The 57,671-nt window shown below is 35.1% G+C and carries 60 protein-coding genes, 2 riboswitches and 2 other annotated features (1 of these 64 running past the window's edge); of the genes, 43 read left to right on the top strand and 17 right to left on the bottom strand.

The genetic code is table 11. The features are described 5' to 3' along the window. From lysA to COL05_RS24070, 11 genes are all read left to right on the top strand, one after another. On the top strand, positions 1 to 196 hold the 3' end of the coding sequence (gene lysA, locus COL05_RS24125; RefSeq protein ID WP_098670426.1) for a diaminopimelate decarboxylase. The gene continues 1,121 nt to the left of window position 1, outside the view; the window shows 196 of its 1,317 coding nt (coding positions 1,122-1,317); its start codon lies beyond the left edge, outside the window; its stop codon occupies positions 194 to 196. A gap of 117 nt (positions 197 to 313) precedes the next feature. Beyond that, positions 314 to 422, top strand: a riboswitch (SAM riboswitch). A 72-nt stretch (positions 423 to 494) separates the two neighbouring features. Next, entirely contained in the window at positions 495 to 638 is a 144-nt protein-coding gene (locus tag COL05_RS24120) for a YezD family protein (RefSeq protein ID WP_000116161.1), read from the top strand. An 87-nt stretch (positions 639 to 725) separates the two neighbouring features. After that, positions 726 to 1,430, top strand: a complete 705-nt coding sequence (locus COL05_RS24115) for a phosphoadenylyl-sulfate reductase (protein WP_098670425.1) — start codon at positions 726 to 728, stop codon at positions 1,428 to 1,430. Positions 1,431 to 1,468: 38 nt separating this feature from the next. Then, positions 1,469 to 2,605, top strand: a complete 1,137-nt coding sequence (gene sat, locus COL05_RS24110; protein ID WP_098670424.1) for a sulfate adenylyltransferase — start codon at positions 1,469 to 1,471, stop codon at positions 2,603 to 2,605. 12 nt (positions 2,606 to 2,617) lie between these two features. Beyond that, on the top strand, positions 2,618 to 3,217 hold the full coding sequence (gene cysC / locus COL05_RS24105; protein ID WP_098670423.1) for an adenylyl-sulfate kinase: 600 nt from the start codon (positions 2,618 to 2,620) through the stop codon (positions 3,215 to 3,217). 156 nt (positions 3,218 to 3,373) lie between these two features. Then, a complete protein-coding gene (locus COL05_RS24100) occupies positions 3,374 to 4,996 on the top strand; it encodes a nitrite/sulfite reductase (protein WP_098670422.1) in 1,623 nt (540 codons plus the stop codon). Positions 4,997 to 5,006: 10 nt separating this feature from the next. Beyond that, positions 5,007 to 5,207 carry a DUF3906 family protein gene (locus tag COL05_RS24095; protein WP_000366917.1) on the top strand — a complete coding sequence of 67 codons (201 nt, stop codon included), beginning with the start codon at positions 5,007 to 5,009 and terminating at the stop codon, positions 5,205 to 5,207. Positions 5,208 to 5,285: 78 nt separating this feature from the next. Then, a complete protein-coding gene (gene cobA / locus COL05_RS24090; protein WP_098670421.1) occupies positions 5,286 to 6,062 on the top strand; it encodes a uroporphyrinogen-III C-methyltransferase in 777 nt (258 codons plus the stop codon). A 1-nt stretch (position 6,063) separates the two neighbouring features. Next, positions 6,064 to 6,819 (top strand): sirohydrochlorin chelatase, encoded by a 756-nt coding sequence (locus COL05_RS24085; protein WP_098670420.1) that lies wholly within the window; start codon positions 6,064 to 6,066, stop codon positions 6,817 to 6,819. Further along, positions 6,794 to 7,411, top strand: a complete 618-nt coding sequence (locus COL05_RS24080; RefSeq protein ID WP_098670419.1) for an NAD(P)-binding protein — start codon at positions 6,794 to 6,796, stop codon at positions 7,409 to 7,411. Before COL05_RS24085 ends, COL05_RS24080 begins: the two co-directional genes overlap by 26 nt. 61 nt (positions 7,412 to 7,472) lie before the next feature. Continuing rightward, positions 7,473 to 7,721: a binding site (T-box leader), on the top strand. Between the two features lie 111 nt (positions 7,722 to 7,832). After that, complete coding sequence (locus COL05_RS24070; protein WP_142337641.1) at positions 7,833 to 9,188, top strand: sodium-dependent transporter; 1,356 nt, start codon at positions 7,833 to 7,835, stop codon at positions 9,186 to 9,188. A gap of 30 nt (positions 9,189 to 9,218) precedes the next feature. On the opposite strand, the gene COL05_RS31520 is transcribed toward COL05_RS24070, so the two are convergent. Together COL05_RS31520 and COL05_RS24065 are read right to left on the bottom strand one after the other, a co-directional pair. Next, positions 9,219 to 9,380, bottom strand: coding sequence for a hypothetical protein (locus tag COL05_RS31520; RefSeq protein ID WP_170957703.1), 162 nt, complete (start codon positions 9,378 to 9,380; stop codon positions 9,219 to 9,221). Between the two features lie 101 nt (positions 9,381 to 9,481). Beyond that, positions 9,482 to 10,744 carry a murein hydrolase activator EnvC family protein gene (locus COL05_RS24065; RefSeq protein ID WP_098670417.1) on the bottom strand — a complete coding sequence of 421 codons (1,263 nt, stop codon included), beginning with the start codon at positions 10,742 to 10,744 and terminating at the stop codon, positions 9,482 to 9,484. 492 nt (positions 10,745 to 11,236) lie between these two features. Here COL05_RS24065 and gltP point away from each other — a divergent pair, with 492 nt between their 5' ends. The 9 genes from gltP to COL05_RS24020 all read left to right on the top strand — a co-directional run bounded on the left by gltP (position 11,237) and on the right by COL05_RS24020 (position 18,951). Next, positions 11,237 to 12,508, top strand: a complete 1,272-nt coding sequence (gene gltP / locus COL05_RS24060) for a glutamate/aspartate:proton symporter GltP (protein ID WP_000821138.1) — start codon at positions 11,237 to 11,239, stop codon at positions 12,506 to 12,508. Positions 12,509 to 12,574: 66 nt separating this feature from the next. Beyond that, positions 12,575 to 13,087, top strand: coding sequence for a ribonuclease FAU-1 family protein (locus COL05_RS24055; RefSeq protein ID WP_098670416.1), 513 nt, complete (start codon positions 12,575 to 12,577; stop codon positions 13,085 to 13,087). A gap of 125 nt (positions 13,088 to 13,212) precedes the next feature. Beyond that, positions 13,213 to 13,318, top strand: a riboswitch (SAM riboswitch). Between the two features lie 94 nt (positions 13,319 to 13,412). Next, a complete protein-coding gene (locus COL05_RS24050; RefSeq protein ID WP_098670452.1) occupies positions 13,413 to 14,729 on the top strand; it encodes a Na+/H+ antiporter NhaC family protein in 1,317 nt (438 codons plus the stop codon). A gap of 228 nt (positions 14,730 to 14,957) precedes the next feature. Then, entirely contained in the window at positions 14,958 to 15,314 is a 357-nt protein-coding gene (locus tag COL05_RS24045; RefSeq protein ID WP_000808632.1) for a lmo0954 family membrane protein, read from the top strand. Between the two features lie 45 nt (positions 15,315 to 15,359). After that, a complete protein-coding gene (locus COL05_RS24040; protein ID WP_000814138.1) occupies positions 15,360 to 16,022 on the top strand; it encodes a PspA/IM30 family protein in 663 nt (220 codons plus the stop codon). Between the two features lie 106 nt (positions 16,023 to 16,128). Continuing rightward, complete coding sequence (gene liaF / locus COL05_RS24035; protein WP_000716089.1) at positions 16,129 to 16,869, top strand: cell wall-active antibiotics response protein LiaF; 741 nt, start codon at positions 16,129 to 16,131, stop codon at positions 16,867 to 16,869. Further along, positions 16,869 to 17,924 carry a sensor histidine kinase gene (locus tag COL05_RS24030; protein ID WP_098670415.1) on the top strand — a complete coding sequence of 352 codons (1,056 nt, stop codon included), beginning with the start codon at positions 16,869 to 16,871 and terminating at the stop codon, positions 17,922 to 17,924. The genes liaF and COL05_RS24030 overlap by 1 nt, the downstream gene beginning before the upstream one ends. After that, positions 17,921 to 18,553, top strand: coding sequence for a response regulator (locus tag COL05_RS24025; protein ID WP_000598703.1), 633 nt, complete (start codon positions 17,921 to 17,923; stop codon positions 18,551 to 18,553). The genes COL05_RS24030 and COL05_RS24025 overlap by 4 nt, the downstream gene beginning before the upstream one ends. 59 nt (positions 18,554 to 18,612) lie before the next feature. Beyond that, positions 18,613 to 18,951 (top strand): DUF3922 domain-containing protein, encoded by a 339-nt coding sequence (locus COL05_RS24020; RefSeq protein WP_142337645.1) that lies wholly within the window; start codon positions 18,613 to 18,615, stop codon positions 18,949 to 18,951. Between the two features lie 24 nt (positions 18,952 to 18,975). On the opposite strand, the gene brnQ3 is transcribed toward COL05_RS24020, so the two are convergent. Next, positions 18,976 to 20,331, bottom strand: coding sequence for a branched-chain amino acid transport system II carrier protein BrnQ3 (brnQ3, locus tag COL05_RS24015; RefSeq protein ID WP_098670413.1), 1,356 nt, complete (start codon positions 20,329 to 20,331; stop codon positions 18,976 to 18,978). A gap of 56 nt (positions 20,332 to 20,387) precedes the next feature. Continuing rightward, positions 20,388 to 20,645, bottom strand: a binding site (T-box leader). Positions 20,646 to 20,916: 271 nt separating this feature from the next. On the opposite strand from brnQ3, the gene COL05_RS24010 reads away from it, so the two are divergent. Beyond that, positions 20,917 to 21,126, top strand: coding sequence for a hypothetical protein (locus COL05_RS24010; protein ID WP_000880630.1), 210 nt, complete (start codon positions 20,917 to 20,919; stop codon positions 21,124 to 21,126). 39 nt (positions 21,127 to 21,165) lie between these two features. Here the strand turns inward: COL05_RS24010 and COL05_RS24005 are convergent, their stop codons facing one another. Beyond that, on the bottom strand, positions 21,166 to 21,942 hold the full coding sequence (locus COL05_RS24005; RefSeq protein ID WP_098670412.1) for a class I SAM-dependent methyltransferase: 777 nt from the start codon (positions 21,940 to 21,942) through the stop codon (positions 21,166 to 21,168). A 108-nt stretch (positions 21,943 to 22,050) separates the two neighbouring features. Here COL05_RS24005 and COL05_RS24000 point away from each other — a divergent pair, with 108 nt between their 5' ends. Beyond that, positions 22,051 to 22,902: a YhfM domain-containing protein gene (locus COL05_RS24000; protein ID WP_142337640.1), complete on the top strand. Its 852-nt coding sequence runs from the start codon at positions 22,051 to 22,053 to the stop codon at positions 22,900 to 22,902. 217 nt (positions 22,903 to 23,119) lie between these two features. Here COL05_RS24000 and COL05_RS23995 read toward each other — a convergent pair whose 3' ends face one another. Further along, positions 23,120 to 23,317, bottom strand: a complete 198-nt coding sequence (locus COL05_RS23995) for a hypothetical protein (RefSeq protein WP_001053353.1) — start codon at positions 23,315 to 23,317, stop codon at positions 23,120 to 23,122. A 147-nt stretch (positions 23,318 to 23,464) separates the two neighbouring features. Between COL05_RS23995 and COL05_RS23990 the strand changes: the two genes are divergently transcribed. The 3 genes from COL05_RS23990 (at position 23,465) to hmpA (ending at position 26,563) form a co-directional block, all read left to right on the top strand. After that, the gene (locus COL05_RS23990; RefSeq protein WP_098670411.1) at positions 23,465 to 24,562 is read left to right on the top strand and encodes a site-2 protease family protein; all 1,098 of its coding nucleotides are present in this window, start codon (positions 23,465 to 23,467) and stop codon (positions 24,560 to 24,562) included. Between the two features lie 114 nt (positions 24,563 to 24,676). Beyond that, complete coding sequence (locus COL05_RS23985; protein ID WP_098670410.1) at positions 24,677 to 25,195, top strand: hypothetical protein; 519 nt, start codon at positions 24,677 to 24,679, stop codon at positions 25,193 to 25,195. 159 nt (positions 25,196 to 25,354) lie between these two features. Continuing rightward, positions 25,355 to 26,563, top strand: a complete 1,209-nt coding sequence (gene hmpA, locus COL05_RS23980) for an NO-inducible flavohemoprotein (RefSeq protein ID WP_098670409.1) — start codon at positions 25,355 to 25,357, stop codon at positions 26,561 to 26,563. A gap of 30 nt (positions 26,564 to 26,593) precedes the next feature. On the opposite strand, the gene COL05_RS23975 is transcribed toward hmpA, so the two are convergent. Next, positions 26,594 to 27,106 (bottom strand): Crp/Fnr family transcriptional regulator, encoded by a 513-nt coding sequence (locus tag COL05_RS23975; protein WP_098670408.1) that lies wholly within the window; start codon positions 27,104 to 27,106, stop codon positions 26,594 to 26,596. A 170-nt stretch (positions 27,107 to 27,276) separates the two neighbouring features. Between COL05_RS23975 and COL05_RS23970 the strand changes: the two genes are divergently transcribed. After that, positions 27,277 to 27,504, top strand: coding sequence for a hypothetical protein (locus tag COL05_RS23970; RefSeq protein WP_000882907.1), 228 nt, complete (start codon positions 27,277 to 27,279; stop codon positions 27,502 to 27,504). A 294-nt stretch (positions 27,505 to 27,798) separates the two neighbouring features. On the opposite strand, the gene COL05_RS23960 is transcribed toward COL05_RS23970, so the two are convergent. From COL05_RS23960 to COL05_RS23950, 3 genes are all read right to left on the bottom strand, one after another. Further along, a complete protein-coding gene (locus tag COL05_RS23960; RefSeq protein ID WP_098670407.1) occupies positions 27,799 to 28,599 on the bottom strand; it encodes a sulfite exporter TauE/SafE family protein in 801 nt (266 codons plus the stop codon). Between the two features lie 117 nt (positions 28,600 to 28,716). Next, on the bottom strand, positions 28,717 to 29,715 hold the full coding sequence (locus COL05_RS23955; protein ID WP_098670406.1) for an inorganic phosphate transporter: 999 nt from the start codon (positions 29,713 to 29,715) through the stop codon (positions 28,717 to 28,719). A gap of 11 nt (positions 29,716 to 29,726) precedes the next feature. Next, a complete protein-coding gene (locus tag COL05_RS23950; RefSeq protein ID WP_000231448.1) occupies positions 29,727 to 30,347 on the bottom strand; it encodes a DUF47 domain-containing protein in 621 nt (206 codons plus the stop codon). Positions 30,348 to 30,659: 312 nt separating this feature from the next. Between COL05_RS23950 and COL05_RS23945 the strand changes: the two genes are divergently transcribed. Further along, positions 30,660 to 32,702: a transglycosylase domain-containing protein gene (locus tag COL05_RS23945; RefSeq protein WP_098670405.1), complete on the top strand. Its 2,043-nt coding sequence runs from the start codon at positions 30,660 to 30,662 to the stop codon at positions 32,700 to 32,702. A 95-nt stretch (positions 32,703 to 32,797) separates the two neighbouring features. Here COL05_RS23945 and COL05_RS23940 read toward each other — a convergent pair whose 3' ends face one another. The 3 genes from COL05_RS23940 to COL05_RS23930 form a co-directional block, all read right to left on the bottom strand. Continuing rightward, positions 32,798 to 33,226, bottom strand: coding sequence for a hypothetical protein (locus tag COL05_RS23940; protein ID WP_098670404.1), 429 nt, complete (start codon positions 33,224 to 33,226; stop codon positions 32,798 to 32,800). A 181-nt stretch (positions 33,227 to 33,407) separates the two neighbouring features. After that, entirely contained in the window at positions 33,408 to 34,328 is a 921-nt protein-coding gene (locus tag COL05_RS23935) for a Gly-Xaa-Xaa repeat protein (RefSeq protein ID WP_098670403.1), read from the bottom strand. A gap of 223 nt (positions 34,329 to 34,551) precedes the next feature. Then, positions 34,552 to 35,823: an ATP-binding protein gene (locus COL05_RS23930; protein ID WP_098670402.1), complete on the bottom strand. Its 1,272-nt coding sequence runs from the start codon at positions 35,821 to 35,823 to the stop codon at positions 34,552 to 34,554. A 159-nt stretch (positions 35,824 to 35,982) separates the two neighbouring features. Here COL05_RS23930 and COL05_RS23925 point away from each other — a divergent pair, with 159 nt between their 5' ends. Beyond that, positions 35,983 to 36,828, top strand: a complete 846-nt coding sequence (locus COL05_RS23925) for a DUF72 domain-containing protein (protein WP_098670401.1) — start codon at positions 35,983 to 35,985, stop codon at positions 36,826 to 36,828. A 290-nt stretch (positions 36,829 to 37,118) separates the two neighbouring features. Here COL05_RS23925 and COL05_RS23920 read toward each other — a convergent pair whose 3' ends face one another. The 4 genes from COL05_RS23920 to deoD all read right to left on the bottom strand — a co-directional run bounded on the left by COL05_RS23920 (position 37,119) and on the right by deoD (position 40,746). Beyond that, on the bottom strand, positions 37,119 to 37,313 hold the full coding sequence (locus tag COL05_RS23920; RefSeq protein ID WP_001094861.1) for a DUF3924 domain-containing protein: 195 nt from the start codon (positions 37,311 to 37,313) through the stop codon (positions 37,119 to 37,121). 119 nt (positions 37,314 to 37,432) lie between these two features. Further along, positions 37,433 to 37,963 (bottom strand): tyrosine-type recombinase/integrase, encoded by a 531-nt coding sequence (locus tag COL05_RS23915; protein WP_000806236.1) that lies wholly within the window; start codon positions 37,961 to 37,963, stop codon positions 37,433 to 37,435. Positions 37,964 to 38,070: 107 nt separating this feature from the next. After that, positions 38,071 to 39,882, bottom strand: coding sequence for a sensor histidine kinase (locus COL05_RS23910; protein WP_098670400.1), 1,812 nt, complete (start codon positions 39,880 to 39,882; stop codon positions 38,071 to 38,073). A 156-nt stretch (positions 39,883 to 40,038) separates the two neighbouring features. Further along, positions 40,039 to 40,746, bottom strand: coding sequence for a purine-nucleoside phosphorylase (gene deoD / locus COL05_RS23905; RefSeq protein ID WP_000110707.1), 708 nt, complete (start codon positions 40,744 to 40,746; stop codon positions 40,039 to 40,041). Positions 40,747 to 40,922: 176 nt separating this feature from the next. Here deoD and COL05_RS23900 point away from each other — a divergent pair, with 176 nt between their 5' ends. Beyond that, entirely contained in the window at positions 40,923 to 41,711 is a 789-nt protein-coding gene (locus COL05_RS23900; RefSeq protein WP_142337639.1) for a hypothetical protein, read from the top strand. Positions 41,712 to 41,715: 4 nt separating this feature from the next. On the opposite strand, the gene mprF is transcribed toward COL05_RS23900, so the two are convergent. Continuing rightward, the gene (mprF, locus tag COL05_RS23895; protein ID WP_098670399.1) at positions 41,716 to 44,301 is read right to left on the bottom strand and encodes a bifunctional lysylphosphatidylglycerol flippase/synthetase MprF; all 2,586 of its coding nucleotides are present in this window, start codon (positions 44,299 to 44,301) and stop codon (positions 41,716 to 41,718) included. Between the two features lie 186 nt (positions 44,302 to 44,487). Here mprF and COL05_RS23890 point away from each other — a divergent pair, with 186 nt between their 5' ends. From COL05_RS23890 to COL05_RS23825, 14 genes are all read left to right on the top strand, one after another. Then, entirely contained in the window at positions 44,488 to 44,877 is a 390-nt protein-coding gene (locus COL05_RS23890; RefSeq protein ID WP_098670398.1) for a hypothetical protein, read from the top strand. A gap of 22 nt (positions 44,878 to 44,899) precedes the next feature. Further along, entirely contained in the window at positions 44,900 to 45,391 is a 492-nt protein-coding gene (locus tag COL05_RS23885) for a YpuI family protein (protein ID WP_098670397.1), read from the top strand. Between the two features lie 105 nt (positions 45,392 to 45,496). Beyond that, the gene (locus tag COL05_RS23880; RefSeq protein WP_098670396.1) at positions 45,497 to 46,411 is read left to right on the top strand and encodes a superoxide dismutase; all 915 of its coding nucleotides are present in this window, start codon (positions 45,497 to 45,499) and stop codon (positions 46,409 to 46,411) included. A 225-nt stretch (positions 46,412 to 46,636) separates the two neighbouring features. Continuing rightward, the gene (gene dacB, locus COL05_RS23875; RefSeq protein ID WP_098670395.1) at positions 46,637 to 47,761 is read left to right on the top strand and encodes a D-alanyl-D-alanine carboxypeptidase DacB; all 1,125 of its coding nucleotides are present in this window, start codon (positions 46,637 to 46,639) and stop codon (positions 47,759 to 47,761) included. Next, positions 47,754 to 48,350: a spore maturation protein SpmA gene (gene spmA, locus COL05_RS23870; protein ID WP_000247805.1), complete on the top strand. Its 597-nt coding sequence runs from the start codon at positions 47,754 to 47,756 to the stop codon at positions 48,348 to 48,350. The genes dacB and spmA overlap by 8 nt, the downstream gene beginning before the upstream one ends. Then, the gene (spmB, locus tag COL05_RS23865; protein WP_000029511.1) at positions 48,347 to 48,877 is read left to right on the top strand and encodes a spore maturation protein SpmB; all 531 of its coding nucleotides are present in this window, start codon (positions 48,347 to 48,349) and stop codon (positions 48,875 to 48,877) included. Before spmA ends, spmB begins: the two co-directional genes overlap by 4 nt. A gap of 289 nt (positions 48,878 to 49,166) precedes the next feature. Continuing rightward, positions 49,167 to 49,895: a 23S rRNA pseudouridine(2605) synthase RluB gene (gene rluB, locus COL05_RS23860; protein WP_029440666.1), complete on the top strand. Its 729-nt coding sequence runs from the start codon at positions 49,167 to 49,169 to the stop codon at positions 49,893 to 49,895. 93 nt (positions 49,896 to 49,988) lie between these two features. Continuing rightward, entirely contained in the window at positions 49,989 to 50,510 is a 522-nt protein-coding gene (resA, locus tag COL05_RS23855) for a thiol-disulfide oxidoreductase ResA (protein WP_098670394.1), read from the top strand. Positions 50,511 to 50,626: 116 nt separating this feature from the next. Then, entirely contained in the window at positions 50,627 to 52,252 is a 1,626-nt protein-coding gene (resB, locus tag COL05_RS23850) for a cytochrome c biogenesis protein ResB (protein WP_098670393.1), read from the top strand. 14 nt (positions 52,253 to 52,266) lie between these two features. Continuing rightward, a complete protein-coding gene (gene resC, locus COL05_RS23845; RefSeq protein ID WP_087958103.1) occupies positions 52,267 to 53,424 on the top strand; it encodes a cytochrome c biogenesis protein ResC in 1,158 nt (385 codons plus the stop codon). 302 nt (positions 53,425 to 53,726) lie between these two features. Continuing rightward, complete coding sequence (resD, locus tag COL05_RS23840) at positions 53,727 to 54,443, top strand: DNA-binding response regulator ResD (protein WP_000426862.1); 717 nt, start codon at positions 53,727 to 53,729, stop codon at positions 54,441 to 54,443. After that, on the top strand, positions 54,443 to 56,218 hold the full coding sequence (gene resE, locus COL05_RS23835) for a sensor histidine kinase ResE (RefSeq protein WP_098670392.1): 1,776 nt from the start codon (positions 54,443 to 54,445) through the stop codon (positions 56,216 to 56,218). Before resD ends, resE begins: the two co-directional genes overlap by 1 nt. A gap of 138 nt (positions 56,219 to 56,356) precedes the next feature. Then, complete coding sequence (locus COL05_RS23830) at positions 56,357 to 56,938, top strand: cob(I)yrinic acid a,c-diamide adenosyltransferase (protein WP_098670391.1); 582 nt, start codon at positions 56,357 to 56,359, stop codon at positions 56,936 to 56,938. Positions 56,939 to 57,022: 84 nt separating this feature from the next. Continuing rightward, positions 57,023 to 57,637 carry a peptidoglycan DD-metalloendopeptidase family protein gene (locus COL05_RS23825; protein WP_098670390.1) on the top strand — a complete coding sequence of 205 codons (615 nt, stop codon included), beginning with the start codon at positions 57,023 to 57,025 and terminating at the stop codon, positions 57,635 to 57,637. The last annotated feature ends 34 nt before the right edge of the window (positions 57,638 to 57,671 follow it).

Genomic DNA, 57,671 nt, shown 5'->3' with positions numbered 1-57,671 from the left:
GAAAGTTGCCTCTGCGGATTTACTAGCAATTTCTTGTACAGGGGCATATGGGTACTCGATGGCGAATAATTATAATCGGATTCGTAGACCAGCTGTCGTCTTCGCGAAAGGTGGTACGTCACAAATTGTTGTAGAGCGCGAAACATATGAAAATATTATTGGGAACGATCGCATACGTATTAAAGAACTTGTTTAAATGAGGAAAAAGGAGTTGTTCGGAGGGACAATTCCTTTTTTATAAAATAAAATAATTAAAATATATCGGAAAACTAGGATTGAAAAAAATCAGAATTGTGATAAAATACAAATACAAAGCTTATCAAGAGAAGCGGAGGGAACTGGCCCGACGAAGCTCGGCAACCTGCTTATAGAAAGCAAGGTGCTAAATCCAGCAAAATGGAATCCATTTTGAAAGATAAGGTAAAATATATTACCGAACAGTCTTTTCGAAATGGGAAAGATTTTTTTTATGAATAAAAAGGGGGGCTGTTCGCGTGAGTGTACGGGAACATTTTGAGGAAGTATCTGAGAAAATTGAAGCGATGCTTGCTGATATGAAATATGGTTCAATTACAATTGTTGTGCAAGATGGAAAAGTCATTCAATTAGAGAAAAGTGAAAAGGTACGTTTAAAGTAAAAAGCGCTGACTAGAAAAACTAGAGGCGGTTTTAACCTATTTTGATTAGGTTAAAACCGTCTTTTTGCTTTTACAGGGGGAAAAAACATGTTGACGTATGAAACGTGGGAAGAAAATAATGTTTCATTTTCAGAAGAAGATGAAACGAAAGGCGCGCTATCTGTTTTAAGTTGGGCTTATAAAGAATATGAAGGTGAAATTGTATACGCATGTAGCTTCGGAGTGGAAGGGATGGTATTGCTGCATCTTATAAACCAAGTAAATCCATCTGCTAAAGTTGTATTTTTAGATACAAATGTTCATTTTCAAGAAACATATGAATTAATTCAAAAAGTGCGGAGGCGATTTCCTTCATTAAATATTATAGAAAAACAACCGGAACTTACGCTTGATGAACAAGCGAAGTTGCATGGTGAGAAATTATGGGAAAGTAATCCGAATCTTTGTTGTAAGATTAGAAAAATTTTACCGTTAGAAAAATCATTAGCAGCGGAAAAAGCGTGGATATCGGGCTTAAGGAGGGAACAATCAGAAACGCGTAAGCATACAAAGTTTATAAATCAAGATCATCGCTTTCATTCTATTAAAGTTTGTCCGCTCATTCATTGGACATGGAAAGAGGTATGGCGATATGTATACAAACATAGTTTGCCGTATAACCCGCTGCATGATGTTGGATATCCAAGTATTGGGTGTGAGAAGTGTACGTTACCTGTAGGTGAGGGTGGCGATTCGAGAGATGGTAGATGGGCCGGGAAAGTGAAAACTGAATGTGGTCTACATTACCAATAAGATGAATTTGAAAATAAAGCTAAGAGAGGGTATAGAAAATGAGTACAAGAAACGAATTAGTAAATCTTATAGACGAGACATATGATGTATCACAAATTGAAAAAGAAATTGGGCTAGACAACATTGCGTTAAGTGATTTAGAGCTATTAGCAACAGGAGGATATAGCCCGCTTACTGGTTTTTTAGGGAAGAAAGATTATGATTCGGTGGTAGAAACGCTTCGTTTAGCTAATGGGAGCGTTTGGAGTATACCAATTACATTACCAGTAACAGAAGAAGTAGCAGAGAGTCTAATAGCTGGAGAGAAAGTAAAACTTGTTAAAGATGGAAACGTATATGGTGTCATTCAAATAGAAGATATTTTTACTCCGGATAAGGAAAAAGAAGCGTTACTAGTGTATAAAACGACGGATGAGGCTCATCCAGGGGTGAAAAAATTATACGAACGACCGAACGTTTACGTCGGAGGAGCTATTATTCTTACGAAACGTTTTGAAAGTAATCCATTTCCTTCTTATCATTTAGATCCAATTGAAACGAGAGAAGAATTTAAAAAACGTGGTTGGAAAACAGTAGTCGGATTCCAAACGAGAAATCCGGTACATCGTGCCCATGAATATATTCAAAAATCTGCTCTTGAAATTGTAGATGGCCTCTTTTTAAATCCGCTCGTTGGGGAAACGAAGTCGGACGATATTCCTGCTGATGTAAGAATGGAAAGCTATGAAGTGTTACTTCAAAACTACTATCCGAAAAATCGTGTCTTTTTAAGTGTATTTCCTGCAGCGATGCGTTACGCAGGACCGAGGGAAGCGATATTTCATGCACTAGTCAGAAAGAATTTTGGATGTACCCACTTTATTGTAGGGCGAGATCATGCAGGGGTAGGAGATTATTACGGTACTTATGAAGCGCAAGAAATTTTTACAAACTTTACAGTAGAAGAATTAGGGATTACACCGCTATTTTTTGAACATAGTTTTTACTGCACGAAATGTGAAGCAATGGCTTCGACGAAAACATGCCCGCACGGAAAAGAAGATCATGTCATTTTATCGGGTACGAAAGTAAGAGAATTATTAAGAAACGGTGAGGTTCCGCCAAGTACATTTAGTCGTAAAGAAGTAGTGGAAGTGCTAATTAAAGGCTTGAAAAAAGCAGTAGTAACAGAATAGGGAGAGAATGAGATGGACACAAATATTACTTGGCATACAGCTTCGGTTTCAAAAGATGAGAGAAGAGTGAAGAATGGACATCACAGTTTTGTAATTTGGTTTACTGGTTTATCAGCTTCAGGTAAATCTACAGTGGCGAACGCGGTTGCTCGTAAACTATTTGAAAAGAATATTGGAAACTATGTACTAGATGGAGATAATATACGCCACGGTTTAAATAAAGACTTAGGGTTTTCTGAAAGTGATCGTATGGAGAATATAAGAAGGATTGGCGAAGTGGCGAAACTATTTGTAGATCAAGGTACTGTTGTTCTTACGGCGTTTATTTCACCGTTTCGAGTAGACCGAAAACAAGTTAGAGATCTATTAGCTGCAGATGAGTTTATAGAAGTGTTTGTAAAATGTCCAATTGAAGAGTGTGAAAAGCGTGATCCGAAAGGGCTGTATAAAAAAGCAAGAAAAGGTGATATTAAAGAGTTTACAGGTATCGATTCACCGTATGAGGAACCAGAGCAAGCGGAATTAATTGTAGAAACGCATAAGTATTCTATTGAAGAATGTGCAGAACAAATCGTGAAGTACTTACAAGAGCGTAGTTTTATCTCGTGTTAACGGGCAGTAAAACTGTCATCTCAAAATTTGGCTAGGGCAAAGAAGTTAGGTGGGAGATGAATTGCCTGTAAATGCCCGATTGGTTCAAATAATAATCAGTGGGGGAGGAACACCCCTCGCTGATTAAAGTTTCACTTTATATAGGGGGATTAAAAAATGAGTTATGAAAAAGTATGGGCTAACAATGAAAAATTAAATCAGACTGAGAAAAATAAATTAAAAAAAGATGGCTTGGAGATCTTTAATGATATTCCTTACTATGCAGAGAATGGCTTCGAATCTATTCCGAAAGAAGAGTGGGACGCATTCAAATGGGCAGGGTTGTATTTACAAAGACCGAAAGAAGCTGGTTATTTTATGATGCGTGTAAATATTCCTTCAGGGATTATTACGAATGCACAGGCAGAAGTGCTTGCTTCTATTGCTGAGGATTATGGGCGTGACGTAATAGATATTACAACAAGACAGGCGATTCAGTTTCATTGGTTAGAAATTCAGCAAATTCCAGATATTTTTAAAAGATTAGCAAGAGTTGGGCTATCTTCAGCTGGAGCGTGTGGTGATATAACGCGTAATATTACAGGAAATCCACTTGCTGGTATTGATGCAAATGAACTGTTTGATACAACTGGCATTGTAAAAGAGGTATATGACTATTTCCAACATAATGAAGAGTTTTCTAACTTACCACGTAAATTTAAAATGTCTATTAGTTCTAACATTTATAATTCAGCAAACGCAGAGATTAACTGTGTTGCGTTTACACCTGCAACGAAAGAGATAGACGGTGAGAAAAAAGTTGGTTTTCATATAAAAGTAGGCGGTGGATTATCAGCTCGTCCATATTTAGCGGATGAATTAGATGTATTCGTTTTACCAGAAGAAGTGAAGGCGGTAGCAATTGCGATTGCTACAATATTCCGTGATTTTGGATATCGCGAAAAACGTCATTTAGCCCGTTTGAAGTTTCTTGTTGCAGACTGGGGAGCAGAGAAGTTCAAAGAGAAACTAATAGAGTATACAGGGCCATTGCAAAGTAAAGGGGAAAGTGCTCTCAAAGGCTGGAATGCGGGATACTTTTATGGAGTTCAAGATCAAAAACAAGACGGACTAAAATATGTAGGTTTTAATGTGCCAGTAGGACGCCTACATGCAGAAGAAATGTTTGAGATTGCAAGAATTGCTAAACAGTATGGGAATGGACAAATTCGTACATGTAATTCACAAAACTTTATTATTCCGAATGTTCCGCCAGAAAATGTGGAGGGTTTACTAAATGAGCCATTATTTGAAGCGATATCAGCAAGTCCGAAATCGTTTATTGGTCATGCAGTTTCTTGCACTGGTATTGAATATTGCAATCTTGCTTTAGTAGAAACGAAAGAAAGATTGCGAAAAATTGCCGAATACTTAGATACACAAATTGCACTCGATGTTCCGGTTCGTATTCATATGGTAGGGTGCCCGAATTCATGTGGTCAACGTCAAATTGCTGACATTGGATTACAAGGGGTGAAAATGAAAACGAAGGAAAAAGGAATTGTTGAAGCATTTGAAATATATGTAGGTGGAACGCTGTTAGATGGTGGTGCTTATAACCAAAAGTTAAAAGGGAAAATAGATGGTGAGGATCTACCAGATGTACTTGCAGCATTTATCAGTTATTTCAAAGAGAATAAATTATTAGCTGAAACGTTTTATGATTTTGTCGGCCGTGTTGGTGTAGAGACATTACAAATAGCGTTAAATAACGTGCTAGAAGAAGTAATAGCGTCTTAGGAGGGACAATATGGATTTATATCGATTTGAAGCTGTATTAGTAAATAGTATTGTTCCTATTGTTGTCGTTGCTCAAAGTGAAGAACAGGCGTTTAAGCTTGCAGAGATGGAGCTTGAAAAGCATTTTTTACCGCTGCCAGAAGTAAAGGAGATTTCTTTATTTGAAAAAAAGAAGATTCGAAAAGGTGCGGCATTTGTTATTCATGAGTAGGGAATAAAAAATAATGAAAACTTCCATTCGTATATAAGGATGGAAGTTTCACTTTAATAGTAGAAATGAGGAGAGATGATGGGGAAGGTTTATATCGTTGGGGCGGGTCCTGGTGATCCAGATTTAATTACTGTAAAAGGATTGAAATGTATTGAGAAAGCAGATGTTATTTTATACGACCGTCTCGTGAATAAAGAATTGCTTTCTTATGCAAAGCCTGAAGCGGATTTAATTTATTGCGGAAAACTACCAAATTATCACACGATGAAGCAAGAGACAATTAACATGTTTCTTATTAAATATGCGAAAAAGGGAAAAGTTGTAACGAGGCTAAAAGGTGGGGATCCATTTGTATTTGGTAGGGGAGGAGAAGAAGCTGAAGCGTTAGCAAAGCAAGGTGTACCGTTTGAAATCGTTCCTGGTATTTCAGCTGGAATAGCTGCTCCTGCTTATGCTGGTATCCCAGTGACACATCGTGATGCAAGTGCAAGTTTTGCTATTGTAACGGGGCATAGAAAAGAAGATGCCGAAGAGGAAGTGAAGTGGGAAAATTTAGCGAAAGGTGTAGAGACTTTAGCTGTATATATGGGGGTTAGCAATTTACCCTACATATGTGAGCAACTAATGAAGCATGGAAAAGATAAAAGTACACCTGTTGCTATTATTGAGCGAGGAACGACATCTATGCAGCGTACAGTTGTTGGAACGTTAGGAACAATTGTAGATGTTGCAAAAAAAGAACAAATTCAAAATCCGAGCATGATTGTAATTGGAGAGGTGGTCCGTTTTCGAGAAAAAATCCATTGGTTTGAGAAACAGACAGAAAGTACGTATCAAGTAAGTGGAGTGTTATAAAATGAAAGCCATCTTATATATATGCCATGGAAGTCGTTTGAAAGCAGCTAAAGAAGAAGCTGTTGCGTTTATTACGTCATGCATGAACCGTGTAGAGGCAAGTATTCAAGAAGTTTGTTTTTTAGAGTTAGCGAGTCCAACTATTGATGAAGGGTTCCGTACATGTGTGAAGCGTGGTGCTACAGAGATTATTGTTATTCCAGTTTTTTTATTAGCGGCAGGTCATGTGAAAAAAGATATCCCGTTTGAATTGGAAAAGTTAAATAATCAATTTTCGAATGTTAAAGTGACTTATGGTAATCCGTTTGGTGTATCAGAAACACTTGTTAAATCGGTATATAGTGGAAGTGGTATTGAACAGGAAGATAAAAATGAAGTGACGCTACTTCTTGTTGCAAGAGGGAGCAGTGACCCTGAAGTATTACGAGATATAAACTGGATTGCTTCTTTATTTCAAACGGAAGAGAAAATTAAAAAAGTAGAGGTTTGTTATTTAGCAGCTGCCAAGCCGAAATTTGAGGATAAGTTAAAAGAAGTCATAGAACGAAAAGAAAAGAACATCGTTGTACTGCCTTACTTATTATTTACAGGTTTACTTATGAAACATATTGAAAAAGAAGTGAGTCAATATGAGCTGGAAGAGATAAAAATAAGTCCGTATTTAGGCAAGAATGAAGCATTTCAGTATATGTTAATTCAGAAAACGAAAAAATTATTGAAGGGAGATCAATATGTATCCACTTACAGTGCGAGTTAAGAAGAAACGTGTTGTTGTTATTGGTGGAGGGAAAGTTGCGGGATTTAAAATTATTCCTTTACTAAAACAAGGTGCGGATATAGTTGTGATAAGTCCTGAATTGGATGCAAATTTAGTGAAACTTGTAGAAGAAAAGAAAATTCGTTGGTATCAAAGGGAGTATGAAAAAAGTGACATTAAAGACGCTTTTTTAGTTGTTGCAGCGAGTAGTGATGCTGTATTAAATGAACAAATTGCTGAAGATAGCGCAGAAAATCAATTAGTAAATGTTATTACGAACCCGGAAAGTGGTAATGTTCATTTTCCGGCGGCGATTCATCGTGGATTACTGAATGTGGCTGTTTCTACTGGGGGAGCGAGCCCAAAACTTGCAAAAAAAATTCGTGATGATATTGCAAATAAATATGATGAGGCGTATGAGTCGTACCTTAATTTTTTATACGAAGTTAGAATAAAAGTGAAAGAATTACAAATAGAGAAAAGACAGAGAAATATATTGTTGCAAGAAGTATTAAAGTCGATATATGTTCAAAATGAACAAAAAAGAGAATTGTTTTTACAAGAATTAGAGAGAAGAGTTCATATAGGATAATGAATAAATTGTACTTTACAACTATAAAAATATAATTTATAATCACAAGTAACTTCAATAGATGAAATCGATGAGCAAGAAGAGTAGGTATATTTGATACGTTCAGAGAGCTGGGGTAAGGTGTGAGCCCGGTACGATAAAATATACAGAATGGGCTTGCGAGAGGTATGTTGAACATTGTAGTAGGCAACCCGGGTTCCGCCGTTAAAAGGATAGAGTATCGGAGTTTTTCCTGTACTTGAACAAGTGGGATTTATCAATCCAATTGAGGTGGTACCACGGTATTTACATTACATATATCGTCCTCTACATGCATATTTGCGTGTAGGGGACTTTTTTATTTTCTAAAGGAGGTGTGCGAGTATGAAATGAAAGTGTATAATTAACAAAAGTTTAAATATTCAGAAAAGGAGAAATTATAATGAAAGAAACACAGCAATGGACGTCGAAAATAGGCTTTGTACTCGCAGCAGCCGGAGCCGCAGTAGGTCTTGGTGCGATATGGAAATTTCCATATGTTGCAGGTAATGGTGGGGGAGGCGCATTCTTCCTTGTATTTTTACTATTAACTTTATTTATAGGTATGCCGCTTCTTTTAGCTGAATTTGTTATTGGGCGTAGTACGCAAAAAGAGGCAGTTACAGCGTATAAAGTATTGGTGCCAAATAGCAAGTTATATCCTTGGATTGGTCGTATGGGAGTTGTTACTTGTTTTAGTGTACTATCTTTTTATAGTGTTGTAGGTGGATGGATTTTACTGTATTTATACTATAGTGTTACAGGAAGCTTCTGGAATGGTGTTGTTGATTATGGACAATTGTTTGGTGAAACGATTTCAAATCCAGTAAGCGCAATTGGAGCGCAATTTCTCTTTATGCTTTGCACTATTTTTGTTGTAAGTAAAGGTGTAGAGAAAGGGATAGAAAAAGCAAGTAAGTATATGATGCCGCTATTATTTATTTTGTTTATTGCTATCATTATTCGTGCATTGACACTCGATGGTGCTTTTGCTGGGGTAGAGTTCTTCTTGAAACCGGATTTTTCAAAGTTGACAGCAGATACGATTTTATACGCGATGGGGCAATCGTTCTTCTCGCTAACAGTTGGTGCCTCAGTAATGGTAACGTATAGTTCCTATTTGAAGAAAGAAGAACATTTAGCGAAATCAGCAACATCTATTGTAAGTTTAACTGTTTTTATTACAGTACTTGCAGGATTAGCAATTTTCCCGGCGATTTTCGCATTAGGCGTTAAGCCGACTGAAGGGCCAGGACTACTGTTTATCGTCCTTCCAGCAGTATTTGCAAAAATACCATTTGGACAATTTTTCTTCATTATGTTTTTAGTGTTATTCTTCTTTGCAACGTTAACATCTGCGATTTCCATGCTTGAAATTGTAGTAGCATCTGTTGCGAAAGATAATGAGAAAAAGCGCCCATCAGCATCGTTATTAATTGGTATTCTTATTTTTGGAGTTGGAATCCCGTCAGCCCTATCGTTTGGAATTATGAGTGATGTGAAAATATTTGGGAAAACATTCTTTGACTTAGTCGATTTCTCGGTAAGTAACGTATTACTGCCGCTTGGGGTATTAGCCATTTCGCTATTCGTACCAAATAAAATGAGTAAAGAAATGTTAATGAAAGAATTAGAAGTTACGGAAACAAAAGGGAAAACGTTATTTAATATTTGGTTTTTCTTGCTTCGTTATGTTATTCCGGTAACTGTAATTATTGTATTTTTAAATGCGATAGGCGTATTTAAAATGTTTGCATAATAAAAAGACGGAGAAATCTCCGTCTTTTTATTATGTTGTAGGTGTATTTAATAAGCGTTGATAGGCTTTATAGGCTGTCACGACTGCAATAAATGATCCGATTAAAAATAACGCTGAGCCGCCAAATGTAAATAACCGACCAATGTAAGTTTCTCTAGCTTCTTCTATTTTTTGTTGTAATTGTGTATTCATATCATTCACCCCGTAAACTATAGGCATTTAGTTGTAGTCTATGTGGAATGCCTATAGTGTGTGAAGGGGAAATAAAAAAACTCGGTATGCACCGAGTTTTTTTATAATCCGATATAAGGAGATGGATCAACTGCGTTTGTTTTACCGACATTCCATTCTCCAAGATGAAGTTCGAAGTGTAAATGTTGTCCGTATGATTGGCCAGTATTCCCCATAAATCCAAGTTGAGTTCCTTGTTTTACAGTTTGTCCATTCGATACAGAACGGCTACTCATATGAGCATATACTGTTGTGTATGTTTTTCCGTTTATACGGTGAGATAAGTACACAACATTTCCGTAACTAGATGATAATTCTGAGCGAATAACAACGCCATCTGCAGCGGCAATAATTGGAACCGTTCCTGAAGCTGCGATATCGATTCCTTTATGGTTATCTATAGAGCGCACGCCAAAACCAGAAGTTTTTGATCCAGCTGCTGGTTTAATAAATCCACCAACGTTTGTATCGTGAGGTACTGGAGCAGCTTGAGCAGGTGTGGCAGCTTGTTTGCGAGCTTCCTCTGCCTTACGTGCTTCTTCAGCTTTACGAGCTTCTTCCGCGCGTTTTTCTTCTTCAATTGCTTTTTGAACAGCTTGACGCTGATTTTCTAAAATGCCTTTAGATTCTTCTAATCCTTCAATCTCTGAATCTACTTTTGCTACTTTCGTATGTAGATCGCTAATAAGAGTTTGTTGCTGTTGTTGGTTATTTTGTAATTCTTGTTGTTTTTGTTCTAATTTTTGCTCGGATTCTTTCAATTGTTGCTCTTTTTTCTCAACAGCCTCTTTTTCTTTCGTCACAGCATCTTGGTCAGTTGTTTGTTTTTTCACAATATCAGTATCGTTGTTTAAAATTAAACTGACAGAATACATATTATCAACAAGATCAGCAATGTTTGCAGAATTTGTTAATACTTCAGTAATGATATTCGTGCGAGGTTTTTCTTGCATAGATTGAAGTCGTTGCTTAATAACTTCCTGGCGTGTATCTATGTTTGTTTGTAATTGCTCTATATGTTTCTTTTTGTCAGTTATTATTTGTTGTGTTTTACTAATTTCTTTTTTTGTATCGTTTAACTCAGCTTCGTTTTTATTAATAGAAGTAGTTAAGTCATCGATTTTCTTTTGTAATTCTTGAATTTCTTTTTCTATTTGTTCTTTCTCAGCTGATTTATTTTGTAAGTCATTTTGTTTTCCTTCTAATTTAGATTGAATATTAGATAATTTATCTTGATTCGTTTCAGCGTATACGGGTGAAAGTAGTGGAGAAACAAAAATGGTTCCTGCTGCTAAAACGCTAAACGCTGCAAATTTCTTTTTCATGGTTGTCTAACTCCTTTCCCTATGAATGTTATATATCATAAGAAGAAGAGTGTCTATCGTTGTAATCATAATGTAAAGAAAATTTTATAAAATTGCTAAGTTTTGTCGGAATTTAGCATTTTTCAACAGTAATTGTAATGATGATTGTATTTTTTTAGTTTATGCAACAAAGGTGTATTCTGGATTTCATCTGTGAAATAAAGGAAAAAAGCGCGCCTTTATATAGTGAAATTTAAGTTGAAAACCCTCTAAAATACTAGTAGGGAATCGTTCTCATGTTAGGTTTTCTGACATGGGATTTGTTTTTGTCAAGAAAATTATTTGTGTTCAGGAAAAGTTATTTTGTTGTCAGATTTTAAATTTTGATTTATGATTTTTAACAGGGACAAAATGTAGTGAATTGTCGAATAATATGTAATACTCTTAATTTCAAGTTTTATAGATATAGAATGAGAGGTAGAGTGACACATCGAAGAGGGGGTTACAACAAATATGAAAAGAATAGGACTTGCATGGCAAATATTAATTGGACTTGCGCTAGGTATTGCAGTTGGGGCGATTTTCTTTGGCAATCCGGCAGTGGTGAGTTATTTACAACCAATTGGTGATATTTTTATCCGATTAATTAAAATGATCGTTGTACCGATTGTTGTAGCAAGTATTGTTGTTGGGGTTGCTGGTGTTGGCGATGTTAAAAAATTAGGTCGACTAGGCGGAAAAACAATTATTTACTTTGAAATTATTACAACAATTGCAATTATTGTCGGTCTGTTAATTGCGAATATTTTCCAACCAGGAAAAGGCGTAAATATGGAGCAGTTAACGAAGACAGATATTTCGAAATATACACATACGACAGAGCAAGTACAAAGTCATTCATTTGCAGATACATTTGTAAATATTGTTCCAACGAACATTGTAAAGTCATTAGCTGACGGAGATATGCTTGCTATTATCTTCTTCTCTGTATTATTTGGTTTAGGTGTAGCGGCAATTGGTGAAAGAGGAAGACCAGTTCTTCAATTTTTCCAAGGTGTAGCTGATGCAATGTTTTACGTAACAAACCAAGTTATGAAATTTGCACCATTTGGTGTATTTGCGTTAATTGGAGTTACAGTTTCTACATTTGGTCTTTCGTCATTAATTCCATTAGGGAAATTATTAATTGTAGTATACGGAGCAATGATTTTCTTCGTTGTAGTCGTATTAGGAATTACAGCGAAAATATTTGGAATTAACATTTTCCAATTCTTTAAGATTTTAAAAGATGAACTGATCTTAGCGTACTCTACAGCAAGTTCAGAAACAGTTTTACCAAAAATCATGGAGAAAATGGAGAAGTTCGGTTGTCCAAAGGCAATTACATCTTTCGTTATTCCGACAGGTTATTCATTTAACTTAGATGGATCAACTTTATATCAAGCAATTGCAGCTATTTTCTTAGCGCAAATGTACGGTATTGATTTATCCATTACACAACAAATTACATTATTGCTTGTATTAATGCTTACATCAAAAGGTATTGCGGGTGTACCTGGCGTATCATTCGTTGTATTATTAGCGACACTTGGTACAGTAGGTATTCCAGCTGAAGGTTTAGCCTTTATCGCTGGTATTGACCGTATTTTAGATATGGCTCGTACAGCAGTTAACGTTGTAGGTAACTCTTTAGCAGCTGTAGTTATGTCTAAGTGGGAAGGTCAGTATGACGCTGAAAAAGGACAAGCCTACTTGAAAGAAATTTCTAATAAGCAAGCAGCTTAATTATAATTTGAACAAGCTCTCACATAATATGTGGGGGCTTTTCTATATAGAAGGGGAGCAGACGAAATGAAACGTAAATATGGTGACGGTTCTTCGTGGAAGCGACTAATAGAGAAAGATTATACGGTTAAGCAAGTCGAAGAGGGAATGCTAGGAATACTGGAAATAAAAAAGGTGAGAGAACCTAGTTGTAAAGAATATGATGGTAAAGAGCTTTGTATTGCTGGCGATCGGTATACGTGGATTCAGTATTTCATAAACGGGAAAAACTTTGCGATTACCGCTATGTTAGATGATCAAAAAGAATTAGTACAATATTATATCGATGTGGCGAAAGAATATGAAATAGACGAACGTGGTTTACCGTATTTTGATGATTTATATTTAGATGTAGTGTTATTACCGAACGGTAAAATGTATATATTGGATGAAGATGAGCTAGAGGATGCTTATAAAAGTGGCGATGTTACAAAAGAAGAGTATGAATTGGCTTGGTACACTACGAAATGGATCATAGATGCAATAAAAAATAGTGAATTTTATTGGATTTCAATATTGAAAGAAGAAATCAAAAGTTAAAATGATTGTTGTATTTAAATTTTTGTATAATTACCAAAAAAATCTATACAAAAAATAATTGACTTTTGTTTTGTAAGCGAGTAAAGTTAGGGAAGAAATTATTATTAAAAAATAAATATGAAACCTTCTTATAAAGAGAGGCGGAGGGACTGGCCCTACGATGCCTCGGCAGCGGACTCGATTTCAGAGTGCTGTGCCAAATCCAGCAAGCATGTGCTTGAAAGATGAGAAGAGCGTTTCTTATAGATGTATAAGACCTCTTCTCATTGGAAGAGGTCTTTTGTTATTTATTAGAAAAAGGTTGAAACTAGGGAGAGATGGTACTTTGAAAGAAACGAGAGGAAATGGTTTGGCTTTATTACCACTTGGGATATTTTTGGCGCTATTTATTGGTTCTGGAATTATTACAGGTGATTTCTATAAATTGCCGATACTTGTAGCGATTTCAATTGCTGTGGGAGTCGCTTTAGCAATGAATCGTAAAGAAAGTTTTCATGTAAAAGTAGAACGATTTGCTAAAGGTGCAGGGAACCCGGATATTATGATTATGGTTCTAATTTTTGTACTGGCAGGAGCATTTTCTGAAACAGCAAAAGGGATGGGCGGCGTTGATTCTACAGTTAACTTAGCGTTATCCATTTTACCACAAGGATTTATCGTAGCTGGAATTTTTGTTATAGGGGCATTTATTTCATTAGCGATGGGAACTTCAATGGGTACAATTGCTGCATTAGCACCAATTGCTGTAGGTATTAGTGGGCAAACTGATATCTCCATTGCACTTACGATGGCTACTGTTGTTGGTGGAGCGATGTTTGGTGATAATTTATCATTTATTTCAGATACAACAATTGCAGCCGTACGTTCACAAGGAACGGAAATGAAAGATAAGTTTAAAACAAACTTTTTAATTGTATTACCAGCAGCGATTATTACAATTGTACTATTAGTAATCGTTACTTTAGGAAGCGATACGCAGATTAAAGCGCATAGCTTTGACTGGATAAAGATTTTACCGTATGCAGGAGTACTTATTACAGCATTACTTGGCTGGAATGTACTTATCGTGTTAACTGGTGGAACTGTATTATCAGGTGTTATCGGTCTTTTAGATGGAAGTTACACGTTAGAGAGTTTCTTTAAAAGTGTAACGACTGGAATGGGCGGTATGATGGAGTTAGTATTACTTGCTATTTTAATTGGCGGTATGGTCGAACTGATTCAATATAACGGTGGCATTCAATATTTAATGAATATTTTAACTCGTAACATTCGTTCAAAAAAAGGAGCAGAGTTTGGTATCGCTGGTTTAGTAGGTATGACGAATATGTGTACAGCGAATAATACGATTTCTATTATCTTTACAGGTCCACTTGCGAAAAACATTGCAGATCAATATGAAATTGATCCCCGTAAATCAGCGAGTGTTTTAGATCTTTTCTCATGCTGTGTGCAAGGATTAATACCGTACGGCGCGCAAATGTTAACAGCAGCAGGATTTGCGGCGTTATCTCCGGTTGAATTGTTGCCATATGCGTTTTATCCGATTTTAGTTGGAGTATGTGGAATCATTTCTATATTAATTGGTTTCCCGCGGTTTTCTAAAGTAGCGGGAAAGAAAGAGTATGATAAAACAGCATAATGAAAATGAAGTTTATGAATCGTAACGAAAGCCGTACAGAGAATGTTCTCTGTGCGGCTTTTTATGTGCGGAAAAAGAGTGAATGATTCTATCCTACCGTATGTTTTTACAAAAGGCTGAATGCAACTCGGTCTTAAGTCTGAGTCGAAAACGGTTCTTAAGCTCGTTATGGAAAAAAGAAAAAATAGTTAAGATAAGAGTATCAAATCGAAGGGAGGCAAGCACAAGATGAAACAATTTCTAGCGTTTATCGCGGCTGGTATTTTAGCTTTAATTGCTCTTGGCAGTCTTGCTGGTATTATAGGATTCGCAATTGGAGCAGGAGTTGTGTACTGGAGCTATAAATCATTTGTGCGAGCACAATCATTTTTTGGAAAGTTAGCTTGGGGTATTGTTGGTTTAATCGGCTTGTCCATCGCCCTTTCTCATTCCCCAGCATTAATCGGTATTGCAGCATTAGTAGTTTTATACTACGGATACCGTGAGTGGAAAAAAGAAAAAGATGTAGTTGTTGATTCTGCTCCAGAAAGTTCTAAACCATATAGCAACTTTGAAGATGAGTGGAACAAGTTAATGAAAAACTAATATAAAATAAATCAAATTTATAAAGTAGAAGAGAGGAAGATTATAATGAAACAATCTTTATTCGGACGTGTACGCGATGCAATTTTAGCAGATTTTCATAATGTGTTAGATGAGAAAGAAAGAAAAAATCCAATCGCTATGTTAAACCAATATTTACGCGATAGTGAGCGTGAAATCACAAAAATTGAGAAGTTAATTCAGCGTCATAAAACATTAAAATCTAATTTTGCTCGTGAACTTGAGCAAGCGCGATATTTCGTTAATAAAAGATCGAAGCAAGCAATCATTGCTCAAGAAGCAGGCGAACTACAACTACATGAGCGTGCTTTAGAGGAAGTAGCTTATTATGAAGGGCAAGTAACTCGATTAGAAGAAATGTATGCAGGTGTTGTAGAGCAAATTGATGAGTTAGAGCGTCGTCTTTCTGAAATGAAAAATAAATTAAAAGAAATGCACGCAAAGCGTATGGAATTAATGGCACGTGAAAATATGGCGCATGCAAATCGCCGTATGAATACTGCGATGCATAAAATGGATGAAAATAATCCATTTTTACGATTTGAAGAAATTGAGGATCATATTCGCGACTTAGAAACTCGTATGAATGAGGAACATGAACGTGACACATTTGATATGAAGATTGCAAAGCTTGAGCGTGAAATGAAGGAAAAGAATGATGTATCGTTAACGAAAGAGTTAACAAAATAATAGTAGTATATTATAAAACAGGCTTATGATATAGTGATAGGAGAAAAGGTATTGGAAAGCAATGCCTTTTCTTCTATGTATATGTGACAAGAAGGGGGGAGCTGAAATGAAGAAACATTTTTCAAAAACACAATTAATGGGGATGCTCCTCATCATATTTGGATTCGGTCTTTTTCTTGATATGATACTTGGACATTTTGAACCAGGTGGTCTCATTTTTGCATTTATTATGCTTATGTTTGGAAGGCATTATCGTAAAAAGAATCGTTATGTACGGGGAAATGTATTTTTATTTGTTGGTGGTATCGTATTTTTATTCTTCTTATTTTCATCAGCAGCATTTGTTCTTGTCGTATTCGCTTGTTTAGCTTTAATTGGTTATCAATTGATTCAACAAGGGCATAAGCAAAAGGCAATGAAAGTTGAAATTAAAGAAAAAGGGATTATAGACGAAGAGAAGCAAATATATCGTACAGAACCATATTTGAAAAATATGTTTGTAGGTAATGTACGAATGATGGATCATATTTATGAACTCGAGGATATTAATGTTCAATATGGTGCTTGCGATGTGGAAATAGATTTAACAACTGCTATGATTCCTGAAGGAGAAACGGTAATTGTTATTCGAGGTGTCGTTGGTAATATTCGTTTATATGTGCCATATGATATTGAACTTTCTTTAAATCATTCTGTTATTGTCGGACGGGTGCTTTTGCCAGGACATGAAGAGACAGGGTTTAACCGCAATGTTACATTTAGAACAGAGCAGTATAAAGAGGCTCCTCGTCGTATTAAAATTATTTCTTCGCTTGTCGTAGGCGATACGGAAGTGAGGAAAGTATAATGAAGAAACAAAAAAATATTTCGTGGATGTATATTCGTTATTCTATGTTGTCCTCTGTTAGTATCGCACTTATTTGTACAATTGTATATGTATGGAAGAGCGAGCAACAAGTGTATGATTTACTATGGAAGGAATCCATCGCTTCTGTTCCAATTGGCTTGTTTATTATGACTACAAGTTTACTTATCGGGGGAATTGTAGGATATGCAATCGGTTACTATATAGAGCAGCGTATACAAGGATTAAATACGTTTTTATTTGAAGTAGAGCGAGGGAATTTTCCGAGCGATGTTTCGTTTACTGCAGATGATGAATTTCATGAAGTGGAACGAAAAGTAATCGGTCTTGCTCGTCGATTAGAGGAGCAAGCTGGACTCTTTCAAAAAGTAACGAATGAACGAGCTCATTGGAATGAAGAGATGAGACAAGAAGCGATTTCCCAAGAGAGGCATCGATTGGCGAGGGAGCTGCATGATTCTGTAAGTCAGCAGCTTTTTGCAATGTCGATGATGATGTCGGCTATTAATGAACAAGTAGCTGAATTTCCAGAAACGACGAAAAAGCAGTTGCAGCTCGTTGAAAATATGGTTGTAAATGCACAATCAGAAATGAGAGCATTACTTCTTCATTTACGCCCAGTACAGTTAGAAGGTAAGAAGCTAACAGAGGGAATAGAAGAGTTATTAACAGAACTTTCTAGAAAGCAACATATGAAAATTGAATGGTTAATCGATCCAATAGAATTGAAAAAAGGTGTAGAAGATCATTTATTCCGCATTGTACAAGAGGCGCTTTCTAATACTTTACGGCATGCGAAGGCAAAGAAAACGGAAGTGCGTCTTCGAAAAATTGATCAATATGCAATTCTAAAAATTATTGATGATGGTGTTGGATTTGAAGTTGGAGTTAATAAAGCTGGTTCATATGGTTTAAGATCAATGCAAGAGCGTGTTCATGAAATTGGTGGGACATTAAAAGTGCTTAGTTTTCCGGCTAAAGGTACGCAAATAGAAGTGAAAGTACCGATTATGATTGAGAGAGGGGGAGAATCATGATAAAAGTATTACTAGTGGATGATCATGAAATGGTTCGAATGGGTGTATCAGCATATTTATCAACACAGCCAGATATTGAAGTAGTTGGAGAAGCTGAAAATGGGAGAAAAGGTGCAGAGTTAGCTTTGCAATTAAGACCGGATATTATTTTGATGGACCTTGTCATGGATGAGATGGATGGGGTTGAAGCAACACGAGCTATTATTCAGGAATGGCCAGAAGCAAAAATTGTAGTTGTAACGAGCTTTTTAGATGACGAGAAGTTGTACCCTGTAATTGAGGCTGGAGCGACAAGTTATTTATTAAAAACATCAAGAGCGAGTGATATAGCAGACGCTGTACGAGCTACTTATGATGGAGAAACGGTATTAGAGCCAAAAGTTACTGGTAAAATGATGTCTCGTATGCGTCAGAAGAAAGAACAACCTTTGCATGAGGAGTTAACAGAAAGAGAGTCTGAAATTTTGTTATTAATTGCAGAAGGGAAAAGTAATCAAGAGATTGCAGATGAATTGTTTATTGCTCTCAAAACAGTAAAGACACATGTGAGTAATATATTAAATAAGCTTAATGTAAGTGATCGTACACAGGCGGTTATTTATGCATTTAGACATCAATTGACGAAATGATAAAGTGAAGGCTAATAATCAGTGGGAGGGCTATCTCACTGATTATTAGTTTGCACCAAATTTTTTTATTGACGATAATAAATGTAAGCGTTATCATTAGGTTGTTAACAGTACATATAAAGGGGAGAATGTATATGTTAGTTCAAACTATATTCGGCATGGATAAGTCTAAAAAACTAGGGGATTATGTGAACGCATTACAAGCGCTTTGTGAACAATATAATGTTGAAACAGATAAAATTGCAATTGTTGAGGCGACAGAAGAGTACTATTTATTTTTAGTAAAGCAAGAAGAGTCCTATGATGTTGTCAAAGTAGAAACGGTGGATACAAATATCGACTATTATACGAAAGCTTATAAAATAAGTAGCTTTAATCATACTGCTTATCGAATGTAAAAAAACTCCCATGCGGGAGTTTTTTTAGGATGCTTTTACTTCATGAGATTCGTTTAGTAAAGGAACTTTTTTTGCACCGCTTAGCTTAGCGATTGTAAGGCCAATAAGAGCTCCGGCTAATGCTGGTATTAGCCAGCCAATTCCTTCATTATATAAAGGGATAAACTCAAAATATGGTGTGATAAATGAAATGGAAATACCACCTTGTTTTAATCCATCAAATACGCTTACAATTGCTGCTCCAATTAAAGTACCTACATAAACAGAGCGATACCCACCGAAATATTTATGAAGTAACGATAGTAGAACAAGTACAATCGCAATTGGATATACGACAAGTAGGATTGGAACAGAGATAGCAATAATTTTTGTTAAACCTAAGTTGGCAACTAATAATCCTAATGCGCAAATGATGCTAGCGTACGTTTTGTATGAAAATTTAGTCAATAATGTTGAGAAGTATTGACTACATGCAGATACAAGTCCAACACATGTTGTTAAGCAAGCGAGTGTAACGATAAGAGATAATAGAAACAAACCGTATGGACCGAATAACTGTTGTACGATGACAGTAAGTAATTGTCCACCATTTTTTGCGTATCCGAGAGAGACACTAGTTGCACCGAGCCAGCCAAGTGCACCATATACAAGTACGAGACCGATAGCGGCAATAAGTCCTGCTTTTGCTGTTGCGATGGCAATGGATTTACGATCCTGTACACCTTTAGAACGAATGGCATTTACAACGATAATTCCAAATGCAAGTGCCGAAATGGTATCCATCGTTAAGTATCCTTCCATAAAGCCCTTGAAGATTGGAGAAGTTTGATACTCTTGCATTGCTAGTCCTGATTGCCCGAGTGGTGTAAATACACTTTTAACAAATAACAAGAAAATAGAGAGTAATAAAATAGGTGTTAAAATATTTCCAATGCGATCGACAAGTTTAGATGGATTTAAACTAAGCCAAAATACGATTGCGAAGAAAATGATCGTGTATAAAAATAGTGCTAGACTACTAGAGCGAATTGTTTCTGGTAAGAAAGAACTAACACCCATTTCATAAGCGACATTTGCAACGCGTGGAATTCCCATAGAAGGACCGATAGCGATGTATACAACAACAGTAAAGAAAATTCCGAATAATGGGTGAACATGACTTGCGAGTTGTTGCATACCATTTCCTGATAAAGAAATTGCAATAACAGTTAATAATGGTAAACCGACCCCTGTTAGTAAAAATCCAATTATTGCAGGCCAAAAGTTTTCACCTGCATTTTGTCCAAGCATGGGAGGGAAAATTAAATTACCTGCCCCAAAAAATAAAGAAAATAGCATAAGACCCGTGAAAAAAATATGTTTTTTTGATACAGTGTTCATTGTTTTTCCTCCTTTTTTACATTCATTTGTAAGAACACAAAAAACTCGTCCCTAAAGAAAGGGACGAGTTATATTTACCCGCGATACCACCCTAATTTATACATGTAGAAATGAGTCTATATGTATACGGCTTTACAACGTACAACATGATACGTGTTCCTTGTAACGGGGGACAGCCGGTAAGAACTTACTGTAACATTCGGTTCTACTTCTCGGAGATGATTTTCGGCTACGCACTGAACGTTGGCTTTCAGCAATCGCCAACTCTCTGGGGGACAGTCCTATAACGTACTCGTTCTCGTCAATGAATTTTTATTCAAGTATTCTGACAGTATTGTCACATGTTTTTTTTTGAAAGTCAATATTTTTTTGAAAGATATATTTAAATAGCGAAATATCGAATGTGATTTTCATTGTTGTAAAGGGAATGGTGAATTGTAAAACGAGGGTGAAATTTTGTGGAGAATTGTAAAATTTGTAGAGAAAGTTGATATTTATAGGAGTAAAGAAGGGATTGTTTGAATTTACAGAGAATAATACAACAATCCACTTGCTGGAAAGAACAAACCAAAAGAGGTGACTGAAATGCTTGCGATGGGAGTATTATTTGGCATTATTGCTATAATTGGTTTTATGTGGTTATATTATTCGCGTTCGTTTAAACAAGCAGAAGTTTTACTCTTTCAAAAAGGTAGTTTGTTGACAAATCAGTCTAGATATTTAGTATGTCCGAAGTGTGGAAGTGCACAGGCCAGAAGTGGAGGATATCAAGAGTGTTGCAAAATTAGATTATGAAAGAAGGAAGCCTCACATTATTTTGTGAGGCTTCCTTCCTTACAATTTCATGGCGCTCCAAATTGTCCACCGATCCCTTTCGATAATAGGAGATACGTTTTGCAAGGCAGTCTGTACTTGTTGTAGAAGTTGAGAAAGTTCATGATCTGTTAATTCGAATAGAATAGATCGACCTGTTCGAGGTGATAAATCTTGTAATAATGCTTCTACAGAATCATGTATTTTTCGTACTTCCCATTGTGTTTGAGTGGGGAATACGTGAAGAAAATATTTTTGTAATTCTTGTTGTATCGTGGTGGTTTTTGGACGTCTTTTTGCTTCAATTTCAATGAGTTTTGGAAAGATAGAGAAAAAATATCCACGGATGTGTTCGGGGCTTCCAGGAATTGTACAATCTTCAATGGTTCGGTCTTGTACAATGAATACACCGTTTTTCTTTAATATACGAGAAGCTTCACGTAGAAATATGGGAATGTCGTGTAAATGATGAATAACTGCGCGTGAAATAACAATGTCGAATGTATCATTAGGATATGGAACGCTATGTGCATCACCGTGAATGAATGAAATGTTTGAAAAGCCGCTACAATTTTCTTTTGCAGCTTGTAATATTTCTTTTGAAAAATCAAGTCCAACAACACTTTCTGCTCCCATAAGGGCAAGTTCTTTCGTATAAATTCCGCCACCACAGCCGATATCAATAATTTGCTTGTTTTGTATATTTGTAATACTTTTTATCATCTCTCCCCAAGAACTATGGGCGTTTCGCTGTGCGTATGTGTATTTATTATTTGCATCGTGAAAATTAATGGACATGAAAAAGACCTCCTTTCAATGCTTAGTATAGCGTATTTTATAGTGTGTCACGTTTTGGTTTTTTGTATGAAGATTATAAGAATTTCTTATTATAAAAGGAGGATTAAATTGAAAAGGAAATATGTATTGTTAATGGTTGTTATGTTACTAGCATCCTGTAGTCAAACTGAGCCAAAAAAAGAAACAGAAAAAATAGAAGAGACGGTGAATGAAGTGAAAGAAACGATAGGGGTAACCGTTATACAAAAAAAACATAAAGAGAAAAAGTTACAGAAATCAGAAGCGAAGTTAGTAATAGACATTATGGATAAAGCTGAGAAACAAGAAATAACAGGAAGCTTCGGTGAACCTGAATACGAAATACAAATTAGTAGAGATGGAAAGAAAGAAACGTATTATGCATGGCTAAGAGGGGAAGATAGACGAGGATGGATACAACATAAGCAAGCTATGTATATGCTGAATAAAAAAGATACGGAAAAGCTCTTGGCTATATTTCCAAATGTTTCAGAAAAAATAGAAGGTGAGAAGCAGGTAGGTTCTTTAACGGAAGTAACAAAAAAAGATTTGCAGATTACTGCGTTTCATATTAAAGCAGGAGATCAAAAAGTGGATTATACAGTACGGTATACGATTTCACAATCACTATACAATAAGTTAGAAAAGGAACAAGAATATTATTTGCAAGTCATTTATCCGGAAAAAGTTCAAAAATTAATTGGAGCAAAAGAAAGTAAAGAAATTTCAGGTGAAAAGGTAAAGGAAGGATATAAACAGTATGAACTACACGCTACTGTGCAGGTAAAAGATGCTTCACAATCACAATTAAAGGCATTAGAAACATATTATGAAAATTATGATTTGAAAATATTAAATAGTAAAAAAGAGAAAATAGGTGTTTTTCAAAATATCATTCAAATTGTGAAAGAGTATGGTGAAAAAATGAATTTACAAAGATAAAGTGAAACTTTAATCAGTGGGGGTTGTCTTCATCCCCCACTGATTNNCTAAATTCTTTGCTTTCGCTGCATTTTGAGGTGGGGGTCTTACTGCCCATTAAAGCGGGATAGAGTGAAACTTTAGTTAGCACTTATGGATCGGAATGAATGTGGATTTGTAAAGTCTAAATGACCTTTCCTAGGAAATGATAATAGAGAGGGGAAAAATCCCCTCTCTATTACTTTGCTTTCGCAGATGGCTCATTCATTGATTTTCGTGTAATAAGAAAAGAAATCATAAGAGCGGAAAGGATGATAAGGGCAATAAATACGTGATTGGGCAACAAATCTAATAATAATACGTAACTAACGGTATAAAAAATAAGAGTTGAAGCTAAAAACGATAGAGCGCCTATTATGAGAGATTGTAAATTCATCCGTAAACACCTCCTTTTATTTATATTTTTGTCTAAAATTGGATTATATAAACATTATTTCTAATAATAGAAATAAATATGTCATAATAGAGAAAAGAACAAGCTTTGGTGAATAGAATTCATTAATGAGAGATAAAGGAGAGGAATATGAAAAATAATAAAAAAGGATTATGGGGAATTATTGTTGCAATAGGGCTATTTTTACTTTCTAAGTTAAAGTGGGTATTTGCAATTTTTAAATTAGCAAAGTTTTCAACGGTGTTTAGTATGTTTCTATCACTTGGTGCATACGCAGTTATATATGGTTGGAAATTTGGGGTAGCACTCATTTATTTGTTGTTTATTCATGAAATGGGCCATTTATGGGCTGCAAAAAGAAAGGGTATACCAACATCGCCAGCAATATTTATTCCATTTATGGGCGCTCTTATTGGGATGAAAGAGATGCCGAAGAATGCAAAAGATGAAGCTTACATCGCCTATATGGGACCTCTTTTCGGATTGTTGTCATTTTTACCTGCAATCCCACTTTATATAATAACGAAAGAGCCATTTTGGGCATTAATTATTTTACTTGGAAGTATGATTAACTTCTTTAACTTGATTCCAGTTTCTCCATTAGATGGTGGGCGAATTATTTCAGTTGTAAGTACAAAGATTTGGGGAGCGGGCCTTATTGTATTGCTCGGTTATTCTATTTACTTTAAAAGTATTTTGGGAGGGTTTATTTTTATTATCGGCTGTATGGAATTATATAGAGTAATAAAGAGAGATGGGCCAATTAAGGAATTAGGGTATAGAACTGATGGAATGAAAGAATATGTTGCAAGACTTGAGGAGGAGTTAAAAGAAACTGGTGCAGTACATCGAAATATATATATGATGCAACATGAAATAAATGTATTAAGGCAAAAAGAACGGGAGAAAGAATTAAAAACAGGAGAACTCCAAAAGATTGAAGTGTTAGAGTATCTTTTACGAAAGTTTGAGCCACTTGATTACGTCCCATATGAAGATGAAAAAGAAACACATACCATTCATATAAGAGAAGCATTTGAAATGTCAGAAAGAAAATTACAGGAATGGGATGCGGAAAAGAGACAACAGGAAAACTATTACAAAGTGGATATGAAAACGAAATGGACGGTATGTGCTTGTTATATCGGATTAATGGCTATACTCGGTTACACGGCTTATGAAGGATATGTTGTTTTGCAAGAGCATTTGCCAACGAGAAATGTATAGAAAAATATTGTCGAAATGATAGGAAGGATTTATACAGGAATTATATTTCTACGAGAGAATGTTACAAGTATAGTCATACATTGTAATATTTTTAGTAGAGAAGGAGTTCTGTATATGAAGAAATTGTTACGTGTATTCGGGATTATTATCGTGATGATCATTGCGAGCTATAGTCTTATGAAAGTGTTGTTATATTATGCGAATAAGCCTGCTAAAGTAAATACAATAGCTCAAATAGAAGATGTACAAGAAGAGGCAAAAGTGCTAGATTTTATTCGTATGACACATGAAAGCTATAATAATTTCTTAAATTATGGTAAAGCAGAGAATTATACAGAAGGGGACTGGAACCAATTTAAACAATGGTTTCAACAACAAGAATCATCTTTAAAAAATATACATACAGAAATAAAGAATGAAAAAATAAAACGCGACGTAAATAGAAGCTATGAAATTGTAAAAAAAGGTGTGGAACTTCAAAATATTGAGTATGTAGTTTATGCACATCGTGTATACCATGACTTAGATATTATCGTAAATAAATATACAGGTGAGACGAACATCTGGGGGTATACAGAATTTGGAGGTGGGAAAGATATAAAGGTAATTGAACAAGCTATTCAGTCTAAATAATAAGCTAGCTAGAATTCTAGTTGGCTTATTTTTTTTTGTAAGTGTAATGTTCATATATTTTTCACAAAAACACCGTGTTAATAGTGATTAAAATCACAATCTGTATTATACAATTCAGTTAAACTAAAAACAGTTAAGGAAATAGAGGAGTGGGATACAATGTTAAGTGAAAAAACAATTGAAATCGTAAAGTCAACAGTACCATTATTACAAGAAAAAGGCGTTGAAATTACAACGAGATTTTATAAAATTTTATTTTCGGAGCATCCGGAGTTATTGAATATTTTCAACCATACAAATCAGAAAAAGGGAAGGCAACAACAAGCGTTAGCGAATACTGTGTATGCAGCTGCAATGTACATTGATAATTTAGAAGCTATTATTCCAGTTGTAAAACAAATTGGTCATAAGCATAGAAGTTTAGGCATTAAAGCAGAGCATTATCCAATTGTAGGTACATGTTTACTACGTGCGATTAAAGAGGTCGCAGGCGCACCTGATGAAGTGTTAAATGCATGGGGAGAAGCTTATGGTGTCATTGCTGATGCATTTATTAGCATTGAAGCAGAGATGTATGAAGAAGCGGCACATAAAGAGGGCGGATGGAAAGATTTCCGTAACTTTGTAGTTGTTAAAAAAGTGAAGGAAAGCGATGTTATTACGTCATTTTATTTAAAACCTGAAGATGGAGGGAAAGTTTCTTCATTCATCCCAGGACAATATGTAACGGTTCAAATAAATATTGAAGGTGAAACATATACACATAATCGTCAATATAGCTTATCAGATGCTCCTGGAAAAGAATATTATCGTATTAGTGTAAAGAAAGAAAAAGGTGTAGATACACCGGACGGTAAAGTATCAAATTACTTACATGATCATGTAAAAGAAGGCGATATGTTACCAGTAAGTGCACCAGCAGGAGATTTCGTATTAAATATGGATTCAACATTACCAGTTGTACTAATTAGTGGTGGAGTAGGTATTACACCAATGATGAGTATGCTAAATACGTTAATTGAACAAGATTCAAAACGTAATGTATGTTTTGTTCATGCCGCACTAAATAGTAATACACATGCAATGAAAGGACATGTTGAGGCAGTAGATAATGAATACGAACAAGTTAAAGCATACACTTGCTATTCGGCACCGACTGAAAAAGATTTGGAAATGAAAAACTTTGATAAAGAAGGTTTCATTGAAGCTGAATGGCTGCAAACGATTATTCCGACAACGGAAGCAGAATTTTACTTCTGTGGCCCAGTACCATTTATGAAACATATAAATGCAGTACTAACTAATTTAGGTGTGAAACAAGAGCATATTCATTATGAATTTTTCGGTCCAGCAGCAAGCTTACAATAGATGTAATGTGAATAAGCAAAAAACGAGGTATTATTTTACCTCGTTTTTTATTTGTTCTCGTAATAGTCGATTTACCGTTTCGCGGCGTATACCAATGAGCTGACCAATTTCAGTTTGTGTTAATATTTCATATATAGGAATGTCACCTAAATATAGTGTGAACCATTCTTGTAAGCGATGAAGACGTTCTTTTGGAGAGACGGTCGTCAATTGATCGATACGTTGCTGCATCATTCTTAATTTTGATTGTAATTGCATAGCGATATTTGCATATGATGCAGGATTTGCCTGAAGTTGATCGTACCACTCATTACTCATTATAGGTTCAACTTCTGTTTTCATTAAAGCGATTGCTGTACCGTGATATTCCTTCGGTGAAATTAAGGAATGGTGAGGTATCGTTTCTCCTGGAACGATAATGTTGAATAGAAATGGTGTTCCATCTTCTTCTATCCTTACTACTTTTAATAAACCTGTTTTTATAAAATATAAAGGACCGTCCTCGCCTTGACGGAATAATACATCTCCTTTGTGTAGAATCAATGTTAGCCCCCCATTTAAACATTTCTATTTCTTTTCTTTTAGCGTATATGTATAAAGACAATATGCTATTTAAACAGCAATTTCATTGACGAAATATATGCTATTACAGTAGTATACTATTTAGTGTGTAATAGTACTAGCAATGAATACGCTGTAGGGGGTTTAGTATATTGTTAGATGCGATAAAAATGACGGATATGAGAATTCCGGCGAATGCTATCATTCATGTAGAAGAGATGAAGGGTGGAGTCGTGTTATCCGTTGAAGTGGACGGCCAAATTATTTATACGATGGCTTATGATGAAGAAACAGATAGTTATGCTGAATTATATGATCGAAACGATAAGAGGGCGTGCCAAGTACATGAGGATTTTATGGGATGGTCACTTCTTCACTAAAAAAGATGTCAATATGACATCTTTTTTTATTAAACCGATAGAATATACAAAGAAATGAAATATAAGGATAAAATTTGTAATAAATGATTTTACATTGTTAGCACTTTGTAACTGCAAGTAAACTATTTTTTCGCTATCATAAAGATAACAGTCGCAGTTATAGGAGTGGTCAACGTGAAGAAAGTACATATTTCTAATTACATGCTATTATGTGTTTGTTTCATTTTATTTGTTCTCTTAGGAGGATTTTTATATTCATGTGTATAAGAAAAAACGCATTCTAAAAAGAACGCGTTATAAAAAAGAAGTAATGATTAATCTAGTTCCGAGAATAATTAATGTGATACGTAATAAATTAATTACGGCGTTACCGCTTAATTTTGTATTAATATAAGCCCCGATTTTTCCGCCAATCCATGCACCAGGAATAAGAATTAATGCATAAATCCAGCTGACATTTCCAAGGGATATGTGAGTTGCAGAACTTACAATTGCTGATAGAAATACGATAAACATCGAAGTTGCTACAGCAATATGTGCTGGGAATGCAAAAAGTAGCATCATTGCTGGAACAAGTAAGGCACCGCCACCAATTCCAAATAAACCAGATATAAAACCAACTATAAAGGCGATAAAGATAGCGAGAAGCGGTGGGAATTGATAGTGAACAGTGTTTCCTTCGTTATCTGTAAAAGAACGTTTAATTACAGTCATATTTGATAAAGAAAGGGGTTTTAATTTGTCTCGTAACATAAGAAGAATGGAGACAAAAATAAGGAAAATCCCAAAATATAAAGAAAATGTATCTTGGTTTAAAAATTTATTTGCCCAGGAGCCAATGATACCACCAGGGCCACTCCCGATAAATAAAATAAGTCCACTTTTGTAATCTACTCGTTTATGCTTCATATAAGTAAGGGTGGAAGATAGTCCTGTAAAAACGACTGTTACCATTGAAGTTCCTACTGCAAGTTGTGGTGATAGGCTGTGTAATCCTATTAATAACGGAACAATAATAATTCCGCCGCCAAGCCCGACTAGACTCCCGACTGTTCCGGCGATTAGTCCGACGAAAAGTAACATGATGTATTCCAAAATTGCCAACTCCTCTATATAACTTATCCACCAATTATTATACACGCTTTTTCATGAGAAAAAGCTTTGTTCACAAAAAAGTCGTCTTCCTAGAAAAATAAGGAAGACGACTTTTAATTAAAAGATTAAGTGTAATAAAGAGTAAAATAAAGCAGCTAAAGAAGCTGAAATAGGAAGTGTAATAACCCAAGTAATTAACATGCGTTTTGCAGTTCCCCATTTTACACCTTTCACACGATGAGAAGCACCAACCCCTAAAATAGAAGAAGAGATAACGTGCGTCGTACTAACTGGTAAGTGAATGAATGTTGCCCCGAAAATAACAAGAGATGATGATAAATCAGCAGCTACACCATTTACAGGACGAATTTTCATAATTTGTCCACCGACAGTTTTAATAATTTTCCATCCGCCGACAGAAGTACCAAGACCCATTGCAATCGCACAAGATAATTGTACCCAGAACGGGATGTCGCTAGAAGTATGATAACTATTGGCCATAAGAGCCATCGTAATAATTCCCATTGCTTTTTGCGCATCATTCGTACCGTGTGTATAAGCTTGTAATGCAGCAGTGAAAATCTGGAATAAACGGAAGTTTTTGTTCGTCTTCGTTAAATTGAAGTTTTTAAAGACGACTTTAAAAATACTGTATACGATATAACCGATAACAAAAGCGATAATCGGTGAAATGATTAAAGCCTCAAGAATTTTTATGAAACCTTTAAAGTTTAATGAACTAAAACCAGCAGCAGCGATAGCTGCACCTGCGATCGAGCCAATGATTGCATGCGAAGAACTACTTGGAATACCGTAGTACCAAGTAATTAAATTCCATGCTATTGCCGCAAGTAAAGCAGCTAAAATTACAAGAGAACCATTTGGTAAAGCGAATGGATCAACGATATCTTTTGTAATCGTTTTTGCTACACCTGTAAATGTCATCGCACCTAAAAAGTTCATAATAGCTGCCATAACAATTGCATGTCTAGGCTTTAGAGCTTTCGTTGAAACAGCCGTTGCAATAGCGTTTGCTGTATCGTGAAATCCATTGATAAAGTCAAAAGCTAAAGCGCAAATGACTACTAAAACGGTCAGTATCAAGAGTGTATCCATGATCAAACTCCTTACGCGTTCTTCATAATAATTGTTTCTAGTACGTTTGCAACGCTTTGGCAGCTATCCGCTACTTCTTCAAGCTCTTCGTAAATCTCTTTGTATTGAATAATCTTAATCGGATCTTTTTCACGAGAGAATAAGTGTTTAATCGCATGACGGCGAATATCATCACATTGTGATTCGTAATCCTTAATCTTAATCGCATTTGTACGAATGTCGACTAATTTTTTGTTAGACATTAATTCAACAGAGTTTGCAATTTCAATCGCACATTGATTAATTGCTTCTACGAATTTAATCATGTATTCATCAGCTTCTGTAATAGAATACATTTCGAATAGACCAGCACTATGATCTAATCCGTCTAATACATCATCCATACTCATTGCAAGTTGTAGGATGTCCTCACGTTCAATAGGAGTAATAAACGCTTTGTTTAGCTCCATAATGATTTCGTGAATAAATGAGTCACCTTTTGACTCATACTCTTTCATGCGCATAGAAAACTCTTTTAAATCGCTAGCATTTTTAATTTTATACTCCACGAAAAACTGCGCGCCTTCTTTTAAATTTTCGGAAACATTCATTAACATTTCAGAAAATTTATCTTTTTTTGATTTAAAGACCATTATTAGTTACCCCCACAAAAGTAATATATGTAAAATATATTGGCTAGTCAATTCTAACAAAAAACTGTCGTTTTTTAAAACATTTTATCGAAAAGTTTACAAAAACTTAACATAACTCTTATTGTTGTATTAATAATATTAATAATCAATATTGAATATCTTACTTGTAGAATGTCCTTTTCTTGCAAAAAGTATGAATGTGAAAGAAAAGCTTTACACTACAGGAAAGACTACGTTATTATAATAAATTTAAAAGGAGGTATATTCTTCCTTTTGAAAAGAAGAGTGTAAACAAATGAAGGAAGTGAACGAATGAAATTGAAGAACACTCACTTAAAAAAAATGCAGGAGTGGTTCAATAAGAGAAAGAAACTTCGTAATTCGTTAATTATATTAGGAAGTTTACTTGCTACTCTATTTATTGCTATAAATATAATAATTTCCATTCAAGACATATCTGAATTAAAACAAGCTGTTCCGCAACCGACCTTAATTTATGATGCAAATAATGAAGTTGCGACTAAATTAGCTTCTTCTAAAACAGAAGGCGTTAAAAGGAAAGATATTCCGGATATTATGGTTCAGGCAATTGTTGCAGTAGAAGATAAGGAATTTTTTAAACATCACGGTATTTACTACAGTGGAATTATAAGTGCAGTTTTTAAAAATATTACAGCAGGAGAAGTTGTAGCGGGGGGAAGTACAATTACACAACAACTTGCGAAAAATGTATTTCTGACACAAGACCGCACATACTCTCGAAAAATAAAGGAATATTTTTTAACAAAAAAAATAGAGCGCACGTATACAAAAGATGAAATTATTGAAATGTATATGAACCAAATTTATTTTGGTGAAGGTGCTTGGGGGATAAAAAGGGCAGCTAAATCTTATTTTGATAAAGAGGTAAAAGATTTAACAATTTCAGAAGCTGCAACGATTGCAGGATTAATAAAAGCACCATCTGCGTATTCACCCTATAAAAACTTTAACAAGTCAATTGACAGACGTAATGTTGTATTAAGTTTAATGAAAGAGCAAGGTTATATTTCTGACGAACAGTATAATAAAGAAAAAGAGAGCGGTCTTGTATTAAAACGTGGTGTGGATGATAAATACAAGGGAAAATACTCTCAATATGTAGACTATATTGTTAGAGAAGCGATGGACAAGTACGAATTAACACAAAATGAAATTTTAGCGGGTGGTTATCGTATTTATACAGAGCTTGATCCGAAAAAACAACAGGCTGTAGAAGATGTTGTGAATAATGATAGTTATTTCAAGGATAGTGGATCAGACCAACTGATGCAAACGGGTGTAGTTCTTATGAATCCAAAAACAGGTGGTGTACCAGCTTTAGTTGGAGGCAGAGGGCCATATCAGTTCTTACAGTTTAACCATGCAACTCAATTAAAAAGACAACCTGGCTCAACGTTAAAACCCTTAGCTGTATATGTACCAGCGTTAGAGCAAGGGTATGAAGTATACGATATATTGAAAGATGAACCATTTAATATTAAAGAATATAAACCACAAAATAGCGACCATACTTTTCACGGTGATGTGACAATGTATGAAGCCGTGGCAAAGTCGTACAATGTTTCAGCTGTTTGGCTATTAGAACAAATTGGATTAGATAAAGGATTGAAATCTTTAGAGCGATTTGGTATTCCGTTAGTGCCAGAAGATCGTACGTATCCGATTGCTTTAGGCGGTATGCATGTGGGGACATCTCCATTTGTAATGGCTCAAGCGTATAGTACATTTGCAAATGACGGTGTACAAGTGGAAGCTCATGCGATTAGAGAGATACAAAATGCTGAAGGGGAAACGATTGGAAAGTGGTATAAGAAAGAGACGCGAGTGACAAGTGAGAAAATTTCTCAAAAGATGACATATTTATTAAAAGGTGTTGTCGAAAAGGGAACGGGTGAAAAGGCGAAAGTTAATAATGTTGATACGGCAGGTAAGACAGGTACTACTCAAATTGTAAATGGACCAAGCACTGGTTCAAAGGATTCATGGTTTGTTGGATACACACCAGATTTAGTAGGTGCGATTTGGGTAGGATATGATAAAACAGATAGCGATCATTATGTTCCAGGGGGCAGTCAAACTACCACGACAATGTTCCGGGATATTATGAAAAAAGCGAATGCCAATCCAGCTCAAAAAGCATTCCAGTTATCGCTCATATCTGAGGCTGATTATAAAAAACAATTGAATACAATAGAAGAGGAAAAACGAAGAAAAGAAGAAGAGAAGAGAAGGAAAGAAGAGGAACAACAACGAAAAAAAGAACAACAAGAGTGGCTGGATAAAGTAAAAGAATGGATTCCTTCATTTTGGTAAAAGAAAGAGGCGAATAATGAAATTCGCCTCTTTTTTGTATGAAAAACAAAATGAAACTTTAAATGGTAGAGATTTTCATCTATCCTTATTAGCTATTATTCGTTAAGTATAATGTTCGTACTGCCATAGGATTCGGAATCGTATGTGACACTTATTCTACCTTTACTTATAGGTTCATAAGGTAATTCTTCTTCGTAATTACCGTTATTCTCATTGTGGATAGAAAGTGTAATTTCGTCGATTTCTTTATTTGTATACTGATCTTTAATCGTTTCAGCAATTTGTAGTAACGCTTCGGAACTAGAAGCTTTCGTAATAAGCATTCCTTTTATAACCCTTTTTTTATTATTTGTGGAATTGGAATAAGGGATGTTGCTTTGTTTTGTATACAAAAGTTTGTATGGAATAGTTTTTCTCTCTGCTTTTGATACAGTGGAATATTTTAGAGTTAAAAAAAATCCTACACATAAAATAATGCATACCATAAGAGCAAACCAAATGCGTATTAGTGACATAACTCTCATTTTTATCCCTCTTTCATATCGTAGACTTCACTATTTATCATACAAAATGAGGATTAAGATAGAGTAAATTTGAGGTAAAGAAACGTAAAGAAGGAGCACTTATCCTCCCAAATAAGTGCTCCTTTCTATATAAAGAGAGATTTAATGCACGGTTAATCGATACAGACTATTATAAATATACTTATTGAGTGAAAATTAGTAAATTCGGAATATAGATAGTGTTTGCCGTAGGCTGTATAGAAATCGTTGTATCAGCTTGTAAAGTAACGATTGTAGAGAACGAAACAGCACTACCGATAACATTAGTTGAGAAATTACGAGTAGGTGGTTGACCATTGAATGAAATGCCGAATCCAAATGGTGAAGATCCTGGGAAAGTTGTAGACGCTGAGAAACTAATATCATATACGCCTGTTTCTAAAATTGTTAAAGTATCTGAAGTGTCGTTGAAAGAGATGTTAGTTAATTCAAAAACTTGATTGAATTGGAGGTTTGTTCCAGGAGATATAGTTTGTGGATTTGAGTTTCCAATTGCAGCGATAGTTACAGGAATTGGAGTACCCGCTGGTCCTGTTGCGCCAGCAGCACCTTGAGCACCAGTAGCACCTGTTGCGCCTCCTCCTCCAAGGCAACCTGATCCGTATTGAACTAGGATAGTTTGGATCTCTGTTATGAGTTTAATTAATTTATCGATCGTACAACAATCTACTTTGAATAACTTAGCGATATACAATAAATAATTAAGCAGGCTTTGTAGCTCAACGTACAATGCTCCGCATGAGAAAGGTGTTGTTCTTAAAATAGTTAATAGATTAGCGATAATAGAATTTCCAATTTGTTTTTGTGCTGGAGATAAATCTAAGCAATTGAGGAATTTTTGTAAGTTATTTAGGGCAGCGATTAAGTTATCGATATTATTTTGAGAAGGGTTTTGAAAGACAGCTTGAATAGCTTGGCCAAGAGCTTGAAGAAGTCTAACGAATTCTGTAAGTTCGGACTTAGAAATGTTAATATGACTACAAGCTCTGACTTCGCAACAATCATTACCATAAAATACTTTTCCTTTATTTTTATTGTGTATCTTTTCATTCCTTTCTTCCATAGAATCAATAGTCGTTACTATATATTAAAATGAAATTTATACTAAATTCGTGATGGACAAACTACCATTTCTAAAAAAATAAGAAATTGTCCCATCTAGCAAAAGATAAGTAAGGCATAGGGAAGGTTTTATATAATGTAAAGAAGAAAAGTTCAACATAAAAAACTACATGCCAATTTTTGGGAGTGCTGAACAATTGGCATGCAGTTCGTGGGTTGATCCTTTATATATATTGATTTAATTTTTCAAGGGCTGTTTTAGGTAAGATTGGAATTGAAATAGTGAAAGTTGTCCCATTTTCATTACTAGTCATTTTTAATGTACCGTTATGATTTTGAATGATTTTCTTCGTTACTGACAAGCCTAGCCCTGTACCTGAATCTTTTGTTGAGAAGAACGGATCAAAGATATACTCTTGAATGGCTGGGGGGATACCAATCCCATTATCAGTGAAGGTAATACGAACAAAATTATCTAGGCGATAACTAGTGATTTGAATAGAAAGTTTTTTTTCACCTTGCGCATCGACAGCGTTTTGAAATAGATTTAAAAAAACTTGCACAAGTTCATGACGATCAATATGGACTAATATATCATCTAATTCGGTAGAAAAATTATAATCAATTGAAATGTTATGTAAAAAGACTTCACTCGCTAGTAACTGTTGAATATACTCACGTAAAAATGTATTAATAGGAAAGGGTTCTCTTGTAAATTCACGTGTTTTTGAAATAGATAAAAATTTTGTAATAATACTATTTGCGCGATCTAATTCGGGAATAAGTAAGTTTTTAAATAGTTCTTTATTAGATGAAGAAACACTTTCTTGTAAAAATTGTAAATAACCTCGTACGGTTGTAAGAGGATTACGTACTTCATGTGCAATACCAGCTGCGATTCGCCCTGCTAAAGAAAATTTCTCTGCATCACGTTCTGAGTTTAAATAATGAAAGACACTAATAACTCTAAAAATTTCTCCGTTATAATCACGAATAATTCGGTTGTTTAAAATGCCATAGTTTTTGTCTAAAACTTCTTCATTATATATTTCTGTGCCCGTTCTTAATGTTTCAAGAGCTTTAATTTTCTCTTCTGGCAATTTTAGTAGTTGTTGAATTGGCTTTCCGATTATATCATTTCGTACTACACCAAAATCATCTGCAGCAATTTGATTACATAAAGTTATATTTCCTTTATTATCAACAAAGGTTACATGATGTGAAAAAGCATCAAAAATATGAATAAAGTATGTTTCAAGTTGTTCAAATAAAAATAATGAATCGCAAGTAAGCTGAAAATCAGCCTCTTTATTTTCTTTTCGTATGTCTTGAATGGAATGAGTCGTTCTCGTTTTCTTAATTTGTAAACCAATATGTGGATTTTTGTATGTGAAATGATGTGGTAATTGATTCACAAGTTCTTCATAAAAACGTACTTTATTTTCTAGTTCTTCTATTCGTTTTTCATGAGATACAATATCATCGTTTGGAAGCATAAATAAATAACCCCTCAATTTAAAAATTCTTCCATCTAGTATATCATATTTTTATACGGATACTCTGAAAGAAGAGCTACTTAATGAAATTGATTAGTCGAAGTGTTCAGGAAGTGAGTAGAATGAATAGAAGGTGAAGTGAAAAAGGGAGGGATATATTTGCTTTTCATTGGAGTGACAGGATGGGGAGATCATGATTCTTTATATATAGATCCCTATGAAAGTAGAAATAAATTACGAACATATGGTGAGCATTTTCCTATTGTAGAAGTGGATAGTTCATTTTATGCGATGCAACCTGCACGAAACTATACAAAATGGGTAATGGAGACACCGAAAGATTTTTCTTTTATCGTAAAAGCATATCAAGGGATGACGGGGCATATGAAAGGTGAAATTCCTTTTTCTACGTTAGACGAAATGTTTGATGTATATAAACAATCCATTCTTCCTTTAATAGAAGCTGGTAAATTAAAAACGATTTTATTTCAATATCCACCATGGTTTGATTGTAAAAAGAAAAATGTAGATTTTCTTCGATATACGAAAGAAAAAATGGAAGGTTTGCCATGTGCTATAGAATTTCGGAATCAAACATGGTTTTATCCGGAAATGAGAGATAAGACGCTACAGTTTTTGGAACAAGAGAAATGGATTCATACTATTTGTGATGAGCCACAGGCCGGGATAGGTTCGGTACCGCTCGTATTAGAAGTAACAAATGCAGAGATGGTGTTAATACGTTTTCATGGCCGAAATGTTCATGGGTGGCTTGATAAAGGAGAAAATTGGAGGGCGGTTCGTTGTTTATATCGCTACAACAATAAAGAATTAGAAGAATGGGTAGACAGACTAGAGCAATTAAAAAAGAAGGCAAAGGACATATATGTACTATTTAACAATAATTCGGGCGGAGATGCAGCGGATAATGCGAAACAGCTTATGAAAATGATGAACATTACATATGGTGAGCCGAAACCCGAACAATTAAATTTGTTTGAATGATAATAAACAAGAAAGGCACTGTACAAACAGGGGGAATGTACAGTGCCTTTCTATATGAAAAAGAGGGGTAACAATGTTACTGAGCGTTTGGTTGATTCATCAATTGTTGGCTTCGTAATAAATGATAATGGTTATCATTATCATTGTCAATGGTTTTCCGAAAAATAAATAAAAAACTTTTTATGAGACATTAAAAGTGGGTAGATTTCTAAAAAAAGTGTGGCTGACGTAAAGAAGTTTTTTAGGAAATTTAGTAGACAACTGATAACGTATCAAAAAAAGAACAGCAATTAATGCTGTTCTTTTCCAGTGACGAATTGTTGTAAATCAAAAGGAGTTATCGCTTGGATAAATTCTTTTGAGATAAGTGTTTGAACAAGAGTGCTCTCAGAAATGGAAGCACCTGTTTTCTTTTCATAAGCTTGTTTTAATAAATCAAGTTTTTCAGCCGTTTCTTTCGGTAATTCAATTGTTAATGTGTTCATAATTTCTCCCCCTTACTATTAGAGTACCACTACAATATAGGAGAGACAAGGAAAGAGAATGTGAAACATAAAAAAGGTTACCATTTATAAATGGTAACCTTTTTTATGTATAAGAGCTATTAAGCAATACCGATATACTTTAAAGTTTTTGATGGAGTACTATGATCAAAGAAGTGTTGTAAAAATGCGATATCAACACCTGATTTGTATGCACAATATCCCCAAGTTTTTCGAAGTGTATGTGAGCTAATCCCTTCTAATCCAACTTCTTTTGCAGCTTTGTTTAAAATGTACCATGCATGTTGTCTCGTAATAGATTTTGTTCCTTTTTGAGATTTTAATAATGGTTCATTACGTTTCCAAGTTTTACGTTCTTTCATGTAGTCTTCGATCGCGTGCTGTAAGTCCTCATTTACAGCAAACCATTTATGTTTCTTTACTTTTTCATTGTAAAATAAAATGGAATGGCGAACATTTTCATTTTCATCGATTACATCACTAACTTTTAATTGTAAGATTTCACTTACTTTTAAGCCAGAATTCACAGCTAATACGAATAATAAGCCATCACGTTTCGAAGATTGTAAAAGTATATTTTTGATAGTTTCTAATTGTTTTTCATTTTGAATTGGTTGTCCTGCTTGTTTCATTTCACGCACTCTCCTCTTTTATATGTGTAAAGGAAAGGATTAACTTGTTTCTTACTATAAAGGGAGAGTGTGAATTTCATGTGAACTCCTAGTGAAATTAAGACAAATTATTTGACTTCTTTTACTTTTTGTAAATTAAAGTAGAATACAACACTATTCGTTGTGTTATATACACCGTACTCGGCATGGTGGAGGTCTAAGATGTTTTTTACAATAGATAATCCGAGACCAGTACCACCAGTATGACGGCTACGAGATGCATCTAAACGGTAGAAACGATCCCAAATTTTTTCAAGGCTTTCTTCTGGGATAGGGTTTCCTGTGTTTTCGATTTGTACTTTTATTGTATCTTCCATTTCTATAACAGAAACTTGTATTTTTTCTCCATCTGGCGTATAGCGAATTGCATTGCTAAGTAAGTTCACAACGACTTGCTCAATACGACTACGGTTCGCTTGAACAAATATAGAAGAGTCTCCATCTATGTTCACTTGTAAATGCTTTTCTTCCATGCTAAATAATAACTTTGTATAGACTTGTTGAATTAATTCACCGATCGAGAATGTCGTCATATCTAGTTTGTACGTACCTGACTCTAATTTTGCTAATTCTAACATTTCAACAATAAGTCTGTTCATGTTTTCGGTTTCTTCTAAAATAACATCTGTGTAATACGTCGTATCTTTACTAACGCCATCTTTAATTCCTTCTGCGAAACTTCTAATTACACTAAGTGGTGTTTTTAATTCGTGCGATACACCAGAAATGAATTCTTTTCGCGTTTTCTCTAATTGACGTTCACGTTCAATATCTTGTTGTAATTTTGTATTGGCAACATTTAATCGATCGATTCGGTCTTTTAAGTTTACAGATAACGTATTAATACTACCGGAAAGCCCGCCAATCTCATCGTCTGCTGTTACAGGTAACTTCTCGCTAAAATCAAAATTGGCCATTTTCTTTGTAACGCGATTCATTTTAATTAATGGCTTCACAATAATTTTTGAGTAGTAGAAGGATAATAAAATAATTACGAGAAATACGATGATTAAGGCATAGACATAATAATCCTTTAAAACGAGCATCGCTTCATTAACAGGTTGTAAAGATGCTATCGCAAAAGCGTATTCTGTAATTTTTCCATTTTCTACAATAGGTTTTACAAAGATGCTATTTTTTATATTCTCTCCACCATCTATTATATAAGTGTTCAATTGGTGCGGGTTAGCAGTGCCATTTCTAATAATGTCTGCAAAATATTGAACGGCTTGTAATGTTTCAAAATCATTTGCAAGGCGAACCTCGGCTTTTGACGGAAGCTGTAATTTAGATACAATACCAGTAAACTCAATTTGAGTCACAGTTTTGGATCGGCTTGTAAGTCTATTTTTAGTAGAATTGCCATTAATGGATTGAAAATCTGAATTGAAACGTTCGTTTTGCCATCGATTATAATTTGTTGTCAATTCTAGTGGGGTTATTGTTTTCCCTCGTAGCAAACCGACGACGTTTATCATGCCATCTTTTTTCAATCCTAAGTTTTCAAATTTCTTATATTCTTCGGGCGTTAAAAGATTATTGAGTGGAATGAAATATGTTTCATTATTTTTAGGATTAATGACATCAATGTAGTAATTGTTATCACTTTTAATAATGCCCTCAGAATTTAAAAATTGCATATCAGCATTTGTTTTATCATGAAATTCTTGTTTTAGTTTTCTAATTTCCTCAGGATCTTTATCACTTTTTTCATAATTAGCTACGAATTTTTCAAAAGCTGTTTGGACGGTTTTTACTTTTTTATTAATATAAAATTTCTCTAAAAATAGAGATTGTCCTAAGAAAAAAAGGAGGAATATGATTGTAAATAATGTTGATGTTAATAAAAATAGTTTAAAGACGATACTTCTGTTTTTCACTGCGTCACCTCTTGTGAGAAATACTGTAAATGATTTCTTAATTATAACAAACGTTACAAAAAAGTAGAGGAGAAAATCTGTCTCTTCTCAAAGTAGTTTTTAATAAAAAGTCACATAAAAAGAACTCGACAGACGTATGACGAGTTCTTTAATGTACTATTGTTGAATTGCTGCATCTAAAGCGATTTCAATCATTTCGTTAAATGTAGTTTGACGCTCTTCAGATGTTGTTTCTTCACCAGTAAAGATGTGATCGCTTACTGTTAAGACAGATAATGCATTTACACCGTATTTCGCTGCTAAAGTATAAAGAGCAGTTGTTTCCATTTCTACTGCTAGTACACCGTAATCTCCAAGTTTTTTAACCATGTCCATGCTTTCACGATAAAATACATCTGCTGTTAAAACATTACCAACACGAACGTGTAAGCCTTTTTCAGTTCCAGCATCGTAAGCTTTCTTTAAAAGGTCAAAGTTTGCAGCTGGTGCAAAATCAAAACCTGGGAATGTTAAACGGTTCATATTAGAATCCGTACAAGCTGTCATTGCAATAATAACGTCACGTACTTTTACGTCTTTTTGAATCGCACCGCAAGTTCCAACGCGAATTAAATTTTTAACTCCGTAGCTTTGGATTAATTCGTTTACATAAATAGAAATAGAAGGGACACCCATACCTGTACCTTGAACAGATACGCGTTTTCCTTTATAAGTTCCAGTGAAACCTAACATCCCACGCACGTTATTATAGCAAGTAACGTCCTCTAGAAATGTTTCCGCAATATATTTTGCACGTAATGGATCACCAGGTAATAGAATAGATTCAGCAATTTCGCCTTGTTTTGCCTCAATATGTACACTCATGAAAAAGTCCTCCTTATAATGTATTGATAGAAATCAATATCATTTGCATTATACACTACGAATCCTTTCAATTAAAATCTTTTTATTATTTGTAATATGTGCAAAGCAGGAGGATTTCATAAATCATAATCTAGAATATATATGTAAGAAGTTTTGTATGAATAGAGACAATAAAAATGGTAGGTGATGTTTTGAAAAATCTTGTCATTGGACTTGTTGCTTTGCTATTTATTGTAGTAGGTGGATTTTACATAAAAAAGTATCAGGAAACTACAGAGACTGTAGGTGATGTTCAGGAAGTAAAATGGGATGTGTCATATGGAAAAGGAAATGAGAAAGTAGATATTTCATTTCAATTACTAAATAATAAAAATAACGAAGTTCGTGGTGTGAATGATCAAATGCGGGCGGTTGTTGTAGACGGACAATTAAAGCATGTACAGCAAATGAAACCTACATTTGCTGGGAATGGATCATATAAGGTTTCTTCCAAAATAGAGAAAGATGAAAGATATACAATATTTTTATATGAAGACAAAAATAAATCAGTGAAATCATTTGCGAAGAAAGATTTTGGGAGAGAAGTAGAGGAGAAAAATAAGAAAAAAGCCAAATTTCCAATCGATAGTGTGCTTACAAAAAAAATAGGGGAGTATGAAGTTTCTCTTTTATTTGGTGCACTGCATCCAGATGAACCAGCGACGCTAACATTTCAATTTCAAGCGAAAAAGGGTGAGAAATTGAAATTACATTCAGAAAGAGGAGAAGTGGAGGCGCTCTATATTGTGGATGACACGAGAGAAAACTTTTTATACGCCATGCCTGTTGATATAGATGGGCAATTACAATATCGTATTACATTTCCTGTAGAAGGGACGTATAAAATATGGGGAGATTTCTATATAAATGGTAAGAAATATGAAAAAGAATTTATTGTACAAGTTCAAAAAAGAAAAAACAGCTAACTGTTTAGCTGTTTTTTCTTTTTCCTATTAATTTTGTTACAGAGAGCATTGTAATTGGTAAAGAATGATTCTTTCTAAATGCTAAATATTTACCGCTCCATGCTGGTTTATATTTTTCTTTAAAATGTCGTAACCCGCTGAAACTATACGTATAACGAACATTATTAAAGATAGCAGCAGCAACTCGTTCAGACCAGAAAGACTGTGTCGATAAACCTACATTTGAAAGTGGTGCCATACCAATATTAAAGGAATGGTATTCATTTTCTTTTGCCCACTGGAATAGGTGGATGAAAATTGCATCCATAATGCCGCTAGGTGCATCTGGATAATAGCGCATTAAATCAACAGACAATGATCCGTCTTGATATACGGGCATAAAGGTTGTAAATGCAATGATTTTTCCATCTGCATCAGATAATGTAGCGACAGGTGCTCGGCTAATATACTCACGATCAAAGTATCCGAGTGAAAAACTTTTCTCTTTTTTTCCGCCGAGCCACGCATCTGAAACTTTTCTTAACTCTTCAAATAATTCGTTTGAGAACGGTGGCTGATGAATAGAGAATGTATAGCCTTCTCGTTCAAAACGGTTGAAAGTCGCTCGCATACCGGCACGTTTTTTTCCTGTTATTGTAAATGTGTTCAAGTCAACGACAGCTTCTTCACCGAGCTTAAAGAAGTTGTAACCGAAATCATGATATAAACTCATCCATTTACTTTCGATTTGGTAGAATACGCAAATGTATCCAAATCGATCAGCCTCAGCTAAAAACTCTTGTAACACAGTACGGTAGGAGGAAGGATCCCCAATTGGATCACCTAGCACAACAAGACGTTTTCCAGTTATAGAGAAGAGAAGGAGCGCTTTCCCATCACTACTGAAGAAGAATTGTTTATCTCCTAAAAATCCTAAATGACTAAGTACATTTCCGTTATGTTCATCTAAAAAGTTTTGTAATCTTTTACCATTAGCTGGTTGCCCGGGAAATTCATTTCGATAACGATTGGCAATGAGTGAGCCAATCAGTAAAAATGTAGGAACGAAAAAGGCCGCTGCTAATGCACTTCGTTTCACTTGCGTAATATTACGAACAACAAAATCAGGTTTAAAAGCTTCCTTTGCACCTGCAAATAAAATACCTAAGTTTTTATATAAATATAAAGTTACAAGTAAGAATATAAAAACTTTTACTATATCAGAAAGTGAGACTTCCATTTTCTCGCGTACAAATCTTTTACGAAGCATATATAATACAGCGAGTACAATTAATAAAATAAACGTTTCTTCAATATCAATCCCTTTTAGCGTATTAAAGATGGCGGCTCCGATTAAGGAAATAATCGTCATATAGTAAGAACGCTTTGTTCCATAATATATGCCTCGTGAAAGGATCAGGAGGAGAATACCAAATGTTAGTGATAAGCTAAAAGAAAATTGAATAAGATGTTTTGGAGCTAGAATATGTAAGGCGTGTGCTCTGTTTATACTTGTCGGTAGAATGGTCGATAAAATAACCATTAGTCCAGCAAATACTGTTAGAGCAGCAGAGGCCCATGAACCTAGTTTCCCTAGAAAATCACGTTGCAAAGTCCATATAACACCAGTTGTTTCTAATGCAGGCGCGATAAAAGGTTTATCTTCAAACTTTTTAATGGCCACGCCTGTCATTTCAAAAGCTGCAAAAATAAGGCCAAGGCAGAAAGGTAAAATGTAATAGACGAGGCGATATAATAACATAGCAGGTAGTAATACGCCTGTATCGATGCCATACTGTCCGAGCCCAGTTAAAAAGACGAGATCAAATGAACCAAGTCCTCCAGGTACAAGACTAACAACACCAGCTAAAGCAGCAATTACATACACACCTAAAAACTTTTGAAATTCGATATCAATGCCAAATAATATTAGTATGACGTACATAACAATACCGGCAGATACCCACTCAACTAATGAAACTAATGAGTATAAAACAGTTGGATTTTTCTCTTCTTCTCCTTCTTCTTGACCTTCGGTTTGCTTTGGTTTTCTATTTTTCAGTTTAGAAAAGCCAATGTATATAGGGACGAAAAGGGCGAAGAAGATAAGAACAGGCCATAGCCACGGTTTTTCATGCAAAATAAAACTTGTGTCTAATATTCCAATAAGACCGAGGAAAGAAAGAATTGCTAGTCCGTTAATAAAAGCAGTTGTCATCCAGGCGATACTTTTAATAAGTTTACCATTTTCTTTTATGTATGGACGATAAAGCATTGTACGTACACCAGCTCCAACGAGACCACCAAATCCAATGAACCCATTTAAAGTATTAGCAATCCATGAGATGCGAAAAATCTTTTGGACGGGTATATCAGCTTTTACATAACGAAGCATAACATAGTCATAAAAGAACATCGTTGATACGGCAAATGCACCAAGTGTAATTGCTAAAAAGACTCCTCCGGTTGGAATGTTTTTAATTGTATTGATTGCTTCTAAAAAAGAAATGCCTGCTAATTCTTTTTTTGCTTGAAAGAATACAATTGTTAATACAACAAATGGGAAGATAATTTTCCCGATTTGTAAGAAACGTTTCCATGAAAACGACATAAATACAACTCTCCTTGTATAAGAAAACTGAGACAATAATATTATTATGACAAACTTCAAGAAAAATAAAAAGGTAAATTCCTGTATAAGGAAGCTATTTTTTATGATGGTTATATTTAAAAGAGTATTTCGTTTGTCAGAAAATTAAGTTAAAATGAATTGAAAGAAGGAAGAGAGGGGAAGTAGATGATTATAATAGGTTATGCGGGATATGAGTTAGAGAAAGCAAAGCCTAATACATCAGAAGATTTTTTTAATAGATCTGAAGTGACATATATATTAAATGATAAAGAAAGAACCTTTTCCGTTTTATACGTACGGTATTTTGAAGAAGTTTTACAAGAAATTACTCCTTTTGAAGGAAATCCGGTATATAAAGTAGAAGAACAAGACATATATTTACGGGATATTGTAGCGATATGTTGTTTACTGAAAGAGAATGAACTTCGCATGCAAAAACGTTTGTATTTAAATAATATAGAAGAATTCCAACAATATTTTGATGCGGGAACAGTGGTGAAAGTACAAGAAATATTGGCTGAATTACATAAAAATAAAAGAGTAGAAATAGCGTGAAATGGCAAAGGAGAGGGAAAAAATGTCTAATCTAATGGTTGAAAATCAAACAGAACAAGTTTCTATGTTTTTAGAAGATGTTATTCATTTGATAACCAATTATGTAAATTATCATACGTTGCCTTCTTTATTAGAAGAGACACCAGCAGGGAATGAACAATATTATAAAGGGTTATTAGCGTCAATAAGACGTCTTCTCGTTTTTTGTGAAGAAGGACATGATGCATGTTTTGTTTTGTTAAATAGCCAGCCATTTCGAAAAACAGCAGCTGAAAAAATTCTATATAAAATTTATCATCAAGTAATTGCAGAGTTTTTTTCACCAAAGAGTGATTATTGGTATGAAAATAGTCGATCTGCTTATACAGGGAAAAACTCCATCGTTTTTCAACAAACGCCACCTGCATCTATAGAGCAAGTGATGAAGAGTTTAGAAGGTAAATTTCAATTGATGCGTGAAGAACTAGAGTATTATGAGACGGATTATCAAACAAAGATGTTACACAAATATTAATGGCGAAAAAGAAGCTAAGGGGACTTAGCTTCTTTTCCTTTTGTACAGTTATATAAGGGATTTCCTTTGAATATATTTAAGGGGATAGCATTAAGGAGGTGTAACATGAGTCAGCAAGGTGTATTTACAGATTACTTTCATGAAGTAGAAAACTGGTGTGAAAGTGTTCTTCACGTATTAGATAGCCGTGCAATGGAAGTGTATGATGTCCATATGCTTGCTTATAAAATCCAAACGTTATTAGACCGTATGAAAGAGCATGAGTATGATACAGATGCAGAGTTTATGTATGAAATAAGTGATGATGTAGAGCATATTCAGCATCATTTGCAGGAAGTGTTCGTACAGGGAGAAGAGGAGTATGAACTATATGAAAGAGGAGAAAGTGAACGGGCTGTTCCCATTGGAGGACACACACTTCCACCATTACCTTATCCGTATAATGCGTTAGAACCGTATATTTCTAGAGAAATTATGATGTTACACCATGATAAACATCATCGCAGTTATGTGGAGGGATTAAATAAGGCAGAAAAGATGATGGAAGAAGCGAGAAAAACAAATCAATTTGATCTAATTAAGCATTGGGAAAGAGAAGCGGCTTTTCATGGATCAGGTCATTACTTACACACGATATTTTGGAATAACATGAAAAAAGGTGGTGGCGGAAGTCCAAGAGGGGCTCTTTCACAACAGATTGAACAAGATTTTGGGAGTTTTTTACGCTTTCAAAAACATTTCACAGAAGCAGCTTCTAAAGTCGAAGGATCAGGATGGGCGATTCTCGTTTGGGTGCCACGATCTGGAAGGTTAGAAATTTTACAGAGTACACTTCATCAATTATTTACACAATGGGATACGATACCGCTCCTTGTACTAGACGTGTGGGAACATGCGTATTATTTACAATACCAAAATCGCAAAGATGAATATATTAAAAACTGGTGGAATGTTGTCAATTGGCCTGATGTAGAAAAAAGATTTGAAAGTGCGAAACAAATTGAATGGACACCGTATTAGACGCAGATTCTCTGCGTCTTTTTTATCCCGCATTTAACGGGCAGTAAGACCCCACCTCAAAATNNGTAAAAGCCCGATTGGTGAGCGCTGATAATCATTGGGGGATGAACCAAGCCCCAATGATTAAAGTTTCACTTTATTGGAAGGGGAGGGATATTTCGTTCATATTTTAAAAGGCCAAGCATACACTTGTACAAAAAGTGCCAAAAGGACGTGGGGGGAAATATGAGACGAATTTGTGTAATAATTACGCTTCTTATTATGCATGCAAGCGTTATGCCAATTCCTACATATGCAAAGATGAACAGTAATGTCAGTGCTCGAAATGCTGTATTAATGGAGCAACAATCAGGGCGTGTATTATACGGAAAAGCAGAACATGAGCCACAAAAAATTGCTAGTATAACAAAAATTATGACAGCCTTGTTAGCTGCTGAATCAGGCAAAATGACAGAAATGGTATCGGTTAGTAATGAAGCAGTGAGAGTAGAAGGTTCAGCAATTTATTTAAAGCCTGGACAGAAGGTGAAGTTAGAGGATTTAGTATATGGGCTCATGCTTAGATCCGGAAATGATGCGGCACAAGTAATTGCTGAAAATGTAGGAGGGAGTATAGAAGGGTTCGTATATTTAATGAATGAAAAGGCGAAACAAATTGGAATGAAAGATACGCACTTTTCAAACCCACATGGCTTGGATGGAGATGGATCTCATTATTCGTCTGCTTATGATATGGCACTATTAACGAAGTATGCGATGGGGAACGAAACCTTTAAGAAGATTTTTGGGACAAAAACGTATAAATCAGATTCTTGGGATTATCCGTGGAAAAATAAACATAAACTCGTGACGTCGTATTATGAATTTGCGACAGGAGGAAAAACAGGTTTTACGAAGAAAGCAGGACGAACGCTTGTTACAACAGCATCAAAAGATGGACTAGATCTAATTGTCGTAACTTTGAGCGCTTCTAGCGATTGGGACGATCACATGAATTTATTTGATAAAGGTTTTGAACGTTTCAAGCAAACTAACGTTGTAGGACAAGGAGCTCTTGCTGAAATAACGGAAAAGAAATATGCCAATCATGTATATACGAAAAACAGTTTTGCGGTGCCGTTAACTGAGCAGGAAAGAAAGCATGTCGTATTAAAAGTTGAACTCGATAAAAGTGCAAAACTTAAAGATGGAGTAAAGGTTGGGAAGACAGAAATTTATGTTGGTAATGAGAAAGTTGGAGAACGGAATTTATTTTATAGTAAACGAAAGTTAGTAGCCACAACGGGACTGTATTGGAATAATGTGAAAGAAATTTTTTCTCATATGATAGGTGTTGGGAGCGATGGTTAATCTCGTATGGGTAGCGATGGCAGTCATAGGGATTGTTTATGCCATGATAAATGGAACGATGGAAGCAATAAATAAAGCGGTATTTGACGGGGCAAAAGACGCAGTAACAATTTGTATAGGACTTATTAGTGTATTAGTATTTTGGCTCGGTTTAATGAAAATTGCAGAGGAAGCAGGGTTGTTAAAAAAGTTAGTGGCACTTTTTATGCCGATAGTAAAAAGGCTGTTTCCAGAAATACCGAAAGATCATCCGTCAATGGGTTTTATTTTATCGAATATGATGGCGAACTTTTTTGGATTAGGTAATGCAGCGACTCCTCTTGGTATTAAAGCAATGGAACAATTGAAAGAGTTAAATGGAGGAAAGGATTCGGCGAGCCGTTCCATGGTGACGTTTCTTGCGCTAAATACATCAGCGATTACTTTAATTCCTACAACCGTTATTTCTATTCGAATGACGTATGAATCAGCGAATCCTACTGAAATTGTTGGGGTAACATTCATTGCACAAGTACTCTCTATGATTGGAGCGATTTGGATTGACCGCTATTTTTACCGAAGAAGGAGTAGGAAGGGGCGGAAAAAATGAGCATTGTAAATACGATATCATTATGGGTAATCCCTTGTGTAATTGGTTTTATCCTGTTATATGGGACGATTAAGAAAGTGCCAACTTATGAATCGTTCGTTGAGGGAGGAAAAGAAGGAATTCAAATTGCGATTTCCATTTTACCGTTTATGGTTGGGATGCTTGTATCTATTTCTATATTTCGAGCTTCAGGTGCATTGGATGCAATGATATCAGTAATGAAGCCGATGTTAGATTTAATTCACGTCCCAGCAGAAATTGTTCCGTTAGCACTTATACGCCCTATTTCAGGCTCTGCTGGTTTAAGTATAACGACTGATTTAATTGCCACATATGGGCCAGACTCGTTTATTGGAAGGTTAGCTTCTACGATGCAAGGAAGTACAGATACGACTTTTTATATTTTAACAGTATACTTCGGAGCTGTTGGAATTAGAAAAATGGGAGATGCATTAAAGGTGGGACTTTTTGCCGATTTGATCGGAATTATTTGTTCCATTGTGTTTGTTTCTTTAATGTTTAAGTAATACTATTCATTTTTTATGCTATTTCGCTTATAATACGTATACGACCACTATTAAGGTGTTGCTTAATAGTGGTTTTTTTATGCGGTATTTTTGACAAAATGATGAACTTTTATTGTGAGAAATATGAAAAAGATGGACAATAATAAAAGGTAAAAACATGATTTGACCTTTATATGTTTATTATCATCGCTATGTTGTTTAAGTGAGATGAAGCAAAGAACCGTCAAGCGTATGCGGTTGCCAAGTCTTTCTAATGTAAGGTAAGATAAATTCGAGGTGAAAAAAAGAAATGGAACGATTACAAAAAGTGATTGCGCAAGCAGGTATTGCATCGAGAAGAAAGGCTGAGGAATTAATTCAGCAAGGAAAAGTGAAAGTGAATGGAAAAATAGTGAAGGAGTTAGGAACGAAAGTAACTCCTCAAGATAAAGTAGAAGTAAATAACATCCCTCTTGAAAAAGAAGAACCTGTTTATTTTTTACTATATAAACCAACTGGCGTAATTTCAAGTGTATCAGATGATAAAGGAAGAAATGTTGTAACAGACTTTTTCCCAGAAATTACACAACGTTTATTCCCAATCGGACGTTTAGATTATGATACGTCTGGCGTATTATTAATGACAAACGATGGGGACTTCGCAAACGTATTAATGCACCCTAGATATAAAGTTGAAAAAACGTATGTTGCAAAAATAAAAGGTCCACTAACAGGTGAGAAAATTCGCATGTTAGAACGCGGTGTTATGTTAGAAGACGGAAAAACAGCACCAGCGCGTGTGAAAATCATTTCTTGGGACAAGCGTAAAGAAATGGCGATTGTACAATTAACAATTCATGAAGGACGTAACCGTCAAGTACGTCGTATGTTTGAAGCGCTAGATTGTAAAGTAGTGAAACTAAAGCGTGAACGTTATGCTTTCTTAGAAGTAGGAAGCCTGCGACCTGGTGATGCAAGAGAATTGACACCACATGAGGTGAAACAATTACGTGCATTGGCTTCTACAAAGCCTCGCTAATCGATATTGTGAAACTTTCACCAGTGGAATGCTCCGCTGGTGATTTATTAAAAATACATATATTCATCACTCGTCGAAGAGAGGGGAGACAATATGAAAAAAAATCGTTTATTATTTCGTGTTATTATTCTGCTCATTTTAAGCGGTGCTGTAGGATTTACACTTTATCAAGGATATTTCACTAAAGAAGAGAAAATGCAAATTGGAAAAGAAGCACCTAATTTCGTTGTAACAGATTTAGAAGGAAAGAAAATTGAATTAAAAGATTTAAAGGGAAAAGGTGTATTTTTAAACTTTTGGGGAACTTGGTGTAAACCTTGCGAGAAAGAAATGCCTTATATGAATGAATTATATCCAAAGTATAAAGAAAAAGGCGTTGAAATTATTGCGTTAGATGCAGATGAAACAGATATTGCTGTTAAGAATTTTGTAAAACAATACGATCTTAAGTTTCCAGTCGCAATTGATAAAGGTGGAGAAATTATAAAAACGTATGGAGTAATACCATTACCAACAAGCTTCTTAATTGATAAAAATGGTAAGGTGATTCAAGAGATTAAAGGTGAACAAACGAAGGAACAATTAGAAGCTTATTTAAAGAAAATTACACCGTAAGAAAGACTTACATATGAGGTGCATAACTATAGTGCCTCTGGTTTAAAAATTCTGAGTATTGCGGTAACTTAAGGTTAGAATATACAATAGTAGATATAGATACAGGGGCGGTGAGAGTGTTGAAAGAAATTAAATGTGAATGTGGACATGTGAATCCAATAGGAACTGTTTTTTGTGAAGCTTGCGGGAAACCATTTGAAAGCAATGAAAATGTAAAACTATTGGATATGCGCTATGAGGGGAGTGCTCGGCGATCTCTCACGCAAACAAAAACGATTGTCGATAAAATTTGGAGCTTCTTCTCTTCTGTAAAAGTGGGTGTATGGCTTATTGTAATTACTTTAGCTGCATCGGCGATTGGAACTATTTTTCCACAAGAAATGTACATAACTCCAGGGGTTGCACCCGCTGAATATTATAAGCAAGAATACGGATTTTTAGGGCAATTATACTATCAATTAGGATTTAATAATTTATACGGTTCATGGTGGTATATGATTTTAATTGCTTCAATTGGTATTTCGCTTGTGATATGTAGTTTAGATCGTGTCATTCCGCTTTATAAAGCTTTAAAGAAGCAAGGGGTGAAAAGACACCCTAGCTTTTTAAAGAGACAAAGATTATACGGCACTGGTACACCGCAAGATGGTGATTTAGAAAGAATCCAAATGAATTTAAAGAAAACGAACTATAATGTGAAAGTGGAAGATGGAAACGTTTTAGCAGAAAAGGGACGTTTTTCTCGCTGGGGTCCATATGTAAATCATATTGGTCTTATTATTTTTTTATTCGGTGCGATGCTTCGTTTTTTACCGAGTATGTACGTAGATGAAGCGCTTTGGTTACGTGATGGTGAAACGAAAGAAATACCAGGGACAGATGGTCAATACTATTTGAAAAATGAGAAGTTTATAAAGGAAGTTTATGATAAGAGTAAGGACAAGGAAGTTTTTGATGAAGCGATTGATCGTGTAGGTGATAAAATGATTGCGAAGAACTTCCAAACGAATGCTGTACTGTATAAAGCGGTCGGCGAAAATATAGCTGGACAAAAACCGAAATTAGAAAAAGTAAAAGAGGCGGAAATTCGAGTGAATGAACCGCTGAAATTTGATCAATTTGCTGTATATCAAGTGGATTATAAAGAAAGTGAATTTAAAAGCATGTCTTTTAACTTGCAAAACAAAGAAAATAATCAAAAGTGGGGACCAATTAAAGTGGATTTAACGAATCCTACAGAAAAATTTGATTTAGGAAATGGTTATTCTTTAGAACTATTAAGCTATTTCCCTGATTTTTATTTTGACGAGAATGGAAGACCAAATACAAAAACGAAATTACCAAACAATCCTGCATTTGTGTTTAAAATGTTTACACCTGAAACACCAGATGGTGAAGTGAGTTTTGTTGGTATTCAACAAAATATAGAACCTGATGGAAATAATAAGTTTAAAATGTCGTTTGCAGGTGTGGAAATGCAAAATGCAACGGCACTTACTGTAAGGAAAGATTTAACGCTTTGGATTCTCGGAATTGGAGGATTTATATTTATGGTTGGTGTCATTCAAGGAATGTATTGGAATCATCGCCGTATTTGGATACAACGCGTTAATGATGAATGGTGGATTGCAGGACATACGAATAAAAATTGGTTCGGTTTAAAGAAAGATATTGAAAGAGTACTAGAAGGTACAGCAATTCCGCAGCCAAACGATAAAGTAGTAGATAAAAAAATTAGTTAAGGTGGGGAAACGATATGGTACAAATAAGTAGTAACTTTCTCTTTACCGCATTTATTTTATATTTGATTGCAACTCTATTTTTCGGGGGAGCAATTAAAGAAAAAGGTCATAAATGGGCAAATGTAGGAATAACGATTACAATTTTAGGGTTTATTGCACAAACAGTATATTTTGTTACAAGATGGATTGCATCAGGACATGCACCAGTTAGTAACTTTTTTGAATTCGGTACGTTTTTTGGTATGATGCTTGTCGGAGCGTTTATTGTCATGTATTTTATGTACCGCGTAAGTATAATTGGACTCTTTGCATTACCAGTTGCGCTTTTATTAATTGCATATGCGAGTATGTTTCCGAGGGAAATATCTCCGCTTATTCCATCTTTAAAAAGTAATTGGTTACATATTCACGTGACGACTGCGGCTGCAGGACAAGCAATATTAGCAATTAGCTTTATTACGGGCGTTATGTACTTATTAAAAAATGTAGATCAATCAACGAGAAGCAAACGTACATTTTGGTTAGAGACTGTCGTGTTCACACTTGTTTGTACAGTTGGATTTATTGGAGTGACAACGGTATTTTCTAGTATGAAATATGAAGCGAAGTTTCAATGGATTGATAAAAATGAACAACAAGTAGAAATGAAGTACAATCTTCCGGCTTTAGTGGGGCCGCATGAAGGAAAGTTATTGACAGAAAATAAATTAGAACCAAAAGCTGAAGTCCCAGCAATTGTAAATGCGAAAAAATTAAATACTGTAATTTGGTCAGTGTTAGTTGGGACGTTACTTTATCTTGTATTAAGACTTGTTTTACGGAAACGAGTATCAGCGGCGCTGCAGCCGTTAGTAAAAAATACAAATAGTGATTTACTAGATGAAATTGGATATAGATCTATTGCAATTGGATTCCCTGTTTTCACATTAGGTGCATTAATTTTTGCGATGATTTGGGCTCAAATAGCATGGACACGTTTTTGGGGCTGGGATCCAAAAGAAGTTTGGGCGCTTATTACTTGGCTCTTTTATGCGGCGGTATTACATTTACGTTTATCAAAAGGGTGGCACGGAGAGAAGTCAGCATGGTTAGCAGTAATTGGTTTTGCAATCATTATGTTTAACTTTATTGTAGTAAACTTAATTATCGCGGGTTTACATTCATACGCATAGAGAAATAAAATAGGAGAGTAAATGTCACTTTCCTATTTTATTTTTGTCAACTTTTCTTCTTTTTTGAGAAAAACATGACAAAGTAGCGGTTGATTTTGTAAAATGATGTCGAGGACATTATATACCGTTCAAAAAAAATACATAGTTTTGGAAAAAAATTGAACAAACTTTATTATTCTTGTGAAGCATAATATAGAAAGTGAAACATTTAGAAGATTGCTTAAATAAACGAGAATAGCGCAACATAATAGTGTAGAAGGGTAGGTGTGAACCGTTGTGGTAAAAGTACGCAACGGGTAAAAATGGAAAATGAATCAAGAATTTTAATTGTAGACGATGAGGATCGTATTCGTCGTTTATTGAAAATGTATTTAGAAAGAGAACAATACACAATTGAAGAAGCGGATAATGGTGATACAGCTTTAGAAATGGCGTTACAAAATGATTATGATTTAATCTTATTAGATCTTATGATGCCTGGTAAAGATGGTATTGAAGTATGTAAAGGGGTTCGTGAGAAGAAAGCGACGCCAATTATTATGTTGACAGCAAAGGGTGAAGAAGTAAACCGCGTACAAGGGTTTGAGGTAGGAACGGATGATTATATCGTGAAACCATTTAGCCCACGTGAAGTAGTGCTTCGTGTGAAAGCGGTCTTACGCCGTTCTGTACCAACAACATTCTTTACACAAGATACAACGACAAAAGATGTTACGGTGTTCCCTCACTTAACAATTGATAATGATGCACACCGTGTTACAGCAGATGGTAATGAGGTGAACTTAACACCGAAAGAGTACGAATTACTATTATTCTTAGCGAAAGCGCCTGATAAAGTATTTGATCGTGAGCAATTATTAAAAGAAGTATGGCAATATGAATTCTTCGGAGATTTACGTACAGTTGATACGCATGTAAAGCGTTTACGTGAGAAGTTAAGCAAAAAATCACCAGATGCTGCGAAGATGATTGTTACCGTTTGGGGCGTAGGTTACAAGTTTGAGGTTGTGAACGACTGATGCTTTGGAGAAGTGTAGTAGGGAAGTTATGGATGACCATATTACTTCTCGTTTCGTTTGTGCTCGGATTTGTTGCGATTTTACTTTCACAGTTTTTTAGAACATATTATGTTGATATGAGTGAAGCTAGGCTTCAAAAGGTTGCAACAAGTGTTTCGGAGTTAATTGAAGAAGGTGCCGATGTAAAAACGATTGAGAATATCGCGTACAAATTCTCTGATCCACTTTCAAGGATCATTATTGTGGAAGATGGTAAAGAAATATCTTCTTCGCCGAAACAAGAAGGGTTAGTCACTCTTACAATAGATAATTTGAAAGAAGATAAAGAATTAGCAGCTGTTTTTACAGACAAAAAAGAAATTAAAAATAACATTAGAAAAGCCTCTAATAGTAGGAAGAATAAAAACACTGAAAATGATATTATGATTGTCGGAAAACCAGTACAGTCAAAAAATCAAAGTGCGGTGTTCGTATACGAATCTTTACAAGTACCGATACAAGGTATGGAGAGAACGACTGATTTTATATTCTTATCAGCAGGGATTGCAATTATATTAACAACTTTCTTTGCATTCTTTTTATCTACTCGAATTACAGCACCACTCCGTAAAATGCGCGAGGTTGCTTTTGAGGTGGCGCGTGGGAAGTTTGATGCGAAAGCTCCTATGGTATCTCAGGACGAGATTGGGGAGCTTGCAACGGCTTTAAATCAAATGGGAAAACAGTTGAAGTTTAATATGAATGCCTTGCAGCAAGAGAAAGAACAGTTAGCTAGTATTTTAAGTAGTATGGCAGATGGGGTTATTACGTTAAATCAGGAAGGTGAAGTTGTTGTAATCAATCCGCCAGCTGAACATTTTCTGCAAGTTTGGCAAGAAGAAAAAGAAGTAGAGCTCAGTAAAAAACTACCTTCTGAACTTGTTGAACTATTCCATCTCGTTGTAGAAAGCGAACAACAACAGGTGGTTGAAATTAATTTACAAAAAGGCAACTATGTAGTACTTATGACGCCGCTTTACAACCAAACGAAAATTCGTGGGGCGGTAGCTGTATTGCGTGATATGACGGAAGAACGCCGTCTAGAGAAGATGCGTCAGGACTTTATTGCGAACGTATCACATGAACTTCGTACACCGATGGTAATGCTTCAAGGGTATAGTGAAGCAATATTAGATGATATTGTGCAAACGAAAGAAGAAATTAATGAATTTGTTCAAATCATTTATGATGAATCCGTTCGTTTAGGTAAACTTGTAAATGAATTATTAGATTTAGCACGTATGGAAAGTGGTAATGTAGAGTTACATATCGGTGAAGTAGATATTCATCCTTTCGTTGAAAAAATAGGTCGTAAATTCCAAGGGATTGCAAAGGATAAGGGAGTCGAATTAACGGTTGATTTCCAAAATCCAATTGAGCAATACCCGTTTGATGCAGATCGTATGGAACAAGTATTGACGAATTTAATTGATAACGCAATTCGTCATACGAATGCAGGCGGACATGTAACGCTTGTAATTGATACGAAAAATAATGGACTTATTTTTGAAGTACAAGATTCGGGTGCTGGTATTCCAGAAGAAGATATTCCATTTTTATTTGATCGTTTCTATAAAGCTGATAAAGCAAGAACACGGGGGAAAAAAGGTGGGACTGGACTCGGACTTGCGATTGCAAAAAATATTGTGCAAGGTCATGAGGGGAAAATTGCTGTTTCAAGTGTTGTTGGAGAAGGAACTACATTCTCTGTATATTTACCGAATCTTATAATTTAGATATGTGTTTTTAAAGTTGATAATGAATAAAGTTCTACTGTTTTTTATTTTTTTGTAAAATCAATTAAATAAATAATAGTAGAACTTTTTTTCTATACTTAGTCGAATGAAGAATAATAAGAGGAGTGTCGTAAAGCGATGAAATTATATACGAAAACAGGAGATAAAGGGGAAACAAGTGTAATAGGTGGCAGAGTGGCTAAAGATGATATTCGAGTTGAAGCATATGGCACGATAGATGAGGCGAATTCTCATATTGGATATGCAATGACGAAGCTACAAGGCGGGTCTTTCGGAGATATTTACAATGAACTTGAAAATATTCAACATGAACTATTTGATTGTGGAGGAGACTTGGCAATAGTAGCAGGAAAAATTCCTTATAAAGTAACGATTGAAATGGTCGAAAGCCTAGAAAAAAGGATTGATTTGTATATAGAAGAAGCACCGCCTTTAGAGCGCTTTATTTTACCAGGTGGAAGCGAGCTGGCAGCTGCTATTCATATTGCACGTACGGTTGTAAGGCGGGCGGAGCGATGTATAGTGTCTTTACAAAAAGAAGGGAAAATAAATGAAGTTGTTTTAAAGTATGTAAATAGATTATCTGATTATTTGTTTGCGGTAGCTAGAGTAATAAACGCTCGATTACAAGTAAAAGATGTGGAGTATAACCGCAGTGCAATCGTTTTTCGTGATAAAAATGAGAAGGAAGTGGAGTGATTTACTTTCTTTTTTTGTATACTTTTTTCTGTAATATACCAAAATAGAGAGGGTATAGTGGTAATTAGAAAACGGAGGATGTATATGAAAGTGTTAAAATGTGGCGTCATGTTATTGACAGTATTATTTTTATCTCAATTACATGTGTACGCAGAGGGAAATCGATGGGCATGGCCTGTTGAAGGACAGATAAGCGATTATTTTGGGACAAGGCATGGAAAACACTACGGTATAGATATAGCGGCACCGATCGGCACGCCTGTGGCAGCTATTCAAGAAGGTAAGGTAACAAAGTCTTATTATTCAAGTAGTTACGGAAATGTTGTATTTATTAAACATGGAGAATATGAGGCTGTATATGCACATTTAAATAAGAGATATGTAGTTCAAGGGGATTATATTTCGAAAGGAGAAATAATTGGAGAAGTAGGAAATACAGGAGAATCTCGGGGTGCACACTTACATTTAGAAGTTCATCAAGGGAGATGGACGATGGCGAAAAAAAATGCGATGAATCCATTGCTTGTTTTACATGAACAAAGAAACGAAGTTGTTTCCTCATCGTTATATGTCGTTCAAAAAGGGGACACTTTAGTTAGCATTGCAAGGAAATTTAGTATGTCAGTTAAAGAAATTAAAGAAAAAAATGGGCTGCAGCAAGAGCTCATTTATCCGAATCAACAATTATATGTAAAGTAAAAAAGAGCTAGTTCAATGAAGTGACCCCTAAAAG

Source organism: Bacillus sp. AFS059628 (genome assembly GCF_002571225.1).
Lineage (GTDB): Bacteria > Bacillota > Bacilli > Bacillales > Bacillaceae_G > Bacillus_A.
The sequence above is the reverse complement of the archived record's forward strand: the minus strand, read 5'-3'. Positions and strand labels throughout refer to the sequence as shown.

What these genes read in the sequence shown, in the direction of transcription:
- hmpA (WP_098670409.1), top strand. Translation starts at nt 25,355, where the DNA reads ATGTTAAGTGAAAAAACAATTGAAATCGTAAAGTCAACAGTACCATTA.
- COL05_RS23830 (WP_098670391.1), top strand. Translation starts at nt 56,357, where the DNA reads ATGAAATTATATACGAAAACAGGAGATAAAGGGGAAACAAGTGTAATA.
- COL05_RS23890 (WP_098670398.1), top strand. Translation starts at nt 44,488, where the DNA reads ATGATTATAATAGGTTATGCGGGATATGAGTTAGAGAAAGCAAAGCCT.
- COL05_RS24115 (WP_098670425.1), top strand. Translation starts at nt 726, where the DNA reads ATGTTGACGTATGAAACGTGGGAAGAAAATAATGTTTCATTTTCAGAA.
- COL05_RS24005 (WP_098670412.1), bottom strand. Translation starts at nt 21,942, where the DNA reads ATGTCCATTAATTTTCACGATGCAAATAATAAATACACATACGCACAG.
- COL05_RS23985 (WP_098670410.1), top strand. Translation starts at nt 24,677, where the DNA reads ATGAAGAAATTGTTACGTGTATTCGGGATTATTATCGTGATGATCATT.
- cobA (WP_098670421.1), top strand. Translation starts at nt 5,286, where the DNA reads ATGGGGAAGGTTTATATCGTTGGGGCGGGTCCTGGTGATCCAGATTTA.
- rluB (WP_029440666.1), top strand. Translation starts at nt 49,167, where the DNA reads ATGGAACGATTACAAAAAGTGATTGCGCAAGCAGGTATTGCATCGAGA.
- dacB (WP_098670395.1), top strand. Translation starts at nt 46,637, where the DNA reads ATGAGACGAATTTGTGTAATAATTACGCTTCTTATTATGCATGCAAGC.
- COL05_RS24065 (WP_098670417.1), bottom strand. Translation starts at nt 10,744, where the DNA reads ATGAAAAAGAAATTTGCAGCGTTTAGCGTTTTAGCAGCAGGAACCATT.
- COL05_RS23935 (WP_098670403.1), bottom strand. Translation starts at nt 34,328, where the DNA reads ATGGAAGAAAGGAATGAAAAGATACACAATAAAAATAAAGGAAAAGTA.
- COL05_RS24095 (WP_000366917.1), top strand. Translation starts at nt 5,007, where the DNA reads ATGGATTTATATCGATTTGAAGCTGTATTAGTAAATAGTATTGTTCCT.
- COL05_RS23990 (WP_098670411.1), top strand. Translation starts at nt 23,465, where the DNA reads ATGAAAAATAATAAAAAAGGATTATGGGGAATTATTGTTGCAATAGGG.
- COL05_RS31520 (WP_170957703.1), bottom strand. Translation starts at nt 9,380, where the DNA reads ATGAATACACAATTACAACAAAAAATAGAAGAAGCTAGAGAAACTTAC.
- COL05_RS24100 (WP_098670422.1), top strand. Translation starts at nt 3,374, where the DNA reads ATGAGTTATGAAAAAGTATGGGCTAACAATGAAAAATTAAATCAGACT.
- liaF (WP_000716089.1), top strand. Translation starts at nt 16,129, where the DNA reads ATGAAGAAACATTTTTCAAAAACACAATTAATGGGGATGCTCCTCATC.
- COL05_RS23825 (WP_098670390.1), top strand. Translation starts at nt 57,023, where the DNA reads ATGAAAGTGTTAAAATGTGGCGTCATGTTATTGACAGTATTATTTTTA.
- cysC (WP_098670423.1), top strand. Translation starts at nt 2,618, where the DNA reads ATGGACACAAATATTACTTGGCATACAGCTTCGGTTTCAAAAGATGAG.
- resE (WP_098670392.1), top strand. Translation starts at nt 54,443, where the DNA reads ATGCTTTGGAGAAGTGTAGTAGGGAAGTTATGGATGACCATATTACTT.
- COL05_RS23940 (WP_098670404.1), bottom strand. Translation starts at nt 33,226, where the DNA reads ATGAGAGTTATGTCACTAATACGCATTTGGTTTGCTCTTATGGTATGC.
- resA (WP_098670394.1), top strand. Translation starts at nt 49,989, where the DNA reads ATGAAAAAAAATCGTTTATTATTTCGTGTTATTATTCTGCTCATTTTA.
- COL05_RS23945 (WP_098670405.1), top strand. Translation starts at nt 30,660, where the DNA reads ATGAAATTGAAGAACACTCACTTAAAAAAAATGCAGGAGTGGTTCAAT.
- COL05_RS23950 (WP_000231448.1), bottom strand. Translation starts at nt 30,347, where the DNA reads ATGGTCTTTAAATCAAAAAAAGATAAATTTTCTGAAATGTTAATGAAT.
- COL05_RS24040 (WP_000814138.1), top strand. Translation starts at nt 15,360, where the DNA reads ATGAAACAATCTTTATTCGGACGTGTACGCGATGCAATTTTAGCAGAT.
- COL05_RS23930 (WP_098670402.1), bottom strand. Translation starts at nt 35,823, where the DNA reads ATGCTTCCAAACGATGATATTGTATCTCATGAAAAACGAATAGAAGAA.
- COL05_RS23915 (WP_000806236.1), bottom strand. Translation starts at nt 37,963, where the DNA reads ATGAAACAAGCAGGACAACCAATTCAAAATGAAAAACAATTAGAAACT.
- COL05_RS24070 (WP_142337641.1), top strand. Translation starts at nt 7,833, where the DNA reads ATGAAAGAAACACAGCAATGGACGTCGAAAATAGGCTTTGTACTCGCA.
- resD (WP_000426862.1), top strand. Translation starts at nt 53,727, where the DNA reads ATGGAAAATGAATCAAGAATTTTAATTGTAGACGATGAGGATCGTATT.
- gltP (WP_000821138.1), top strand. Translation starts at nt 11,237, where the DNA reads ATGAAAAGAATAGGACTTGCATGGCAAATATTAATTGGACTTGCGCTA.
- COL05_RS23880 (WP_098670396.1), top strand. Translation starts at nt 45,497, where the DNA reads ATGAGTCAGCAAGGTGTATTTACAGATTACTTTCATGAAGTAGAAAAC.
- sat (WP_098670424.1), top strand. Translation starts at nt 1,469, where the DNA reads ATGAGTACAAGAAACGAATTAGTAAATCTTATAGACGAGACATATGAT.
- COL05_RS23920 (WP_001094861.1), bottom strand. Translation starts at nt 37,313, where the DNA reads ATGAACACATTAACAATTGAATTACCGAAAGAAACGGCTGAAAAACTT.
- COL05_RS23885 (WP_098670397.1), top strand. Translation starts at nt 44,900, where the DNA reads ATGTCTAATCTAATGGTTGAAAATCAAACAGAACAAGTTTCTATGTTT.
- COL05_RS24080 (WP_098670419.1), top strand. Translation starts at nt 6,794, where the DNA reads ATGTATCCACTTACAGTGCGAGTTAAGAAGAAACGTGTTGTTGTTATT.
- COL05_RS24010 (WP_000880630.1), top strand. Translation starts at nt 20,917, where the DNA reads ATGCTTGCGATGGGAGTATTATTTGGCATTATTGCTATAATTGGTTTT.
- COL05_RS24030 (WP_098670415.1), top strand. Translation starts at nt 16,869, where the DNA reads ATGAAGAAACAAAAAAATATTTCGTGGATGTATATTCGTTATTCTATG.
- spmB (WP_000029511.1), top strand. Translation starts at nt 48,347, where the DNA reads ATGAGCATTGTAAATACGATATCATTATGGGTAATCCCTTGTGTAATT.
- brnQ3 (WP_098670413.1), bottom strand. Translation starts at nt 20,331, where the DNA reads ATGAACACTGTATCAAAAAAACATATTTTTTTCACGGGTCTTATGCTA.
- COL05_RS23900 (WP_142337639.1), top strand. Translation starts at nt 40,923, where the DNA reads ATGGTAGGTGATGTTTTGAAAAATCTTGTCATTGGACTTGTTGCTTTG.
- resC (WP_087958103.1), top strand. Translation starts at nt 52,267, where the DNA reads ATGGTACAAATAAGTAGTAACTTTCTCTTTACCGCATTTATTTTATAT.
- COL05_RS23995 (WP_001053353.1), bottom strand. Translation starts at nt 23,317, where the DNA reads ATGAATTTACAATCTCTCATAATAGGCGCTCTATCGTTTTTAGCTTCA.
- COL05_RS23955 (WP_098670406.1), bottom strand. Translation starts at nt 29,715, where the DNA reads ATGGATACACTCTTGATACTGACCGTTTTAGTAGTCATTTGCGCTTTA.
- COL05_RS24025 (WP_000598703.1), top strand. Translation starts at nt 17,921, where the DNA reads ATGATAAAAGTATTACTAGTGGATGATCATGAAATGGTTCGAATGGGT.
- deoD (WP_000110707.1), bottom strand. Translation starts at nt 40,746, where the DNA reads ATGAGTGTACATATTGAGGCAAAACAAGGCGAAATTGCTGAATCTATT.
- COL05_RS24055 (WP_098670416.1), top strand. Translation starts at nt 12,575, where the DNA reads ATGAAACGTAAATATGGTGACGGTTCTTCGTGGAAGCGACTAATAGAG.
- COL05_RS24045 (WP_000808632.1), top strand. Translation starts at nt 14,958, where the DNA reads ATGAAACAATTTCTAGCGTTTATCGCGGCTGGTATTTTAGCTTTAATT.
- COL05_RS24085 (WP_098670420.1), top strand. Translation starts at nt 6,064, where the DNA reads ATGAAAGCCATCTTATATATATGCCATGGAAGTCGTTTGAAAGCAGCT.
- mprF (WP_098670399.1), bottom strand. Translation starts at nt 44,301, where the DNA reads ATGTCGTTTTCATGGAAACGTTTCTTACAAATCGGGAAAATTATCTTC.
- spmA (WP_000247805.1), top strand. Translation starts at nt 47,754, where the DNA reads ATGGTTAATCTCGTATGGGTAGCGATGGCAGTCATAGGGATTGTTTAT.